At 35.2% G+C, this 57,671-nt stretch carries 53 protein-coding genes, 1 pseudogene, 1 riboswitch and 3 other annotated features (1 of these 58 only partly in view); of the genes and pseudogenes, 42 read left to right on the top strand and 12 right to left on the bottom strand.

Annotated elements, in window-relative coordinates; genetic code table 11:
* Positions 1 to 285 precede the first annotated feature (285 nt).
* Positions 286 to 1,545 carry a GTPase HflX gene (hflX, locus tag ACSG5Z_RS01400; RefSeq protein WP_435710477.1) on the top strand — a complete coding sequence of 420 codons (1,260 nt, stop codon included), beginning with the start codon at positions 286 to 288 and terminating at the stop codon, positions 1,543 to 1,545.
* A 41-nt stretch (positions 1,546 to 1,586) separates the two neighbouring features.
* Here hflX and ACSG5Z_RS01405 read toward each other — a convergent pair whose 3' ends face one another.
* The gene (locus ACSG5Z_RS01405) at positions 1,587 to 3,227 is read right to left on the bottom strand and encodes a peptide ABC transporter substrate-binding protein (RefSeq protein ID WP_435710479.1); all 1,641 of its coding nucleotides are present in this window, start codon (positions 3,225 to 3,227) and stop codon (positions 1,587 to 1,589) included.
* 244 nt (positions 3,228 to 3,471) lie between these two features.
* On the opposite strand from ACSG5Z_RS01405, the gene ACSG5Z_RS01410 reads away from it, so the two are divergent.
* The 4 genes from ACSG5Z_RS01410 to ACSG5Z_RS01425 all read left to right on the top strand — a co-directional run bounded on the left by ACSG5Z_RS01410 (position 3,472) and on the right by ACSG5Z_RS01425 (position 7,122).
* A complete protein-coding gene (locus ACSG5Z_RS01410; protein ID WP_048543300.1) occupies positions 3,472 to 4,683 on the top strand; it encodes an MFS transporter in 1,212 nt (403 codons plus the stop codon).
* A 10-nt stretch (positions 4,684 to 4,693) separates the two neighbouring features.
* Positions 4,694 to 5,611 carry a cysteine synthase A gene (gene cysK / locus ACSG5Z_RS01415; protein WP_000762271.1) on the top strand — a complete coding sequence of 306 codons (918 nt, stop codon included), beginning with the start codon at positions 4,694 to 4,696 and terminating at the stop codon, positions 5,609 to 5,611.
* Positions 5,612 to 5,691: 80 nt separating this feature from the next.
* Positions 5,692 to 6,204 (top strand): GNAT family N-acetyltransferase, encoded by a 513-nt coding sequence (locus ACSG5Z_RS01420; protein ID WP_435710482.1) that lies wholly within the window; start codon positions 5,692 to 5,694, stop codon positions 6,202 to 6,204.
* Between the two features lie 93 nt (positions 6,205 to 6,297).
* Positions 6,298 to 7,122 carry a DUF4037 domain-containing protein gene (locus tag ACSG5Z_RS01425; RefSeq protein ID WP_435710484.1) on the top strand — a complete coding sequence of 275 codons (825 nt, stop codon included), beginning with the start codon at positions 6,298 to 6,300 and terminating at the stop codon, positions 7,120 to 7,122.
* A 38-nt stretch (positions 7,123 to 7,160) separates the two neighbouring features.
* Here the strand turns inward: ACSG5Z_RS01425 and ACSG5Z_RS01430 are convergent, their stop codons facing one another.
* Positions 7,161 to 8,795, bottom strand: coding sequence for a putative polysaccharide biosynthesis protein (locus ACSG5Z_RS01430; RefSeq protein WP_435710486.1), 1,635 nt, complete (start codon positions 8,793 to 8,795; stop codon positions 7,161 to 7,163).
* A gap of 221 nt (positions 8,796 to 9,016) precedes the next feature.
* Positions 9,017 to 9,239 (top strand) — a binding site (T-box leader).
* Between the two features lie 302 nt (positions 9,240 to 9,541).
* Here ACSG5Z_RS01430 and ACSG5Z_RS01435 point away from each other — a divergent pair.
* On the top strand, positions 9,542 to 10,879 hold the full coding sequence (locus ACSG5Z_RS01435; RefSeq protein ID WP_001088193.1) for a sodium-dependent transporter: 1,338 nt from the start codon (positions 9,542 to 9,544) through the stop codon (positions 10,877 to 10,879).
* A gap of 39 nt (positions 10,880 to 10,918) precedes the next feature.
* On the opposite strand, the gene ACSG5Z_RS01440 is transcribed toward ACSG5Z_RS01435, so the two are convergent.
* Positions 10,919 to 11,623 carry a polysaccharide deacetylase family protein gene (locus ACSG5Z_RS01440; RefSeq protein WP_435710488.1) on the bottom strand — a complete coding sequence of 235 codons (705 nt, stop codon included), beginning with the start codon at positions 11,621 to 11,623 and terminating at the stop codon, positions 10,919 to 10,921.
* 326 nt (positions 11,624 to 11,949) lie between these two features.
* Between ACSG5Z_RS01440 and ACSG5Z_RS01445 the strand changes: the two genes are divergently transcribed.
* The 5 genes from ACSG5Z_RS01445 (at position 11,950) to ACSG5Z_RS01465 (ending at position 15,282) form a co-directional block, all read left to right on the top strand.
* Positions 11,950 to 12,213, top strand: a complete 264-nt coding sequence (locus tag ACSG5Z_RS01445) for a CD3324 family protein (protein WP_087983052.1) — start codon at positions 11,950 to 11,952, stop codon at positions 12,211 to 12,213.
* A 164-nt stretch (positions 12,214 to 12,377) separates the two neighbouring features.
* Positions 12,378 to 13,064 (top strand): DUF421 domain-containing protein, encoded by a 687-nt coding sequence (locus ACSG5Z_RS01450; RefSeq protein WP_088062986.1) that lies wholly within the window; start codon positions 12,378 to 12,380, stop codon positions 13,062 to 13,064.
* 110 nt (positions 13,065 to 13,174) lie between these two features.
* Positions 13,175 to 13,816: a FusB/FusC family EF-G-binding protein gene (locus tag ACSG5Z_RS01455; RefSeq protein ID WP_085310389.1), complete on the top strand. Its 642-nt coding sequence runs from the start codon at positions 13,175 to 13,177 to the stop codon at positions 13,814 to 13,816.
* Between the two features lie 164 nt (positions 13,817 to 13,980).
* The gene (locus tag ACSG5Z_RS01460) at positions 13,981 to 14,877 is read left to right on the top strand and encodes an RCC1 domain-containing protein (RefSeq protein WP_435710491.1); all 897 of its coding nucleotides are present in this window, start codon (positions 13,981 to 13,983) and stop codon (positions 14,875 to 14,877) included.
* A 204-nt stretch (positions 14,878 to 15,081) separates the two neighbouring features.
* Complete coding sequence (locus ACSG5Z_RS01465; RefSeq protein ID WP_435710492.1) at positions 15,082 to 15,282, top strand: hypothetical protein; 201 nt, start codon at positions 15,082 to 15,084, stop codon at positions 15,280 to 15,282.
* 163 nt (positions 15,283 to 15,445) lie between these two features.
* Here ACSG5Z_RS01465 and msrA read toward each other — a convergent pair whose 3' ends face one another.
* A complete protein-coding gene (gene msrA, locus ACSG5Z_RS01470) occupies positions 15,446 to 15,982 on the bottom strand; it encodes a peptide-methionine (S)-S-oxide reductase MsrA (RefSeq protein ID WP_098145924.1) in 537 nt (178 codons plus the stop codon).
* 247 nt (positions 15,983 to 16,229) lie between these two features.
* Between msrA and ACSG5Z_RS01475 the strand changes: the two genes are divergently transcribed.
* The 4 genes from ACSG5Z_RS01475 to ACSG5Z_RS01490 are packed head-to-tail and all read left to right on the top strand — an operon-like array spanning position 16,230 to position 21,342.
* Complete coding sequence (locus tag ACSG5Z_RS01475) at positions 16,230 to 17,858, top strand: multicopper oxidase family protein (RefSeq protein WP_137013519.1); 1,629 nt, start codon at positions 16,230 to 16,232, stop codon at positions 17,856 to 17,858.
* A 16-nt stretch (positions 17,859 to 17,874) separates the two neighbouring features.
* Positions 17,875 to 19,119 carry a copper resistance CopC/CopD family protein gene (locus tag ACSG5Z_RS01480; RefSeq protein WP_435710495.1) on the top strand — a complete coding sequence of 415 codons (1,245 nt, stop codon included), beginning with the start codon at positions 17,875 to 17,877 and terminating at the stop codon, positions 19,117 to 19,119.
* 27 nt (positions 19,120 to 19,146) lie between these two features.
* Positions 19,147 to 20,637: a sensor histidine kinase gene (locus ACSG5Z_RS01485; protein ID WP_087983038.1), complete on the top strand. Its 1,491-nt coding sequence runs from the start codon at positions 19,147 to 19,149 to the stop codon at positions 20,635 to 20,637.
* A gap of 15 nt (positions 20,638 to 20,652) precedes the next feature.
* Positions 20,653 to 21,342: a response regulator transcription factor gene (locus ACSG5Z_RS01490; RefSeq protein WP_075310075.1), complete on the top strand. Its 690-nt coding sequence runs from the start codon at positions 20,653 to 20,655 to the stop codon at positions 21,340 to 21,342.
* 49 nt (positions 21,343 to 21,391) lie between these two features.
* Here ACSG5Z_RS01490 and ACSG5Z_RS01495 read toward each other — a convergent pair whose 3' ends face one another.
* Positions 21,392 to 22,150 carry an SDR family oxidoreductase gene (locus ACSG5Z_RS01495; RefSeq protein ID WP_435710496.1) on the bottom strand — a complete coding sequence of 253 codons (759 nt, stop codon included), beginning with the start codon at positions 22,148 to 22,150 and terminating at the stop codon, positions 21,392 to 21,394.
* Between the two features lie 260 nt (positions 22,151 to 22,410).
* Positions 22,411 to 22,656: a binding site (T-box leader), on the top strand.
* 66 nt (positions 22,657 to 22,722) lie between these two features.
* Positions 22,723 to 22,962, top strand: a binding site (T-box leader).
* Between the two features lie 151 nt (positions 22,963 to 23,113).
* Here ACSG5Z_RS01495 and ilvE point away from each other — a divergent pair.
* The 6 genes from ilvE to ilvA all read left to right on the top strand — a co-directional run bounded on the left by ilvE (position 23,114) and on the right by ilvA (position 30,164).
* Entirely contained in the window at positions 23,114 to 24,013 is a 900-nt protein-coding gene (ilvE, locus tag ACSG5Z_RS01500) for a branched-chain-amino-acid transaminase (RefSeq protein ID WP_435710498.1), read from the top strand.
* A 23-nt stretch (positions 24,014 to 24,036) separates the two neighbouring features.
* Positions 24,037 to 25,749, top strand: a complete 1,713-nt coding sequence (ilvB, locus tag ACSG5Z_RS01505; RefSeq protein WP_435710500.1) for an acetolactate synthase large subunit — start codon at positions 24,037 to 24,039, stop codon at positions 25,747 to 25,749.
* On the top strand, positions 25,746 to 25,982 hold the full coding sequence (locus ACSG5Z_RS01510) for an ACT domain-containing protein (RefSeq protein ID WP_435710502.1): 237 nt from the start codon (positions 25,746 to 25,748) through the stop codon (positions 25,980 to 25,982). The genes ilvB and ACSG5Z_RS01510 overlap by 4 nt, the downstream gene beginning before the upstream one ends.
* Positions 25,983 to 26,142: 160 nt before the next feature.
* Entirely contained in the window at positions 26,143 to 27,150 is a 1,008-nt protein-coding gene (locus tag ACSG5Z_RS01515) for a ketol-acid reductoisomerase (RefSeq protein WP_435710503.1), read from the top strand.
* Between the two features lie 46 nt (positions 27,151 to 27,196).
* A complete protein-coding gene (gene ilvD, locus ACSG5Z_RS01520; protein WP_046959077.1) occupies positions 27,197 to 28,870 on the top strand; it encodes a dihydroxy-acid dehydratase in 1,674 nt (557 codons plus the stop codon).
* A gap of 31 nt (positions 28,871 to 28,901) precedes the next feature.
* Positions 28,902 to 30,164 (top strand): threonine ammonia-lyase IlvA, encoded by a 1,263-nt coding sequence (gene ilvA / locus ACSG5Z_RS01525; protein WP_046959078.1) that lies wholly within the window; start codon positions 28,902 to 28,904, stop codon positions 30,162 to 30,164.
* Between the two features lie 79 nt (positions 30,165 to 30,243).
* Here the strand turns inward: ilvA and ACSG5Z_RS01530 are convergent, their stop codons facing one another.
* Together ACSG5Z_RS01530 and ACSG5Z_RS01535 are read right to left on the bottom strand one after the other, a co-directional pair.
* Positions 30,244 to 30,471, bottom strand: a complete 228-nt coding sequence (locus ACSG5Z_RS01530) for a hypothetical protein (protein WP_435710505.1) — start codon at positions 30,469 to 30,471, stop codon at positions 30,244 to 30,246.
* A 52-nt stretch (positions 30,472 to 30,523) separates the two neighbouring features.
* Positions 30,524 to 31,627, bottom strand: coding sequence for a CapA family protein (locus tag ACSG5Z_RS01535; RefSeq protein WP_048543278.1), 1,104 nt, complete (start codon positions 31,625 to 31,627; stop codon positions 30,524 to 30,526).
* A 211-nt stretch (positions 31,628 to 31,838) separates the two neighbouring features.
* Between ACSG5Z_RS01535 and ACSG5Z_RS01540 the strand changes: the two genes are divergently transcribed.
* The 3 genes from ACSG5Z_RS01540 (at position 31,839) to ACSG5Z_RS01550 (ending at position 34,807) form a co-directional block, all read left to right on the top strand.
* The gene (locus ACSG5Z_RS01540) at positions 31,839 to 32,555 is read left to right on the top strand and encodes a DUF554 domain-containing protein (protein WP_435710507.1); all 717 of its coding nucleotides are present in this window, start codon (positions 31,839 to 31,841) and stop codon (positions 32,553 to 32,555) included.
* Between the two features lie 18 nt (positions 32,556 to 32,573).
* Positions 32,574 to 33,425 (top strand): GNAT family N-acetyltransferase, encoded by an 852-nt coding sequence (locus tag ACSG5Z_RS01545; protein ID WP_142954055.1) that lies wholly within the window; start codon positions 32,574 to 32,576, stop codon positions 33,423 to 33,425.
* A 167-nt stretch (positions 33,426 to 33,592) separates the two neighbouring features.
* The gene (locus ACSG5Z_RS01550; RefSeq protein ID WP_060489966.1) at positions 33,593 to 34,807 is read left to right on the top strand and encodes a multidrug efflux MFS transporter; all 1,215 of its coding nucleotides are present in this window, start codon (positions 33,593 to 33,595) and stop codon (positions 34,805 to 34,807) included.
* A 52-nt stretch (positions 34,808 to 34,859) separates the two neighbouring features.
* Here the strand turns inward: ACSG5Z_RS01550 and ACSG5Z_RS01555 are convergent, their stop codons facing one another.
* Entirely contained in the window at positions 34,860 to 35,621 is a 762-nt protein-coding gene (locus ACSG5Z_RS01555; RefSeq protein ID WP_048543275.1) for a DODA-type extradiol aromatic ring-opening family dioxygenase, read from the bottom strand.
* 204 nt (positions 35,622 to 35,825) lie between these two features.
* Here ACSG5Z_RS01555 and ACSG5Z_RS01560 point away from each other — a divergent pair, with 204 nt between their 5' ends.
* From ACSG5Z_RS01560 to ACSG5Z_RS01615, 12 genes and pseudogenes are all read left to right on the top strand, one after another.
* Positions 35,826 to 36,749, top strand: coding sequence for an alpha/beta hydrolase (locus ACSG5Z_RS01560; RefSeq protein ID WP_088121844.1), 924 nt, complete (start codon positions 35,826 to 35,828; stop codon positions 36,747 to 36,749).
* A 55-nt stretch (positions 36,750 to 36,804) separates the two neighbouring features.
* Positions 36,805 to 37,410: a pentapeptide repeat-containing protein gene (locus ACSG5Z_RS01565; protein WP_087983019.1), complete on the top strand. Its 606-nt coding sequence runs from the start codon at positions 36,805 to 36,807 to the stop codon at positions 37,408 to 37,410.
* A gap of 81 nt (positions 37,411 to 37,491) precedes the next feature.
* Complete coding sequence (locus ACSG5Z_RS01570) at positions 37,492 to 38,136, top strand: LytTR family DNA-binding domain-containing protein (RefSeq protein WP_435710511.1); 645 nt, start codon at positions 37,492 to 37,494, stop codon at positions 38,134 to 38,136.
* A gap of 127 nt (positions 38,137 to 38,263) precedes the next feature.
* Entirely contained in the window at positions 38,264 to 39,778 is a 1,515-nt protein-coding gene (scpC, locus tag ACSG5Z_RS01575) for a succinyl-CoA:acetate CoA-transferase ScpC (RefSeq protein ID WP_435710513.1), read from the top strand.
* A gap of 212 nt (positions 39,779 to 39,990) precedes the next feature.
* Positions 39,991 to 40,434, top strand: a complete 444-nt coding sequence (locus ACSG5Z_RS01580; protein WP_088608672.1) for a GNAT family N-acetyltransferase — start codon at positions 39,991 to 39,993, stop codon at positions 40,432 to 40,434.
* A gap of 27 nt (positions 40,435 to 40,461) precedes the next feature.
* Entirely contained in the window at positions 40,462 to 40,821 is a 360-nt protein-coding gene (locus ACSG5Z_RS01585) for a YunG family protein (protein WP_098145885.1), read from the top strand.
* A gap of 53 nt (positions 40,822 to 40,874) precedes the next feature.
* On the top strand, positions 40,875 to 42,200 hold the full coding sequence (locus tag ACSG5Z_RS01590) for a bifunctional S-methyl-5'-thioadenosine deaminase/S-adenosylhomocysteine deaminase (protein WP_137035941.1): 1,326 nt from the start codon (positions 40,875 to 40,877) through the stop codon (positions 42,198 to 42,200).
* Between the two features lie 154 nt (positions 42,201 to 42,354).
* Entirely contained in the window at positions 42,355 to 43,983 is a 1,629-nt protein-coding gene (locus ACSG5Z_RS01595; RefSeq protein WP_098204167.1) for a peptide ABC transporter substrate-binding protein, read from the top strand.
* 430 nt (positions 43,984 to 44,413) lie between these two features.
* On the top strand, positions 44,414 to 44,623 hold the full coding sequence (locus ACSG5Z_RS01600; protein WP_087983012.1) for a hypothetical protein: 210 nt from the start codon (positions 44,414 to 44,416) through the stop codon (positions 44,621 to 44,623).
* A gap of 59 nt (positions 44,624 to 44,682) precedes the next feature.
* Positions 44,683 to 45,063: a BA_1872 family lipoprotein gene (locus tag ACSG5Z_RS01605; RefSeq protein ID WP_088092017.1), complete on the top strand. Its 381-nt coding sequence runs from the start codon at positions 44,683 to 44,685 to the stop codon at positions 45,061 to 45,063.
* Between the two features lie 308 nt (positions 45,064 to 45,371).
* Positions 45,372 to 47,417 carry a class I SAM-dependent methyltransferase gene (locus tag ACSG5Z_RS01610; RefSeq protein ID WP_435710515.1) on the top strand — a complete coding sequence of 682 codons (2,046 nt, stop codon included), beginning with the start codon at positions 45,372 to 45,374 and terminating at the stop codon, positions 47,415 to 47,417.
* 79 nt (positions 47,418 to 47,496) lie between these two features.
* Positions 47,497 to 47,901: pseudogene (locus tag ACSG5Z_RS01615) on the top strand (SPASM domain-containing protein); the annotation flags it as partial.
* 160 nt (positions 47,902 to 48,061) lie between these two features.
* Here ACSG5Z_RS01615 and ACSG5Z_RS01620 read toward each other — a convergent pair.
* Entirely contained in the window at positions 48,062 to 48,592 is a 531-nt protein-coding gene (locus ACSG5Z_RS01620) for a GNAT family N-acetyltransferase (RefSeq protein WP_435710517.1), read from the bottom strand.
* A 142-nt stretch (positions 48,593 to 48,734) separates the two neighbouring features.
* On the opposite strand from ACSG5Z_RS01620, the gene ACSG5Z_RS01625 reads away from it, so the two are divergent.
* From ACSG5Z_RS01625 to ACSG5Z_RS01635, 3 genes are all read left to right on the top strand, one after another.
* Positions 48,735 to 49,433, top strand: coding sequence for a response regulator transcription factor (locus ACSG5Z_RS01625; protein WP_435710519.1), 699 nt, complete (start codon positions 48,735 to 48,737; stop codon positions 49,431 to 49,433).
* Positions 49,423 to 50,490, top strand: coding sequence for a sensor histidine kinase (locus ACSG5Z_RS01630; protein ID WP_435710521.1), 1,068 nt, complete (start codon positions 49,423 to 49,425; stop codon positions 50,488 to 50,490). Before ACSG5Z_RS01625 ends, ACSG5Z_RS01630 begins: the two co-directional genes overlap by 11 nt.
* An 82-nt stretch (positions 50,491 to 50,572) precedes the next feature.
* Positions 50,573 to 51,514, top strand: a complete 942-nt coding sequence (locus ACSG5Z_RS01635; RefSeq protein WP_435710523.1) for a M23 family metallopeptidase — start codon at positions 50,573 to 50,575, stop codon at positions 51,512 to 51,514.
* Here the strand turns inward: ACSG5Z_RS01635 and ACSG5Z_RS01640 are convergent.
* Positions 51,471 to 52,766 carry an Nramp family divalent metal transporter gene (locus ACSG5Z_RS01640; RefSeq protein ID WP_075310033.1) on the bottom strand — a complete coding sequence of 432 codons (1,296 nt, stop codon included), beginning with the start codon at positions 52,764 to 52,766 and terminating at the stop codon, positions 51,471 to 51,473. The genes ACSG5Z_RS01635 and ACSG5Z_RS01640 overlap by 44 nt on opposite strands.
* 491 nt (positions 52,767 to 53,257) lie before the next feature.
* Here ACSG5Z_RS01640 and trhO point away from each other — a divergent pair, with 491 nt between their 5' ends.
* A complete protein-coding gene (gene trhO, locus ACSG5Z_RS01645) occupies positions 53,258 to 54,217 on the top strand; it encodes an oxygen-dependent tRNA uridine(34) hydroxylase TrhO (protein WP_000246241.1) in 960 nt (319 codons plus the stop codon).
* Positions 54,218 to 54,384: 167 nt separating this feature from the next.
* Here trhO and ACSG5Z_RS01650 read toward each other — a convergent pair whose 3' ends face one another.
* Positions 54,385 to 55,860 carry a hypothetical protein gene (locus tag ACSG5Z_RS01650; protein ID WP_262747412.1) on the bottom strand — a complete coding sequence of 492 codons (1,476 nt, stop codon included), beginning with the start codon at positions 55,858 to 55,860 and terminating at the stop codon, positions 54,385 to 54,387.
* A 175-nt stretch (positions 55,861 to 56,035) separates the two neighbouring features.
* Between ACSG5Z_RS01650 and panE the strand changes: the two genes are divergently transcribed.
* Positions 56,036 to 56,980 carry a 2-dehydropantoate 2-reductase gene (gene panE / locus ACSG5Z_RS01655; RefSeq protein WP_088092009.1) on the top strand — a complete coding sequence of 315 codons (945 nt, stop codon included), beginning with the start codon at positions 56,036 to 56,038 and terminating at the stop codon, positions 56,978 to 56,980.
* 54 nt (positions 56,981 to 57,034) lie between these two features.
* Here panE and ACSG5Z_RS01660 read toward each other — a convergent pair whose 3' ends face one another.
* Entirely contained in the window at positions 57,035 to 57,163 is a 129-nt protein-coding gene (locus ACSG5Z_RS01660; RefSeq protein WP_000031869.1) for a hypothetical protein, read from the bottom strand.
* Positions 57,164 to 57,302: 139 nt separating this feature from the next.
* Positions 57,303 to 57,449, top strand: a riboswitch (cyclic di-AMP (ydaO/yuaA leader).
* A gap of 144 nt (positions 57,450 to 57,593) precedes the next feature.
* Here ACSG5Z_RS01660 and kimA point away from each other — a divergent pair.
* On the top strand, positions 57,594 to 57,671 hold the beginning of the coding sequence (gene kimA, locus ACSG5Z_RS01665; RefSeq protein WP_087982998.1) for a potassium transporter KimA. It continues 1,749 nt past the right edge of the window; only the first 78 of its 1,827 coding nucleotides appear in the window; it begins with the start codon at positions 57,594 to 57,596; its stop codon lies off the right edge, out of view.

A 57,671-nucleotide genomic window follows, 5' to 3' on the forward strand; every position in this document is an offset into this window, starting at 1 on the left:
CGGGATTGGTCTGCCTATTTTAAAGGAACCCTTTATTAAGCTTATATGTGAAAAAGAGGGAGGGACGAATACGCCCTCTTTTTGTTTTGCCTTTATAAATAGAATGGGATCGTATAGGTGAACACTTATTGTGGATACGTATATGATCATGGGACTTTTTGACTATGAGATAGGATGAAAGTATAACTTTCTTCTATTTCTTTGGTGAACCCTTATCCGTTTACGAAAACACAGGCAGTAACCTGTGTTTTTTATTTTACGTAATCGAAATGGAGGAATAAATATATGGAAGAATTATTACAAAGAGCAGTTTTAGTTGGAGTAAATTTAGGTAATGAAGATGATTTTGCATATTCGATGGAAGAGTTAGCGAATCTTGCAGAAGCTTGTGATGTAGAGGTAATCGGGCAAGTGACACAAAATTTACAACGAGTAAATCCGTCCCATTATATTGGAAAAGGAAAGATTGAAGAAGTAGCAGCCTATGTAAATGAAGTAGATGCGAATATGGTAATCTTTAATGACGAATTATCTCCTTCTCAAATTCGAAATTTAGAAGCAGATTTAGATTGTAAAGTAATTGACCGTACCATATTAATTTTAGATATTTTTGCGCAGCGTGCGAAAACGAAAGAAGCGCAGTTGCAAGTAGAGGTAGCGCATCTTCAGTATATGATGCCTCGTTTAATCGGTCTTCGTGAATCGTTAGGAAGACAGAGTGGCGGAGTTGGTACGAAAAATAAAGGTGTCGGTGAGAAGAAATTAGAGTTGGATCGTCGTAAAATTGAGGAGCAAATTTCAGTTTTAAATAAAGATTTAGAAGCTCTTGTTGCGCAGCGTCAAACGCAGCGAAAGCAACGTAAGAAAAATGAAGTACCTGTTGTAGCATTAGTCGGTTATACGAACGCAGGAAAATCAACGACGATGAATGCGATGCTTGAAATTTACAATGGTACAGAAGAAAAACAAGTATTTGAAAAAGATATGTTATTTGCGACGCTAGAAACATCTGTGCGAAATATTGATTTACCAGATAACAAATCATTTTTATTAACGGATACAGTTGGATTTGTAAGCAAATTACCGCATCACCTTGTGAAAGCATTCCGTTCAACGTTAGAAGAAGTAGCGGAAGCGGACCTACTTATTCACGTTGTAGATTACGCAAATCCAAATTACGAACAGTTAATTGATATTACAAATGAAACGTTAAAGAAAATTGGAGTAGAGAATATCCCAACAATCTATGCTTATAACAAATCAGATATGGTAGATGTTGAAATTCCGAAAGTACAAGAAGACCGTGTTTATTTATCAGCGAAGAAACACGTTGGAATTGAAGAACTTGTAAAAATGATTCGCTCACACATTTATAAAGAGTATACGAAGTGTGAAATGTTAATTCCGTATGATCAAGGACAGGTAGTTTCTTATTTCAATAATCATGCGCACGTTCTATCTACGAGTTATGAAAACGAAGGTACGAAACTAGAAGTAGAATGTAAGACGAGCGATTACGAAAAGTATAAGCGTTTTGCAATTTAATAAAAAAGGCGATCCTAAAACATATTAGGATCGCCTTTTTCTTATTCTGTAATAGAGGCCCACTTATAAGAATAAATTCCTGCAAATGGACGAACAACAACACCTTTTACTGTTGGACGTTCTAAATATACAAGTCCTGATTGGAAGATTGGAGCGATAGCCACATCATCTTCAAGTAAGATTTTCTCAGCATCTTGGAACGCTTTCCAACGTGCTGGTAAGTCAGTTACTAAAGTAGAGCTCGTTTGCTCAATTAATTCATCGTATTGTTTGTTTGAATAACTCATTTTATTAAACGGTCCGTCAGTGACAAACATATTTAAGAATGTTGTAGGATCAGGATAATCTGGTCCCCATGTAGAAAGTGAAATGTCATAGTCACCATTTCCTTCACGATCTAAAAATGCTTTTACTGGAAGAGGCTGTAATGTGATTTTTAAGCCAGGTAAGTTTTTCTCTAGTTCACCTTTTAAAAACTCACTAATTTTTTTATCGTTAGATTCATCAGTTGTTATGATTGAAAGAGAAGCATTTTGTAAATTTGTTTCTTTTTTCGCAGTTTCCCATAGTGTTTTAGCTTCTTTCACATTTGTTTCTACTTTTACATGACTTGTACTGCGAAAATCTTTATTGTCAGGTCCTTTTACGAAGCCTTTTGGAACGAATGCATTTGCAGGTATAGAACCATTATTTAAAATCGTTGTTGCAATTCCTTGTTTATCAAAAGCAAGCGAAATCGCTTTTCGAGCATTTTTGTTTGCTAATAAAGGATTCTTTTGGCTAAATCGGAAAAATGTCATAGAAGGACGTTCCATTTTCTTTAAGCTCGGATCTTTTTGATATTTATCGACAAACTCTGAATTAATCGTAATTCGGTCTACTTGTTTGCTTTCAAATAAATTAACGGCTGTGGAAGTATCTTTTACGATATTTACATTGATTTCATTTAGCTTCACATTTTTATTATCCCAGTAGTTCGGGTTTTTTGACATTTTATAACTTGTATCATGTTTCCATTCACTTAATTGAAACGGCCCGTTATAAACTACATTTGCAGCTTCAAGTCCGTAATTTTTCCCTTGCGCTTCTACAACTTTTTTGTTTTGAGGATAAAATGTTGCAAATCCCATTAACCCTAAAAAGTATGGAACAGGGTGTTCTAACTGTACTTCAAGCGTTTTATCGTCAATTGCTTTTACACCAAATGAGTCAATTGGTAATTCTTTTTTATTTATTTTTTCTGCGTTTTTAATATCGAACATAATATGTGCGTATTCAGAAGCAGTTTCTGGATTAACAGCACGTTTCCATGCATATTCAAAATCATGTGCAGTAACTGGATCACCATTTGACCATTTTGAATCGTGTAATGTAAATGTATATGTTTTTCCGTCTTCGCTCAGCTTGTATGATTCAGCTGCTGCAGGAACAGGTTTATTGTCAGGGCCAGGCATATATAATCCTTCCATTACGTTGTTTAATGCAGCGTAAGAAAACCCATCAGTTGCGATAGATGAATCAAGTGTAGAAATTTCCCCAGCTTCTACAATGTTTAATACTTGTTTTGAAGATTCTTTTTTCTTTTCTCCGGTAGTTGTTGCCTCTTGTTTTTGACCACATGCTGTTAAAAACATAGATAATGTGATTGAGAGTGCAACGATTCCTTTAGTTTTTTTCTTCATAGTTGTCATCCTTTCCTTCATCTCTGTCCTAGTATAAAAGAAAATATAGAAAATTTCTATAAATAAATCCGATAAAACTTATAGAAAAAATATATTATGTAAGAAGTGATATTTCTGGAAAAAGAAATGAAACCAGTATAGAATAGAAATGTTTCAAAAGTCAGAATTTATCGAGGTTAAAGTTTTACTTTATTACACTTGCTGTAATAAATATATATTTTGTACAGGAAGGAGAAATACATATATGCAGGCAGTTTCGAAAAAAAATACAATGGAAACACCGACGATATATCGAATTCTATTTGCGATTAGTTTCGGTCACTTTTTAAATGACTCGATGCAAGCAGTCGTGCCGGCATTGTTTCCGATTTTGGAAAAAACGATGAATTTATCTTATATGCAAGTAGGATGGATTGCGTTTGCATTAAATATGACGTCATCGATTATGCAGCCGGTTTTTGGTATGTATTCAGATAAGAAGCCATCACCATTTTTATTACCGCTCGGTATGTTTTCGAGTATGCTTGGAATGATTGGACTTGCATTTGCACCGAACTTTATTATTGTTATCATTTCTGTTTTATTTATCGGATTAGGTTCCGCAGTCTTTCATCCAGAAGGTGCTCGAGTTGCTTATATGGCAGCTGGTGCAAAACGAGGTTTAGCGCAAGCGATTTATCAGGTTGGAGGAAATACAGGGAATTCCTTAGCTCCTATTTTTACAGCGCTAATTTTCGTTCCGCTCGGCCAAATTGGTTCTTTAGGTTTTACAGCCTTTGCAGCAGTAGGAATTGTATTATTAATTTTCGTATCAAATTGGTATAGAAATGAATTAGCAACTGGCGCTGTGAGAAGAAAAAAGAGGGCTGCGCTTGAGGCGGAAAATGCGATTGTAAGTACACATATTAAATTTGTTATTCTACTTCTTGTTTTTCTTACTTTTGTACGTTCTTGGTACGGTGCTGGTATAGGGAATTTTTATCAATTTTACTTAATTGAGCATTACGGTTTATCTATAAAAAATGCCCAGTATTTCGTATTCGCATTTATGATTGCCGGTGTATTAGGAACTTTCTTTGGTGGACCGTTAGCAGATCGATTTGGAAAGAAAACAATTATTGTATTTTCAATGCTAGGTTCGGCGCCACTTGCCCTTTTATTACCTCACGTTTCGCTCATGTGGGTCGTACCACTATTTTTATGTATCGGTTTTATTAGTTCAAGTAGTTTTAGTGTAATTGTTGTTTATGCGCAAGAGCTTGTTCCTGGAAAAGTAGGGATGGTATCTGGATTAATTGTAGGGCTTGCGTTTGGACTCGGAGCTTTAGGATCTGTAGTACTTGGGAAATTGGCTGACATATATAGTCTACAATTCATTATGTTACTATGTAGTTGTCTACCATTAATTGGACTTACTTCTTGGTTATTACCAAGTGATAAGAAAACGATAGAATAGGGGATGCACTATGAAATTATGTGAAAATGTTACAGAATTAATAGGAGATACACCTGTCGTCCGATTATCTAAATTTATTCCAGAAGACGCAGCGGATGTGTATGTAAAACTAGAAATGTTTAATCCATCACGCAGTGTGAAAGACCGCGCTGCCTATAATTTACTGCACGTTGCAGAAGAGAATGGTCTCATCAAACCAGGAGATACAATTATTGAACCGACAAGCGGAAATACAGGAATAGGCTTAGCAATGAATGCAGCTGCGAAAGGGTATAAAGCAATTTTAATTATGCCAGACAATATGTCAAAAGAGCGTATAAATTTATTGAAAGCATACGGAGCGGAAGTAGTTTTAACACCGGCGGAACAAAGAATGCCAGGAGCAATTGCGAAGGCATTAGAACTGCAAAAGCAAATTCCAAATAGTTTTATTCCGCAACAATTTGAAAATCCAGCAAACCCGAATATTCATCGTTATACGACTGCACTTGAAATTTATGAACAAATGGATGGCGAGCTTGATGCATTCGTAGCAACGGCTGGAACTGGTGGAACTATTACAGGTACTGGGGAAACGTTAAAAGAGAAGCTACCAAACTTATATATTGCAGTAGTAGAACCAAAAGGATCTCCCGTTTTATCAGGCGGTGTTCCAGGTCCTCATAAACTAGTAGGAACAAGTCCAGGGTTTATCCCGAAAAACTTAAATACAGAAGTGTATAACGAAATTATTCAAATTGCAGACGAAGAGGCTTTAACGACAATGAGAAACTTAGCTAGACAAGAAGGTTTATTAGTTGGGCCATCGTCTGGAGCATCTGTTTACGCAGCAATTATGATAGCGAAACGTCTAGGCGCAGGTAAAAAAGTTTTATGTATTGCACCTGATACAGGAGAACGTTATTTGAGTATGGGATTATTTGAATGAAATTGATAGAAACAGCTTAATCGTGAAATTGTCACGATTAAGCTGTTTGTTTTAGGTTGTAAAGAGGGGGGAGAATGACAATGAAACTATTAAAACCAATAAATGAATATAGCGAACAAATTATAGAGTATCGGGAGGCATTTTTACATACGGATGAAAAACCACATGGTAGTAGTTCTTTACAAAATTTTGATTCTCTCGATAAATGGTTTGAAAAAGTGAGTATACAAGAAGTGGAAGAAAACTTACAAGGTAATCGAGTACCGTCTAGTCAATTTTTAAGTTTTGAAAAAGGGGAACTTATAGGTTTTGTGAATATTAGACATCGATTAAACCAAGAATTATTACTGGAAAGCGGTCATATCGGTTATAGTGTACATCCAAATAAACGTCGTCAAGGTTACGCTACGAAACAACTACAACTTGCATTAGATGAAGCACAAAAGTTAGGGTTACAGAAAGTGTTAATAACTTGCGATAAAGTTAATATCGCTTCGGCTAAAACGATTCAAAAGGTTGGCGGTATGTTAGAAGATGAAGTAGTTTCTGTTCATACTGGGGAAATTGTTCAACGTTATTGGATAGAAATATGATTTAGTGGGACATTGAAAAGGGAATGCAATGCATAATATCGAAATAGATAAATGAAAAGGTAACTGTGTACTGCAATTATAGGGGGAAATGAAGTGGGATTAAAAGAGAAAGCGATAGAAATATCGGAGATTTATAGGGGAAATCCGAAGATCGAAGCTATTATTTTAGCGGGTTCAGTAGCTAGAAAACTAGAAGATGAACATTCAGATATAGAATTGCATATTTTATGGTCAATGCCACCAGAGGATGAGGATCGTAGAGGGCCTATTAACTATATTGGTGGAACAATTTTGTCATATCACCCTTACGATGAAGAAGAATGGTCGGAAACGTATTTGACAAAAGAGGGAATTAAATTAGAGATTAGTAACTTTTTAACTGAAACAGTAGAGAAAGTTATTTCGGATGTGGTAGTTCAATATGATATAAGTTATGAAAAACAATGTATCGTATCATCCGTTCATGATGGTGTTAGTTTGTATGGAGAAGAGAAAGTACATGAATTAAAAGAGAAAGTGGTAGCATATCCAGAAGACCTAGCGAAACGGATGATTTCAGAAAATCTTTGGTTAAGCAATCGTTGGCATAATCGAGAGGCGCTTTTAAAACGAAAAGACTGGCTTATGTTATATGATGTTATTTGTGAAGTGCAAAGAAATATATTTGGGGTCTTATTTGGTTTGAATAAAATGTATGTACATCATCCGGCATTTAAATGGATGCCACATAATGTGGAACGAATGATTATTAAGCCTGAAAATCTATACGAGCGTATGGCAAATACGTTAATAGGGAAACCGGAGTATAGTGTACAGGAGTTAGAAGTGTTAATTGAAGAGCTATTACATTTAGTACAAAAATATGCTCCAGAATTACATATTACTGAACAACAAAAACGTATACAATATGCGAAGTAAAGAAGAAGGGAGGTAACAATGAGTTACCTCCCTTCTTTTTATTTGACTAATTTACCTAGTATGGGTAATCGTTGAAGTCTATCACCGAGAATATGTGAAGCAAGTCCGCTCGTTAGGACGAATAAAAGATAAACAATCCCTCCTACAGCGCCGCATATAAAGACAATGAGAAGTGATTCCATATAGGATTGTCCAGGAATCATCCATTTTAAAATCGCTTTTAATGCAATTACAACAGCAGACATTGCAGCGGAGTAAATCGTAATAAGAAGTACTGTTTTTGCTGTTTCACCAATTTTAAATTCCGCAAACTTAACAATGCAGTACAACATGATAACATTGGAAACGAGGTATCCAAGAATGGTTCCAAGTACAGCACCGTGTCCGCCAAATAAATGTAAGAGCGGTGTATTTACTAAAACTTTAACGAGAATACCGACTGAGAAAGCGATCATCGTTTTTCTTTGATAATCGATTCCTTGTAATATGGCAGCTGAAACTGTGAAAATCGCACTTAATATAGCAGAAGGTGCAAATGAAATTAAATATTGTGATCCACCAAGTGCAATTTCGGGATTTACATAAACCATACGGAATGCATCGTAAGCGATACTAGCAAGACCAAATGCAGCCGGGATAGTGAAGAATAACAAGACTTGAAATATCTTTGAAATTTGTTCTTGTAGTTCTTCTAGTTTCCCGCTTGTATACGATTTCGTTATAGCCGGAATGATCGTTAATGAGAATCCAGTTGCAAGAGAAGCTGGAATCATAATTAACTTTTGGGCATAGTTCGTTATATAAGCGAAAACTGCATTCGCTGTTTCTAACGGCTCGCCCATCGCCCTAAGGACATCAGCTACAGTATATTGATCTACTAACGTGTAGAGTGGAATTGCAATACCGACAAATACAATTGGGATTGCATATCGAAGTAATTCCATATAAATATTTTTTAATGGAATATTCGATGCCCTTGACTTTAATTCTCCTTCGGGAGGCTTTAATCTATTATATTTTTTCCAGTACAGCATTAAAATCGAAACGCTGGCAAGCGCTCCGATAACAGCGCCAAACGTAGCAACTGCAACAGAAGAGGCGACTGCCCCCCCTAATAGTTTTGAAACGATAAAACTACCAACTAAAATGAAAACCACGCGCGCAATTTGTTCTACGACTTGAGAAACGGCACTTGGTTTCATATGTTGAAAACCTTGGAAATAGCCACGTGTAACACTCATAGCTGGTACGATAATAAGTGCGAAACTTAATGCTCGCATCGTAAGTGTTACGTCGGCGATAAATTGTGGATCTGGCGTTTTCGAGCGAATAATAAATTGTGATATGTATGGTGCTCCAATAAATAAAGTTAAAAAACCTAAAAAGCCCATAAACAACATTAATTTTACGCTAGAGTTGTATAATTTTTTGCTTGTACTATAATCACCGAGCGCATTATGCTTTGCAACAAATTTGGAAACAGCAATAGGAATACCAGCTGTTGAAAAGCTTAATAAAATACCGTACCAAGAGTATGCATATCCATATAAAGCGACCCCTTGTGTTCCGACTAATAGTTGAAAAGGGAAGAAGTATATAAAACCTAATATACGTGAAATCATTGTTGCACCACTTAATAAAGCAGTACCTTTTAAAACTTTTGAAGTAGACAAAATTCTTTCCTCCTACTCGTGCTGTCTTGCATTTATCGTATACTACTATAAACCTGTTAGAGAAGTTAATATAGTATGGAACATAAATATTCTAATATTATTCATTTAAAAGTCATATTTTACATTTTTTAAATAGAATGTAATACATAAAAATTCAAAATATAAGTTGACACTATTTTTAATGTGTGATAAAAATGATAGTAATCAATTCGGAAAATAATATTTGGGCAATGAAAGGGTATAGTAGTGAATATCTCCCTATTTCAGAGAGCTGATGGTTGGTGTGAATCAGTATATAGATTATTCATGAAGTTCGTCCTGGAGCATCTTTCATAAATCTCATATTTTGAGGAAATGAAAGACGGTAGTTTATACCGTTATCAAATAAAGTGGTGAAGATTGTTTCACAACTAGGGTGGTACCGCGATATTTATCGTCCCTACGTATTTACGTAGGGACGTTTTTGGTTTAGGTCCTAACTTTGTTGTGGCTTCATAACTAGGGTGGTACCGCGATAATTTATCTTCCCTACGTATTTGCGTAGGGACGTTTTTTATTTAGGTCCTAACTTTGTTGTATCTTCATAACTAGGGTGGTACCGCGATATTTTTGTCGTCCCTACGTATTTACGTAGGGGCGTTTTTTTATTATTAGGGAGGAAGTGAACGTATTAGAAAAGAGTATTGATAGAACAATATAAATACTGAACTGAAACAAAGAAAAAGAGACAGAGAGGAGATTAACAAATGAATTCACAGCAATGGACATCGAAATTAGGTTTCGTATTAGCTGCAGCAGGTTCAGCAATTGGTCTTGGGGCGATTTGGAAATTCCCATATATGGCCGGCATCGGAGGGGGCGGCGCGTTCTTCCTTATTTTCATCGGTTTCACATTATTAATTGGTTTACCGCTATTATTAGCTGAATTCGTTATTGGAAGAAGTACACAAAAAGAGGCTGTTGATGCATATAGAGAAATCGCACCAAAAACATTATGGCCATGGTTAGGGAAATTAGGGATTGTAACTTGTTTCATATTACTTTCTTTCTACAGTGTTGTAGGAGGCTGGATTTTATTATACTTATGGAATGCAATTACAGGTAGACTATGGGAAGGAAATGGGGCATACGAAGCTACGTTTGGTGAAATCATTTCCAATCCGTATTTAGCAGTTGGATCACAGCTATTATTCATCCTTATTACTATTTTCATCGTAAGTAAAGGTGTACAAAATGGTGTTGAAAAAGTAAATAAATATTTCATGCCAGCATTATTCGTTTTATTCTTTGTTTTAATCGTTCGTGCACTTACGTTAGATGGTGCTGGAGAGGGAGTTCGTTTCTTCTTACAACCTGACTTCTCAAACGTAACATCAGAAGTCATTTTATATGCAATGGGACAATCGTTCTTCTCGTTATCTGTCGGGGTAGCCGTTATGGTAACATATAGTTCTTACTTACCGAAAGAAGAAAGTTTACCGCGTTCAGCATTTTCTATCGTAGCTTTAACGCTTGTTATTACATTACTTGCAGGGCTTGCAATTTTCCCAGTAGTGTTTGCATTTGGAATGGAACCATCTCAAGGACCGGGGCTATTATTTATCGTATTACCTGCTATTTTCAGTAAAATGGCATTCGGAAAATTATTCTTCATCGTTTTCTTATTACTATTCTTCTTTGCTACTATTACATCAGCAATTTCGATGTTAGAAATTAGCGTTGCATCTTTAACTGCAAAAGGAAAAGGGAAACGTGAAAAAATGGCTTTAATCGTAGGATTATTAATCTTCGTTGTTGGAGTACCATCAGCATTATCATTTGGTATATTAAGTGATCTGAAGATTTTCGGAAAGACAGTTTTTGATTTAGCGGATTATGCAGTGAGTAACGTACTAATGCCACTTGGTGTTTTATTAGTTTCTATCTTTGTTCCTTTAAAAATGAAGAAAGATGTATTAATGAAAGAGCTTGGTGTAAGTAAAAATAAAGGCTATAAACTGTTCGTATTATGGTTATTCTTACTTCGCTTTATCGCACCAATTGCGATTATTATCGTATTCTTAAATGTACTTGGCATTATTTAAAAAGAAAGGTAGCGTATCGCTCTATGATACGCTACCTTTTTACTTTGCTCTTTTTTGCAGTTCGTTTACTGTTACGAACTGATAGCCCTTCTTAGATAATGAGTCTAAAATACCTTCAATGGCCTGTAAATTTTCATTAGACTCATCGTACATAGAGTGTAATAAAATGATAGAACCTGGTTGTACATTTTTATTAACATATTCAATTTTATCAGCAGCAGATTTATAAAAAGTATCAGGTTCAAGGTCCCATGTGATTGTTTCGATATTATTTTTATTTAAATAATAGGGCAGACCAATTAGCTTTTTTCCGTTAGGTGGTCTAAAATCAATTTCGCCTGTATATCCTGTTTGGCGGATTAATGAATTCGTTTTTTCTATTTCTTCTTTAATAAAAGAAGGTGTTTTAAAAACCATTCTGTTATGAGAATATGTATGGTTTCCAACTTGGTGTCCAGATTGTACGATAGATTCTCCTAACGATAGGTTTTTTTCTAATTCATTTCCGATTAAAAAGAAAGTAGCTTTTGCATTGTATGTATCTAGTAGCGGTAATATTTGTTTTACATTGTTCGTAGGACCATCATCAAAAGTTAAAGCAATCACTTTTTCATTTGTTTCTACTCGGTTTGTTAAATCTCCAAACAATTGAAAACTTCTTGCGTTCATCAATTTGTATGTTCCAAATAATGCTACAGTAATAATGAATAATGTAACGATTGTAATAATTATTTTCTTTTTCATAAAGCAACCTCACTATATTTTTGAATTGGACTAAAAAGTATTATATCAAACTAAGTAATTTCATGCTTTAAAAAGGATGTGGATGCAAGGGGGAGGAATTTATCATATAATAAAATGCAAAAGGTATATTAGGAGGTGTTTATATGGCGATTACAATTCAATTGCCGGACACTGCAGCGTCTCATGCAAAGCCAAGTATGGAAATGGCGATACTTTGCGTGAGGTAGACAAGTAATATACAATCGCCTAAATGAGCTCGTATCATTTTTTATATTTGGCTTTGCACCTTATTGAAATGAACCATAAAAAATAAGGGGCGAGCAGAAATGAAATACGTTAAAGCTGCAACGGTTTTACCAGAAAGTTTAATTATTGAAATTCAAAAATATATACAAGGTGAAACAATTTACATTCCAAAACAAGAAACGAAACATTATAAATGGGGTACACGATCTGGAGGAAGAAAACAATTAGATGAAAGAAATAAAGCTATTAAAGAAGCGTTTAAAAGCGGAATTTCCATTCATCAACTTGCGGAGGAGCATTTTCTTTCCGGAGAAACGATTAAAAAGATCGTGTATTCTAAATGAAAATAAAAGAGTCTAGTTCAATTATTAAATTGAACTAGACTCTTTTTTGCTTTGTATCTATTGGATATATTGCGTATGAATGGACAAAATAATAGAAAAATGTGTCGTTTTTTTACTAAATAGAATATAGAACATTTGAGTGAAAAGCAGAAAGGTGAGCATTTATGAATCATATTGGACAAATAACGATAGAGCTTTTAATTGGTTTCTTTGTTCTATTAATTGCTACAAAAATACTAGGGAAAACACAAATATCTCAGCTAACCCCCTTTGATTTTATTTCAGCTATCGTCCTTGGTGAGCTCGTTGGAAATTCAATATATGATCCTAAAATTAAAGTGTGGTCTATTTTATATTCAGTATTTGTTTGGGTAATTTTAATTTATTCAATAGAAGTGATAACACAAAAAATAAGAGGAACAAGAAGATTTTTTGAAGGGTATCCTTCAATTATTATCCGTAATGGAAAGATTGACAGAGAACAATTAAGTTCAAATCATTTAGATATTAATCAATTACAACAAATGCTTAGGCAGCAAAAAGATATTTTTTCAATTCGAGAAGTTGAATATATGATTTTGGAACCTAACGGAAACATAAGCGTTCTGAAAAAGAGCAAATATGAATCTCCTACTATAAATGATTTAAGTTTAAAACATAAGCCTGTATACTTACCAATTTCATTAATTAGTGATGGAAAAGTAGTGAAAGATAATTTGAGGGAAGCTGGTTTTGATGAAGGATGGCTGTACAAGCAAATAAAGCAAAGAGGGATTACTAAATTTGAGGATGTATTATATGCTGAATGGAAAACAGACGATGGTTTCTTTTGTCAGGAAATGGAGCGGTAAAATATAATCGATGTATGTAATATTCGTTTCTAAGTTATCTTTTACATATCAAAAAGCTGAATCATTGTATACAATAAGACTAGATCAACAATTTGTATGGAGTGATAAAGATGGAAGCTTTTATTAGAAGTGATCAATATAATTTTATAAAATCACAAGCTTATATTTTAGCAAATGGACATGCAACTGCAAATGATAGAGGTGTCATTCAAGCGTTAAAATCACTAGCGATTGAAAAAATAATACATGTATTTGAGAATTTAACGGATGAACAGAAAGAGTTAATTGATACCGTATTAACAGTTCAAAATAGAGAAGATGCAGAATCGTTTTTACTGAAAATAAATCCGTATGTCATTCCGTTTCAGGAAGTTACAGCGCAAACATTAAAAAAATTATTTCCTAAAGCAAAAAAATTAAAACTTCCTGACATGGAAGAACTGGATATGAAAGAATTATCTTATTTAAGCTGGATTGATAAAGGGTCAAGTAGGAAATTTATAATAGCGAAAAATGATAAAAATAAGTTTGTTGGTCTGCAAGGAACATTCCAAAGTTTAAATAAAAAGAGCATTTGTTCATTATGTCATGGACATGAAGAAGTTGGGATGTTTTTAGTTGAAATTAAAGGTGATGTACAAGGAACTTTCGTTAAAAAGGGAAACTATATTTGCAAAGATGGTGTAGCTTGTAATCAGAATATGAAATCACTTGATAAATTGAACGATTTTATTGAACGATTGAAGAAATAAAGAAGGGACCTCTAGTATTTAAACTGGAGGTTTTTATTTTTTGAAGAAGTAATAATAGGCTTCTTTTGTAGCTGTAAATTTATAAAAAAAGTCGGGTCATTTATAATGAAATTAGATAAAAATATCTATTTGGATACAGTTGCTTATATGCAAGGAGGTAAAACATGAATTACATTTCACCGAAAGAAGAAATGTTAAAAGTGAAACGGTGGCCTAAAGATACGATAGCGGCAGGTCGTGGTCATACAGTTGCTCTTAAATCGGATGGCACAGTTGTGGCAGTGGGGCGAAATAAAGAAGGAGAATGCAATGTAAGCGGTTGGTGTGATATTGAAGCAGTCGCAGCGGGCAATGTTCATATGGCGACGAACACGGGTAATGCTCATACAATCGCTCTTAAAAGTGATAATACTGTGGAAGCGGTGGGGTGGAATAAGCATGATCAATGTGATGTAAACGACTGGCATAATATTGTATCGGTTGCGGCGGGGTGGCGTCGTACCATTGGCCTTAAACCGGATGGCACAGTAGTAGCAGTGGGGCGAAATAAAGAAGGAGAATGTAATATAAGTAGCTGGAGAGATATTGTGGTGGTCACGGCGGGGGACTGGCATACAGTCGGTCTTAAAATGGACGGAACAGTGACGACTGTGGGGAATAATCGATATGGCCAATGCAATGTAAGTGGATGGAGTGCTATGGTGGAGTTGGCGGCAGGTTATCTTCATACTGTTGGTTTGAAATCGGATGGCAAAGTGATGGCAGTGGGTAATAATAAACTTGATCAATGCGATGTAGGCAGCTGGAAAGATATTATGGCAATAGCGGCTGGTACGAATCATACAATCGGACTTAAATCAGACGGTACCGTGGTGGCAGTCGGCTGGAATGAGTATGGTCAATGTAATGTAAGCGATTGGCGTGATATTGTAGCGATAGCGGCGGGTTGTGCGCATACGGTCGGTCTGAAATTAGATGGCACGGTGGTAGCAGTAGGTGATAATACATACGGTCAATGCGATGTAGGTAGCTGGCGTAACATCCGGTTGCCTGGCAAATAGTTAATTCACAACAAATCACTAGTAATATTATTCTATTTTAGGAGTAATTATGGAATAGGATATGCAGATAAGAACCCCTTTTTAAAAGAGGTTCTTATTCTTTTTCCATAAAATGAGTGTCTAAATGGAATTTTGGAACAAACTTTATTTCAAAGCTACAGTAGAAAGTATAAATTACAAATAAAGCATAGGAGAGCTGAAGAAATGCTTAAAAAGTTTTTGCTTTCTTTACCGGATGTTTTACTTGTATGCATTGTTATCTACATAACATACACAACTACTTTTAGTTTTGTACAGATGTTAGTAATTTCAATTGCAATCGGAATTATTGGTGGTCTTGCTATAAAAATTTGTAAGGATGTATTCACGTATATAAGGTGGACAATTAAACAGAGGAAATCTTGAATATGTTGTATTTCTATTAGGAGGAGAGGAAATGAATAAGAAAAAGAGTAGAGTGAAAAATGAAATCGCACTTTGGACATTGACAGCGGTTGTTCTCATCATTGTATGGTACTTTTTTCAAAGATAAAAATGCATCGTACTTAAAAGGTACGATGCATTTTTATTATTTTTTTTGCCAATTTTCTTTTATAAAGTCTTCACGGCCAGATTCTTTTTGCTCAGTAGCATATTTCTCCGGATTTTTTTTATAAAAATGTTGATGGTATTCTTCAGCCTCATAAAAAGGTGCAGCCGGGCGAATTTCAGTTACGATTGGCTCTTTAAAAATACCGCTTTCTGCAAGAGCTTGTTTTGATTTTTCAGCAAGCTCTTTTTGCGTTTCATTATGATAAAAAATAGCAGTGCGATAAGAGGGACCGCGGTCAAAGAATTGTCCGCCATCATCAGTTGGATCGATTTGTGGCCAATATAAATCTAGTAATTTTTCATATGGAAAAATAGAAGGATCGAATGTAATTTGTACAACTTCTAAATGACCAGATGTACCAGCTTTTACTTGTTCATATGTTGGGTTTTCTACATGACCACCTGCATAGCCAGAAAGTACTTTATGAATACCAGGAAGTTCATCAAATGGCTTTACCATGCACCAAAAGCAACCGCCTGCGAAGGTTGCGAGTTCGTATGTTTTTTCGGACATTGTTGTAATCCTCCTAAATATATATGTTTTATATAGTATTATACAATCTTTTTTATTACGCAATAAAAAAGATTTAGAAGTAAAGGAAAATTGAAATATATTTCTTTATAAAGTCTTTAAAATTCCTTCAAAGTTTCTTTTTTTCTGAGTGTTATGATGTAAATCGAAGTGAAGATGTGAGGTGATAGGCAATGAATCCACGTATGAAAATTAATAGTTTACAACAAAAAATGAAAGAGAGACTAATATGAAAAAGGAATTTATACAAAGCGATTTAAGAAATATATTGATTGCGGCATGCTTACTATTAGGGTTAGTTATTTTTGGGTATTTTTTAATAAATAATTACCCAGGTACAAATGAAAAAAAGAAGTTAACAGATGCAACATCTACTTCAGAATCAATTACATCTATTGCTAATTCAGATGCCAAAAAAAGGGTTACAAAAACTTTTAATATTACGGCGAAAGTAGCAAGTTTAGATTTGGGAGATGGGAAAAAGGTAGATGCATGGACCTTTGATGGAACATCACCGGGTACTCAAATTCGAGTTAAACAAGGTGAACGTATTGTTGTAAATTTGAAAAATGAATTGCCAGAACCAGTTACAATCCATTGGCACGGATTAGATGTTCCTGCGGCGGTAGACGGTGTTCCAGGTGTTACGCAAAATGCTATAAAACCCGGTGAAACATATACATACGCATTTAATGCTGATCAGGTGGGGACATATTGGTATCATTCACACCAAAAAAGTGCAATACAAACGGAGCGGGGACTATTTGGAACCATTGTTATTGAACCGAATAAACCAGCTGTAAAATATGAAAAGGATTATACAGTGGCGATCCATGAATGGAAAACAGGAGCCATAAAAACCCGTAAGCATAATGGCGAACAAGATAAAGATTGGGATAGCTACCCTAGCAATCATATTCGAAATGAAAAGGCGCAAACTTTAGAAGGCCCGTTAATGATGCCAAGTAATGATCAACTCAAAGATTTATCTGATGGAGATGATTACGATGTATTTACATTAAATGATACAAGTAAGGGACTACGATTGGATGCAAAACCAGGTGAAACAGTACGCCTTCGCTTAATTAATGCTGGGAATAATACGCATTTAATGACATTAGTTGGGGCGCCATTTCAAATTATCGCATTAGATGGTCGTGATATAAAAGGTGGGGACGAGCTAGATAAAGCAATTCTTCCGATGGGAGCTGCACAACGTTATGACCTTGTTTTTAAAATGCCGGAAACAACGAGTGTAAAACTTATTAATGTGGATCCATCTAAGAAAATGAATCGAATGTTAACGACGACTATTGGGAACGGTTCTTTGCCGAAAAAACCTATTGATATAAAGAGTTATCCATGGTTTGACTTTACGAAATATGGAGAAAAAGAAGTTGGCAAGTTTACGATAGATTCAAAGTTTACAAAGGTCTATGATATGGATTTGGCAGAAGGTGTGAAAGATGTAAATGGACAAGAAAAATGGGTGTATACGATTAATGGAAAGACATCACCTGACATTCCACCCATTAAAGTAGAGAAAGGAGATAAAGTTAAGATTCGCTTTAAAAATAAGGGAGAAGAAATTCATCCAATGCATTTGCATGGACATACATTCCAGGTTATTTCTAAAAATGGTAAACCAATGGAGGGAAGTCCGATTTACTTAGATACAGTTAATGTTTTTCCGGGAGAAGAATATGAAATTGCTTTAGAGGCAAATAATAGTGGACTATGGATGGTTCATTGTCATCATCTCGTTCATGCAGAAAAAGGAATGCATACGATGATGAATTATGAGGGGGTAACTACTCCATTTTCTACCGGAGATCACTCAGGTAATCATCCAGAATAATAATACGGAGGTTTTCATGCTTTATAGAATGATAGTATTTATTTTAACAAGTGTAAGTATATTTTTATTTTCTCATAGTAGTGTATTTGCTCATACAAGTGTTGTAGGAGCCACCCCTAAAGAGGGGGAGGTTCTTACAGTACAACCGGAACAGATTATTCTTGAATTTAGTGAACCAGTTACAGGAAATGTAGTCAATATTGAACTGCTAGATCCAAGTGCAAAGAGAGTGCAAGTATCAAAGGTTGAAATATTAGATAACCCAACAAAAATAAAAGTGAAATTACCAAACTTAAATAATGGTACTTACACAGTAAGGTGGTCTATGATTTCTGCAGACGGACATCCGAGTGAGGGCGGCTATCCCTTTTCAATTGGAGAAGAAGTACAAACTAATGTAGTGGTAGAGGGAAATGCGAGTGGGAGTGGCTCAGTATTTTCAGATGTTATGATAGTAACACTACGCTATATTGTAGAGGGAATGATTTTAATTGGAGCAGGAGTAAAGTGGCTCGATATGTTTGTTAAACGTTATAGATTACTGTCCATATTGCAAAGAATGAAGAATATGAAAAAGATTTTCTTCTCTATACTTGTAGTAGGATTAATAACCGAATTAATAGTATATAAGTCAGTTATTCCGAAGGGAAGTTTACTTATTCATTCGCCATTTTCAGTTATTATTATGATTCAACTGCTATTATTAGTTCTTATGTCTTTGCAGCATATGGGGAACGAATGGTATGCGCTAGTTTGGGGATTTCTTGTTGCGAGTTTTTCTTTCACAGGTCATGTATGGATTACTAATCCAAATTGGGCAGCAGTTATAATTAGAATGGTCCATGTTATGAGTATTGCAGTGTGGCTAGGAGCACTTATTTATTTAGTTCTTGTTATAGCGTGGACAACATTATACAAAATTACATTTGATCAAAAGCGTTTCCGTAAACATTTTAGTAGTATTGCTGGTATTTCATTTATTCTAGCATTTCTTTCTGGGGAATTAATTGTGTTTCTACAGACAAGGAATTGGGTACTTTTAAATTTTAATTCAATATGGACGAACCTTTTAAATATAAAGATTCTTACTGTATGTATAATTACAATTGTAGCATGGAGACAAACGAAAACATGGGGTATCGATATTGGAACAGTTAATCGCCGTTTATTGCTCTTAGAAATTGTTCTAGCTATACTCGTATTATTAGCTGGTATTTGGATGAGTCAAGTTTCGTTTCCGGTGAATTCTGTAACAAGCTAAAATTATAATGTTCATAGGAGTTCTGTAATGTCAATCCGTATTAGATTGCTGTTGTCGTATGTTGCGATGGTAATTATTCCAATCGTTTTTTGCGGTATAGCAGTTATGTTAATTAGTGTTACTTTATTTGGTGATATTCGTATTGCAAAAGCAATCATTGGTCTTAATCAAAATAGTCATTCTCTCATTGATAAAGAGCAGGAGGGAGCTATTCGTACAAAAGAAGATGAAGATGATATTTTCAGTAGGTTGAAAATTCTTTCATCGTATGCTCCAGATAAATTGGAGGATATACATTTTTTAAAGGAAACTGATAAAGAATTAAACGATAATCAAGCAGGATTACTAATTCGAAAAAATGATGAGCTTACATATTCATCCCCATATTTTAAAATCTCTTCTTTTGATAAATACCTACCCGCATTTGAAACGGAAGGACAAAGAAAGGGAATGGATGTGAAAATAGAGGGTAATTCTTTTTACTATAAGCAATTTGATTACTACGATGAAGAGAAGGATAAGGTCAGTATTTTTGTATTTGAGTATGTAAATCCTTTAGAAGAAATGATTAGAGAATTTTTCCCGTATTTCGTATTCTCTTTAATACTTGGGTTAATTATTACGAATGGAATATTAACATATTTTATATCACGGAGTATTATTAAACCATTGCATTCATTAAAGCAGGCAACGGAAAGAATTCAAAAGGGTGATTTAGATTTTCAAGTAAAGCCACTTGCGAAAGATGAAATAGGTGAATTAAGTTTATCGTTTGAAGAGATGCGTGGCAGATTGAAGGAATCGGTCGAGTTGCAAATGCAATATGAAAAGAATCGTAAAGAGTTGCTTTCAAATATTTCTCATGATTTACGGACGCCAATAACGGCTATTAAAGGTTATGTACAAGGAATTAAAGAAGGTATCGCTCGAACTCCAGAACAATTAGATAAATATTTAACGATTATTTATCATAAAGTGTTTGATATGGATCAATTAATTGACGAGCTTTTTCTCTTTTCAAAACTTGATTTGAAAGAGGAACCATTTCAATTTGAAGAGGTTGAAATTAACCAATACTTATCTGATTGCATAGAAGAACTACAGCTTGAATTGCAAGATAAGGGAATTACAGTGAGATGGGATGCTCAAAAGGATACTTCTATTTTGGTAAAAGGTGATCGTGAAAAATTACGTCGTGTTATTACAAATATCATTTGGAATAGTGTGAAGTATATGGATAAAGAAGAAGGATATATAGGAATTCGCATGACCGAATCTATTGATTATGTAACGATTTACATAAAAGATAATGGGGTAGGAATAGAAGAGAAGGCGTTGCCTCATATATTTGAAAGGTTTTATCGTGCAGATCATTCTAGAAATTCTAAAACAGGTGGAAGCGGACTTGGTTTGTCAATTGCACATCAGATTATCACACAACATGGTGGTGATATTTGGGTAGAAAGCAAAAAAGGTAAAGGAACGACGCTGGCATTTACATTACAAAAAATCAATTAGAAAAAGGAGAGCATCTTGAAAAGAATTTTAATTATTGAAGATGAAGCTATTATAGCAGAGTTAGAAAAGGATTATTTAGAGGTTGCTGGGTATACAGTAGATATTGATTACTCTGGCGAAAAAGGTTTACAAAGAGTTCTGCTGGAGGATTATGACTTGTTAATTTTAGACATAATGTTACCGGGAATAGATGGATATGAAATTTGTAAACAAGTTCGATTGGAAAAGGACATACCAATACTTATGGTGTCCGCAAAACAAGAGGAAATCGATAAAATTAAAGGGTTAGGTTTTGGAGCAGATGATTATATTATAAAACCGTTTAGCCCGAGTGAAATGGTGGCACGTGTAAATGCTCATCTAGCTCGTTATGATCGTTTAACAGGAAAACGAGAACAAATAAAAGATGAAATTCGTATTCGAGGATTACTTATTGATAAATCGGCCCGACGTGTATTTGTAAATGGAACTGAAATCATGTTAACAGGAAAAGAATTTGATTTATTAACTTGTATGGCAGAACATCCAAATCAAGTATTTAGTAAAGATCGTCTCTTTGAAACTGTATGGGGGATGGATGTAATTGGTGATGCAGCAACGGTTGCTGTCCATGTGAAAAATATTCGTCACAAAATTGAACTCGATCCATTTGATAAATCATATATCGAAACAATTTGGGGAGTAGGGTATCGTTTTACACAGTGAAAAAGGCCAGCAAAAATGCTGGCTTTTTTTGCGTAAGTAGATTAAGAAATTACAAACAAGATCCTCCGCTCACATCAATTAATTGTCCAGTAACCCAGCGGCTGTCTGGAGAAGCGAGAAATGCCGCGGTATCGGCAATATCTTCTACTTCACCTAAGCGATTAAAAGCGGAAATGGTAGTGGCATACTGTTTCATCATTGGATCGCTCAAGAGTTCTGCATTCATATCGGTTTTAATAAATCCAGGAAGTATTGCATTCACTGTTATTCCTTGTGCTCCGAGCTGTTTTGCTAGCGTGAAAGTCATCGTATTAATAGCGCCTTTCGTCATACTATATGCAACGAAATCAGGTAAAGAAATACGAGTGGCAGCGGATGAAATATTAATAATTCGGCTATTGTCACGTAAACGAGATAGAGCTTGTTGGATGATAAAGAATGGTGCTTTTGCATTAACAGAAACCATTCTATCAAAAAATTGTTCAGTCGTTTCTTCAATAAAAGCACCAGGACCAATTCCAGCGTTGTTTATTAAAATATCAAATTTAGTACTACCAGTTCTTTTTTGTAATTCGCTATCTAAAGAACTATAAAGGGTTTCTACACCATGTAAAGATTCAAGGTTTGCACCGATAGAAAAAGCTGTTCCGCCATTTGATTGAATTTCATAAACAGTTTCTTCAGCATCTTCTTTTCGATTTCCGTAATGAATAGCAACTAATGCACCGTCGTTCGCTAAACGTTTTGCAATAGCACGTCCAATTCCTCGGCTTGCTCCTGTAACTAATGCCACTTTTCCTTTTAACATAGTTTTCTCATCTCCTCAAAAAAATTTTTATGTTATTAAGTTGTTTTTCTTTATGTAGTAATGCGAACATACTTAAGTAATATATGAGTATGTGTAAGAAGTTCATTCCGATTTTGTTTTGAGAAAAAATAAATAGACTTCTCTTGAATTGATTGAATTTTATTTTTTTTCGGAAAAACATGTTGACAATGAAAAGAACAACGTCCTATAATACGTTTAACAAATAAAAGTTAATTAAGAATCTTTCAACTTTATATGTTGCATATGCAAAGAAGAGGAAAGTAGATGGTTATGATCGTTTCAGAGAGCTGCTCCTAGGCTGTGAGAGTAGTAACAATCGAATCATTGAAAATCACCTCGGAGCATCGCTTGCGAAAGGGAAACTGAGTAGAGGGCGACGGCATCGTCTCCGGTAAAAGGACGGGGGTCTAATTGGACCTACAAAGCTTATATTTCGCGAGAAGTATAAGGAAGCTGAGTGGTACCGCGAAACTCTCGCCTCAGCAATCAAAGCTACTAAATTGTAGTAGTTGATTGCTGAGGCGAGAGTTTTTATTTTAAAAATAGAATACGATAATGCGTAGAAGAGGAGAGTAAATGAAGAAAATTGTTTCAGAGAGCTGCCCAGAAGCTGTGAGGGTGGTAACAATTTCATCATTGAAAATCACCTCGGAGTACTACTTTTGAAAACTAGTAAAAAGTAGCGGAGTTGTTTCCGATAGAAAAACAAAAGTCTAATTGGACTTGCAGAGCTTATATTTCGTGAGAAGTGTAAGGAAGCTGAGTGGTACCACGATTCCCTCGTCTCAGCAATGGATTGCTACAAGTATGTATGTAATCGATTGTTGAGACGAGTATATTTTTAAGGTTTATATACTGAATATTCTGTTAAAATAACTCATCTCAGCAATCGATATAGAAATAGATTGCAAAAATAGAGAGAAAAAAGAGGAGCGATGTGAGATGGGAAACCAGTATATTTATATGAATGGGGAATTTGTAGAAAAAGAAAAGGCAGTTGTTTCAGTATATGATCACGGTTTTTTATACGGAGATGGTGTATTTGAAGGGATTCGTAGTTACGGTGGAAATGTATTTTGTTTAAAAGAACATGTAAAACGATTATACGAATCGGCAAAATCTATTCTACTTACAATCCCACTGACAGTTAACGAAATGGAAGAAGCAGTTTTACAAACATTGCAAAAAAATGAATATGCTGATGCCTACATTCGATTAATTGTTTCAAGAGGAAAAGGTGACTTAGGGCTCGACCCTAGAAGTTGTGTGAAACCGAGCGTTATTATCATTGCAGAACAATTAAATTTATTCCCACAGGAATTTTACGATAATGGACTAAGCGTTGTATCTGTTGCATCGAGACGTAATACGCCAGATGCATTAGATCCACGTATTAAGTCAATGAACTATTTAAATAACGTACTTGTGAAAATTGAAGCGGCACAAGCAGGAGTGTTAGAGGCCCTTATGTTAAATCAACAAGGATATGTTTGTGAAGGATCTGGAGACAATGTTTTCGTTGTGAAAGATGGAAAAGTGTTAACACCTCCTTCTTACCTAGGGGCGCTAGAAGGTATTACGAGAAATAGTGTTATCGAGCTATGTGAACGACTTAATATTCCATGTGAGGAAAGGCCATTTACTCGCCATGACGTATATGTAGCAGATGAAGTGTTTTTAACAGGAACGGCAGCAGAATTAATTCCAGTTGTAAAAGTTGATTCAAGAGAGATTGGAGATGGAAAACCAGGAAGTGTAACGAAACAATTGACAGAGGAATTTAAAAAGTTAACGAGAGAAAGAGGAGTACGTGTTCCAGGACTGGCGGAGAGCTTACTGTAGGTAAGGGAGAGGAGTTAATTAAAATGGAACAACATACAACACGTGAGAAATTACAGTGTGAAGATGTGACAGGTGCCGGACATGTTATTCAATGCTTGAAAAAAATAGGTGTAACGACTGTTTTCGGTTATCCAGGCGGAGCGATTTTGCCAGTGTACGACGCGTTATATGGAAGTGGTTTGAAGCACGTTTTAACTCGTCATGAACAAGCTGCCATTCATGCGGCAGAAGGATATGCGAGAGCTTCTGGAAAGGTCGGGGTAGTCTTTGCTACCTCTGGCCCAGGGGCGACAAATTTAGTTACGGGTTTAGCAGATGCTTATATGGATTCGATTCCTTTAGTTGTCATTACAGGGCAAGTTGCAAAACCTCTCATCGGAAAAGATGGATTTCAAGAAGCAGATGTTGTCGGGATTACAGTACCTGTTACGAAGCATAATTACCAAGTTCGTGATGTGAATCATTTATCACGCATTGTACAAGAAGCTTTTTACATCGCCGAAAGCGGGCGACCAGGACCAGTATTAATTGATATTCCAAAAGATGTTCAAAATGAAAATGTAACAAGTTTTTATAATGAAGTAATTGAGATTCCAGGGTACAAATTAGAGCCTATGCCAGACGGTAGGAAGCTTAGAGAGGTAGCTAAAGCAATTTCCGAAGCAAAACGTCCCCTTCTTTATATTGGAGGAGGGATCATTCATTCGGGTGGTTCTGATGAACTTATTCAGTTTGCGAGGGAAAATCGTATTCCTGTCGTTTCCACTTTAATGGGACTTGGTGCATATCCGCCGGGAGATTCGTTATTTTTAAGAATGCTCGGCATGCATGGAACGTACGCTGCAAATATGGCAGTAACAGAATGTGATTTATTACTTGCGTTAGGTGTTCGCTTTGATGATCGTGTAACAGGAAAATTAGAACTCTTTTCTCCGCATTCAAAAAAGGTACATATTGATATAGATCCTTCGGAGTTCCATAAAAATGTAACTGTGGAATATCCGATTGTTGGAGATGTGAAAAAAGCGTTACATATGTTGTTACATATGCCAATTCGTACACAAACAAATGAATGGCTTACGAAAATAGAGGAATGGAAAGCGGAATATCCTCTTTCCTACAATCAAAAAGATTGTGAGTTAAAACCACAGCATGTTATTAGTCTAGTAAGTGAATTAACGAATGGTGAAGCGATTGTTACGACAGAAGTAGGACAGCATCAAATGTGGGCTGCTCATTTTTATAAAGCGAAAAACCCACGGACGTTTCTAACATCTGGCGGACTAGGAACGATGGGATTTGGTTTCCCAGCGGCAGTTGGTGCTCAGCTTGCGAAAGAAGAAGAACTCGTCATTTGTATTGCGGGCGATGCTTCTTTTCAAATGAACATTCAAGAATTACAAACAATTGCTGAAAATAATATTCCTGTAAAAGTATTTATTATAAATAATAAATTTTTAGGGATGGTAAGGCAATGGCAAGAGATGTTTTATGAAAATCGTTTATCAGAGTCAAAAATCGGATCACCAGATTTTGTGAAAGTGGCAGAAGCTTATGGAGTGAAGGGATTAAGGGCGACAAATTCAACAGAGGCGAAACAAGTGATGTTAGAAGCATTTGCTCATGATGGTCCTGTCGTAGTTGATTTTTGTGTAGAAGAAGGTGAAAACGTATTTCCGATGGTTCCGCCAAACAAAGGGAATAACGAAATGATTATGAAGAGGTGGGAAGAATGAGTCATACTTTTTCACTCGTTATTCATAACGAGCCAAGCGTCTTATTACGTATAAGTGGGATTTTTGCTCGGCGTGGTTATTATATTTCTTCTTTACATTTAAACCAAAGAGATACTAGTGGCGTTTCTGAAATGAAACTCACAGCAGTTTGTACTGAAAATGAAGCGACATTACTTGTCGGTCAGTTGAAAAAATTAATTGATGTACTGCAAGTAAATAAAGTGAAACTTTAATCAGTGGGGGTTTTCTTCATCCCCCACTGATTATTAGCCTTCACCAATCGGACTTTTATGGGCAGTTGATCCCCACCTAACTTCTTTGCATTCGCTGAATTTTGAGATGGGGGTCTTACTGCACATTAAAGCGGGATAAATTATAAGGAGTGTATGGAATATGAAAACGTATTATGAGAAAGATGCAAAATTAGAGTTATTACAAGGGAAAACAGTTGCGGTAATTGGTTATGGATCTCAAGGTCATGCGCAGGCGCAAAATTTACGTGATTCTGGTGTGGAAGTTGTAGTCGGTGTTCGACCTGGTAAGTCTTTTGAAGTAGCAAAAGCAGATGGGTTTGAAGTAATGTCTGTTTCACAAGCGGTTCGAACCGCGCAAGTTGTACAAATGCTATTACCGGATGAACAGCAAGCACATGTGTATAGAGCAGAAGTAGAAGAGAATCTCCGTGAAGGACAAATGTTACTTTTCTCACATGGATTTAATATTCACTTCGGACAAATTAATCCGCCAAGTTACGTAGATGTAGCAATGGTCGCGCCAAAAAGTCCAGGTCATCTCGTTCGCCGTGTATTTCAAGAAGGAAATGGTGTTCCGGCATTAGTCGCTGTACATCAAGATGCAACAGGCACGGCATTAAGTGTAGCGCTTGCGTATGCAAAAGGTGTAGGTTGTACACGTGCAGGTGTAATTGAAACGACATTCCAAGAAGAAACAGAAACAGATTTGTTTGGGGAGCAAGCGGTACTTTGCGGCGGGGTAACTGCACTTGTGAAAGCTGGTTTTGAAACGTTAACAGAAGGCGGATATCGTCCTGAAATTGCATACTTTGAATGTTTGCATGAATTAAAGTTAATTGTTGATTTAATGTACGAAGGTGGTTTAACGAACATGCGCCATTCTATTTCAGATACGGCTGAGTTTGGAGATTATGTAACAGGATCGAGAATTGTTACAGATGAAACGAAGAAAGAAATGAAACGTGTTCTTACAGAAATTCAGCAAGGTGAATTCGCGAAGAAATGGATTTTAGAAAATCAAGCTGGGCGTCCAACGTATAATGCCATGAAAAAAGCAGAGAAAAATCATCAGTTAGAAAAAGTGGGGGCAGAGCTTCGTGAAATGATGAGCTGGATTCATGCACCGAAAGAATTAGTAAAGAAATAGAGAAAGAGATTGTAAGTGAAAAATACGTAAGAGGGGATTTGACAAGATGAGAAGTGACATGATTAAAAAAGGTTTTGATAAAGCACCGCACCGTAGTTTATTAAAAGCAACTGGTTTGAAAGATGAAGATTTTGATAAACCGTTTATAGCTATCTGTAATTCTTTTATTGAAATTATTCCAGGTCATAAGCACTTAAATGAGTTTGGAAAACTTGTTAAAGAAGCAGTGCGTGCAGCAGGTATGGTTCCATTTGAATTTAATACAATTGGAGTAGATGACGGTATTGCGATGGGGCATATCGGTATGCGTTATTCGCTTCCGAGTCGTGAAATCATTGCAGATTCAGTAGAAACGGTTGTAAATGCACATTGGTTTGATGGCATGATTTGTATTCCAAACTGTGACAAAATTACCCCCGGTATGATGATGGCTGCACTTCGTATTAACATTCCAACTGTTTTTGTTTCAGGTGGACCGATGGCCGCTGGGAAGACTTCTAAAGGGGAGGTTGTCGATTTAAGTTCTGTTTTCGAAGGAGTAGGAGCTTATCAATCTGGGAAAATTTCAGAAGAAGAATTAAAGGATATTGAAGATCATGGCTGTCCATCTTGTGGTTCTTGTTCTGGTATGTTTACAGCGAACTCTATGAACTGTTTATGTGAAGTATTAGGTTTAGCTCTTCCTGGTAACGGAAGTATTTTAGCTATTGATCCAAGACGTGAAGAATTAATTAAACAAGCAGCAGAGAAATTAAAGATTTTAATTGAAAGAGATATTAAACCGAGAGACATTGTAACGGAAGAAGCAATTGATGATGCGTTCGCGCTTGATATGGCGATGGGCGGTTCAACAAATACAGTGTTGCACACATTGGCGCTTGCACAAGAAGCGGGTTTAGATTACGATATGAACCGCATTGATGCCGTTTCAAGACGTGTACCACATTTATGTAAAGTAAGTCCTGCCTCCAATTGGCATATGGAGGATATTGATCGAGCAGGCGGAATTAGTGCAATTTTGAAAGAGATGAGCCGAAAAGAAGGGGTGCTTCATTTAGACCGTATTACTGCTACTGGGCAAACATTAAGAGAAAACATTGCTCATGCAGAGATTAAAGATAGGGAAGTTATTCATTCTCTCGAAAACCCTCATAGTGAAGAAGGGGGATTACGTATATTAAAAGGAAACCTTGCGAAAGATGGGGCGGTTATTAAAAGTGGGGCAACAGAAGTAAAACGATTTGAAGGACCTTGCGTTATTTTTAATTCACAAGATGAGGCACTTGCGGGCATTATGCTTGGAAAGGTTAAGAAAGGCGATGTAGTTGTTATTCGCTATGAAGGACCAAGAGGCGGTCCTGGTATGCCGGAAATGTTAGCACCAACGTCAGCGATTGCTGGTATGGGATTAGGTGCAGATGTTGCGCTATTAACGGATGGACGTTTTTCTGGAGCTTCACGTGGTATTTCGGTAGGGCATATTTCGCCAGAAGCAGCTGCGGGGGGAACGATTGCACTTCTCAAGCAAGGGGATATCGTTTGTATTGATGTTGAGGAAAGATTGTTAGAAGTAAGAGTTAGTGATGAAGAATTAGATAAGCGTAAAAAAGAATGGAAACGACCAGAACCGAAAGTGAAAACTGGCTGGCTTGGACGTTATGCGCAGATGGTAACATCGGCGAATACAGGTGCAGTTCTAAAAATCCCGGATTTTGATTGAGCCAATTTAAAAGAGATAAGGATGATATGAAATGGTGCAAAAGGTAAAGGAGAGAGTGAAAATTGAAGATATCTTAATGGCACATAATTGCATGAAAGATATCGTTATTAAAACACCGTTACAACGTGATACAGTTCTATCTGAGAAATATGATTGTGACGTTTATGTAAAACGAGAAGACTTACAATTGATTCGCTCTTTCAAAATTCGTGGTGCGTACAATTTAATTCAAAGTTTATCAAAAGAACAATTACAAAACGGTGTTGTTTGTGCAAGTGCTGGTAATCATGCGCAAGGAGTTGCTTATACGTGTAATTTATTGAAGATTCCGTCGAAAATCTTCATGCCAACAACGACACCTAAACAAAAAGTATCGCAAGTACAATTTTTCGGTAGTGATTTTGCAGAAATTGTATTAGTTGGTGATACATTTGATAGCTCTTTCCAAGAAGCACAGCGCTATTGTGAAGAAAATAGAATGACGTTTGTTCATCCGTTTGATGATCCGCATGTAGTTGCTGGTCAAGGAACAGTGGCAGTTGAAATTATGCATGATATGGAGAAACCAGTGGATTATATCTTTACAGCAATTGGAGGCGGTGGGTTAGCATCAGGTGTTGGTACATATGTAAAAGGTGTTAGTCCTGCTACAAAGGTCATTGGCGTAGAGCCAATGGGAGCTGCATCTATGAAAGAGGCTTTTCTTCAAAACGAAAATGTCGCGTTAGAGAAAATAGATAGTTTTGTTGATGGGGCAGCTGTCAAAAAGGTAGGAAAGTTAACATTTGAAACTTGTAAAGATGTAATTGATGATATTGTTTTAGTACCAGAAGGAAAGGTTTGTACGACGATTTTAGAACTGTATAAGAAAAATGCAATTGTAGCTGAACCGGCTGGTGCACTATCTATTGCAGCGCTTGATTTATATAGAGATGAAATAAAAGGTAAAACAGTTGTATGTACGCTAAGTGGTGGAAATAATGATATTGATAGAATGCAAGAAATGAAAGAACGTTCGCTCATTTACGAAGGGTTAAAGCATTATTTTATCATTGAATTCCCGCAGCGTTCAGGTGCGCTAAGAGAGTTTCTTGATAAGGGATTAGGGCCGGAAGATGATATTACTCGTTTTGAATACATTAAGAAACATAATAAAGAAAATGGCCCAGCACTAGTCGGAGTAGAGTTGAAACATAAAGAAGATTATGAGCAATTAATTACTCGTTTTAAAGAAAATAATATTCAATTTATGGAGCTTAATAAAAATCCTATTTTGTTTGATTTGCTTATTTAATAGAAGGAAAGAGTTAGCATCCAAATAAAAAAGATAGATGCAAACAGCGGAAATGCTGCTTGTATCTATCTTTTTATAATTACACTATATACTTTCCATATTCAAGTAGGATAAAGCTAGTTAACCAAAAGAGTATCGCAATGCGAATGATTACATACATAGTAAATTCAAAGGTAGTAAGTTTTCGTTCACGTTTTATTCTTTTTAGAAGTTTAACAGAAAAAAATGAACATAAAAGTAGAACGGCTATAGATATTTTATAAATATTCTCTAACAAACTTACATTTTCTAATAAGTCTTTCAGCATGTTCATCACCTATTCTGTAAAGTATGTTACAGAGAAATAAATCTTGCGCTGTCTAGTTTCGTTTGTTTTTTATGTTCCCTGTATCATCAATTTCTACATCAGTTGAAATCGTTTGTAAATACTGTAGAGCTTTTTTCTTTTCTTCCTCATTTACAGGGGAAACTTGGTTGTTGCGAATGATGTAAGGATTGAATGACATTTGGACATCCTTTCCTTTAAAAGTTAAAGTTAATACGCCAGTTTCGGCGCTTTTCCCGCTTACATAACTTGGGAATAAAAAGTTACCTAATGAATAAGCGATAGGAACGTTATTATAATACTCAAATCCTTGTAACCAATGCGGGTGACTCCCGACAATCGCGTCAGCTCCTGCTTCAACCATTTTAGGTACATATTGTTTTTGGTATTCTACCGGACGATTTGATTTTTCAACGCCCCAATGCATATAGATGATTAAATAGTCTGCATCTTTCTTTTGCTCTTTAATTGTTTTTGTTACAAGATTTAAATCATATCCGTTCGCAACGCCAGGTTTATTGTCACCAGCTACCCAATTCGTATCAGGCATAAATCGAACGAAGGAAAGAAATTTGAACTTTTTCCCTTTTACAGTCATTTCTCGTGCAGTATATGCATCCTTTGCATTCTTTCCGGCTCCAATGTAAGGGAACTTTAATTTTTCAACGTGAGAAATCGTGTCTAATAATCCATCTTGCCCATAATCAAGTGTATGGTTATTCCCAATATTTACGATGTCATATCCCGTGTTTTTAATAGCTTTTAGTGTAGATGGATCACTTTTAATCCAAAACAGTTGTCCAGGAGCTTTCTTTTCTCTCGTTGTAAATGCTGACTCTAAATTAACGAAAGAAATATCAGCTTTTGTTATTTCTTCTTTTACATGTTGGAATGGATAATCAGCCCCGTTTTTTTCGATTACAGGACGTAATTGCCAATCGAACATTGTATCACCAGAGAAGGTGAGTGTGATTTCCTTGTCTTCTATTTTCTTTTCACTTGTTGAAGCTGTTTTACTAGATTTGTTTTGCAAATCGGGTTTGTCTTTCGCTTTTGAAATAAAAGAGTAGTTAACTAATAAAACAATTGGTGTAATGCAAAAGGCTATTAACAGAAATCGTTTTAGTAAAGTTTTCATAAATACCTTCCCTTTTGAGTTTATACCGCAATTTGTGGGCAATAAAACTCGCGCTAGTTAAAGTTTCACTTTATGTATAACTACAAATGCAGTTTATGTAGTGAAAACATTTGTTAATATTCTCAATATTAAGTTAACATATAGATAACCTGTAAATCAATGTATAAACCAAAATATAGAAATAAAGAATTCGAAGGGTGAAGAACGAGAGATGGTTATATTAGGAGCAGTTGTAAATGGGATTTGTATTATATTTGGTACTTTACTAGGAAAATTATTTAGTAGAATTCCAGAAAGTATGAAAGGAACAATTATGCATGCAATCGGTTTAGCAGTTACTGTGCTTGGACTTCAAATGGCATTGAAAAGTGAAAATTTTCTTGTTGTCATTTTAAGTTTAGTTATTGGTACCGTCATCGGGGAATGGCTACAACTAGAGGAAAAGTTAAAGCTGTTAGGAGATTGGCTAGAAAATAAAGTTGGATCGAAAGGGAAAGGGAGCATATCAGAAGGGTTTGTAACAGCTACTTTAATTTTTGCAATTGGTGCGATGGGCATACTTGGTGCACTCGACAGTGGGATTCGCGGAAATCATGATATTTTATTTACAAAGGCGATTATCGATGGGTTTATTTCTATTATATTAACGACAACTTTAGGAATTGGCGTAGTATTTTCGGCGATTCCAGTTATTTTATATGAAGGAGGGATTGCGGTTTTTGCAACACAAATTAATAGTTTGGTCCCGAAAGAATTAATGAATCAATTTATAGTGGAAATGACAGCTACAGGTGGTATTATGATAGCCGCTATTGGATTGAACTTACTTGGTATTATTAAAATTAAAGTGGCAAATTTACTGCCAGGTATATTGGTAGTTGGAATAATTGTTTTACTTATTTACGGTTACGGTTTAATAGTAAAGTAGTAGGGGATGGATATATATATGGAGGAATTTCAATATACAAAACGTGTGCATAACATATTGAAGATTGCAGCAGAAGAGGCGGAAAATAATATTATTCAATCAATTCATCTGTTTATCGGAATGAGTAAAGAAGGCACTGGAGTTTGTAGCGAGTTGTATATGTATTTGTTTCGTAACTTGGGTACGGATTTTTTAGAAAAATTTTCAATACGAAAACAATACGATTCACCGTATCCAGAGTATAAAAAAATAGGACAATATAAGGTATCTTATAAGGTGCTAGAAATTTTACAAATAGCGAAGAAACGTATGGAACGTTTCCAGCAAGTAATAATAAATGAAGGGCATGTTATATATGCGCTATTCCGCACGGATACGTTTATTGGAAATGCACAAATACAAAAAGATATATTACGTATTATAGCTGAGCCAAGAGATTTAGCGGTCGATCTAAAATATTTTGTTCCTACTTATAATCATTTAATTTGTACTGTTAGAAAGGCTAGCCCTTCTGATTTTGAAAAATTAGCAAGTTTTGTTAATGAGGAATTTGGTGAACGTTGGTTACATTCAATAGAGTATGGATTTCGTACATATAAAGAAAATTTACCTATTTATATAGCAGAACAAGAAGAAGTGATAGTGGGTTTCGCTTGTTATGATGTAGTGAGAGGAAAGAAGGGATTGTTTGGTCCAATGGGCACAGCGAAACAAAATCGCGTGAAAGGTGTAGGTAAGGAATTGTTACATCGTTGTTTACATAGTATGAAGCAAGAAGGATATGAATACGCAATTATTGGACAAGCAGGTCCGATTGAGTTTTATGAGCGAAATTGTGATGCGCGTTTAATACCGTTAGAGAATAAGTAACCAACTCCATATGTGGGAGTTGGTTTTTTTATGAAAATAATGTAGAGATGTAGTGATTTTTACTAGAAAATAGCGGGTTTTGTAGTAAATCTTACAAATAAAGCAAATTACTAAACTTTTTACAAGAAAGGGTGTAGAATGGGTATCTAAAGAAAGAAGGTGTGAAAATGGCCAACTGGAAACGAAATTTAATGATTTGTTGGCTAGGTTGTTTTACCACTGCAGCCGGTATGAGTTTAGTAATTCCTTTTTTATCTTTTTATATTGAGGAATTAGGGGTGACTGGCACTTCTAGTATTGCACAGTGGTCAGGACTTGCATTTGGTATAACATTTTTAATGGGTGCGATCGTATCACCAATATGGGGAAAGCTTGGTGATATACATGGACGGAAATTGATGCTGATTCGTGCGAGCCTTGGTATGGCGATTATTATGACGCTTATGGGGTTTGTAACGGATGTGTATCAACTAGTCGCACTAAGGTTTTTGATGGGAGCAGTATCTGGTTTCCTTTCAACGGCGATGACATTTATTGCAGCAGAAACTCCGAAAGAGCATTCAGGTTGGGCAATTTCCACAATTTCAACTGGGGGCGTGAGCGGTTCTTTACTTGGCCCGTTACTTGGAGGATACTTGTCTGAGTTAATTGGAATGCGCCATGTTTTTCTTGTTACAGGAGCTTTTTTATTCCTTTCTTTTCTCATCGTTTTTTTCTTCCTACATGAAGAGAATCACTCCGCTCAAGCAAAAAAAGCACAACCGAAAAAAGTATGGACGATGGTTCCAGCAAAGCATTTAATTATTAGTTTATTTGTAACAACATTTATTATTCAACTTGCGAACATGTCAATTCAACCTATTATTACATTGTATGTAAAGAATTTAGAAGGCCCAGGAACGGCTCATATTGAAATGATTGCAGGCGCAGTCATGTCTGCGACAGGTTTAGCTATTATTATGGCAGCTCCTAAGTTAGGGAGATTATCAGATCGTATTGGACCTCAAAAAACGTTAGTTGTGGCGTTGTTTGCGGCAGGAATTATTTTTATTCCGCAAGCATTTGTAACCTCGGCTTGGCAACTATTAATTCTTCGCTTTTTATTAGGTATTGCACAAGCAGGACTATTACCTTCCGTACAAACTCTACTAAAACAACATACACCAACCCATGTAACGGGAAGAATATTTGGGTATAATCAATCGTTTCAGTTTTTAGGAAATATGATTGGACCAGTACTTGGTGGACAAATTGCAGCACATGCGGGCTTCCAATATGTTTTCTTTTCTACTTCATCACTATTATTTATTGCGTGCATTTGGGTTTATTTTCACAATAAGAACGAAGAGGTATCAGAGAAACGACATTTGGAAGTTAGTTAACTAAGTGAATGAAAAAGAAAAGGATGAAGCGACGATTGCTTCATCCTTTTTTTTAAAATTGAAGACAAAGATAACTTAATGTACCAAGCTCGTAACTGCGGTGAATGACTTCACCGTTATTTTCACCACTTCCCATAGCGATAAATAAAGGAACAAAATGCTCTGCTCTTGGTACTGCTAATTGTGCATGAGGGGCATTGTTCTCCCAATTAAATAATGCATCTTTATCAGTAGTCTGCATATGTTTAATAATCCAATCATCAAATTCAATTGCCCATTGTTCGGGTGTAGTTTGATTCCATTTTAAAGCTCGTAAGTTATGAACGGTAACACCGCTCCCGATTACTAAAATATCTTCTTGTCCAAGTCCTTTTAGTGCTTCGCCAATCTTAAATTGCTCTTTTGCAGCAAGGAATGGATTGACTGATATTTGGACAACAGGAATATTTGCTTCTGGATACATGCGATGCAGAAGAGTCCATGAGCCATGATCTAAACCTCTCGTCATATTATGATGGACTGGAATACCTTTGTTTTTAAATTTTGTTTCTAACATAGATGCAATGTTAGAAGAGCCTTTCGCACGATATTTGATTTCGTATAACTCAGGAGGAAAACCTCCAAAATCATAAATTGTTTCATATTCGTTATCTGATGAAGAAATCGTTAATACTTCGCTTTCCCAGTGAGCGGTGAAAATAACAATTGCTTTCGGTTTGTATGTTTCGCCAAGAGTTTTTAAAAACCTTGTATAGTCTGTATCTTGAATAGCAAGCATCGGTGATCCGTGTGCTAAAAATAATGATGGCATCATAATAGAAACCTCCCCAAAATATAATAATTACTTTATGTAAGTAACTATATAATTTTATTTTCTGTTCGTCAATATATTAGTTTAAGAGCTAATTGGAAAAGTGGGTCATTTGTCATAATGAAGGCAATTGCATATAATACATAATAAGAATAATGAATGGATATTCATTTTTTGATATACATAATAGAGTTGGGGGCTGACGAAATGAACGTACAGGAAAGTTTCGTTACGGCATTGGATGGATCGGAAATTTATTTACGTAAGTGGCTACCAGAAAGAGATCCGCGAGGGATTATTCAAATTGCACATGGTATGACAGAACATGCAGGTGTTTATACAGACTTTATTGCTGCCTTATTAGAAGCGGGGTATGGTGTTTATGCGCATGATCATAAAGGTCATGGGAAAACAGTGAAAAGAGAAGAAGATTATGGTCATTTTGAACCAAATGTAGGTTGGAGTGAGGCTGTTTCTGATGTTATCTTTGTATCAGAAACGATAAGAAAAGAGCAGACATGCCCGTTGTTTTTACTTGGACATAGTATGGGTTCTTTTTTATCAAGACGTGCTGTACAACTTAAAGGTGGATTATATGATGGATTCCTTATTTCAGGAACTGGTGGGAACCCGGGATTCTTAGGAGTCATTGGTCATAAAGTAGCGACAATCGAGATGAAACTACGCGGGGCAAAAACGAAAAGTCCGATGCTAAACTTTTTATCTTTCGGAAATTTCAACTCACACTTTAAGCCAAATCGTACGAAATTTGATTGGTTATCTTCAGATAATAATCAAGTTGATAAATATATTGCGGATCCTTTATGTGGATTTATTTGTACAACAAGCTTTTATCGTGAATTATTTTCTGGGGTATTAGAAGTAAATAAACTAGAAGAGTTTAAGAAAACACCGAAAAATCTTCCAATACATATTTTTTCAGGAGATCGTGATCCTGTTGGGGATATGGGGAAAGGTGTAAAAGAAGTATATGAAAATTATAAAAAATGTGGCGTGAAAGATGTAACGCTGCGCTTATATGAAAATGGAAGACATGAAATGTTCCACGAAGTAACTAGAGATGAAGTATTTCAAGATTTGATTTCTTGGTTAGATGGGCATATTGTATGAGAAGAAACCTCACTTTTTTCAAGTGAGGTTTCTTTGAGGAAATGGAGGAATAGTTATGAGTGAATTTGTAAATAAAGAGTATATAGAAATAGATTTTCAAGATGTTTTGATTAAAGAAGAGGAATTGAAAAATTGTACGTTCATAAAATGCTGTTTTAGAGGGGTGGATGCAACGGAAGTTTCTACTGAAAATTGTAATTTCATAGAATGTGATTTTACCGGTGCTCTATTTAACGCTTCTATCCATCAAGGAACTACATTTGCAAATTGTAAGTTTGTTGGTGTGAATTTATTCGTATCGAAGTTTGAAGAATGTAAAATGACTGGCTCTGATTTTGAAGAAGCGAATTTAGACGGAATAACTATCATATCGGGCGATTGGTCATATACGAATTTAAGGTTCGCGAACTTAAGTAAACAAATGTTAAAGGGTATACGTTTAATTGAAGCTGACCTATATGAATGTAATTTAGAAAAAGCAGATTTACGTGAAGCCGATTTAACAGGTGTACAACTAGGTAAGGCGAAACTTAGCGGTGCAAATTTAAAAGGGGCGATAGTTGATAGAATTGATTTTACAAGTTTTGATTTAAAAAATGTGAAATTAGATATAGCGCAGGCAGTTGCAGTAGCAAGATGTTATGGGGCTAAGGTGAACTAAATTGTTTGTAAAACCGTTCAAATTGTTGAACGGTTTTACAAATCATAATAGTAGTATAATAGTGAATGAGGTGTTAATAATATGGAAGATAAAACATTAGGTATACTACTAGATGTTGTTGGGGAATTATTTTCAGATGAAATATCAATCGCCGTTTCGAATACGAAAGAATATATTTACTATCGGTCAAGTAAACGAATTGATTTAAAGATTAGCGCCGGGAATCCTATTAAGGAAGGAACGATTGCACATAAAGCAATGGTAACGAAGCAAAAAGCCTCTGAGTTTATTAACCGAGATGTTTTCGGTATTCCTTATCATGGAATGGCCGTACCATTTTCAAATAATGGAAAGATTGAAGGTTGCGTGACGGCAATTTATCCCGCTTTAACGGATGGTAAGTCAGTCGTTACTTTAAAAACAACAGACGGATGGGTTCCAGTTCCTTTTGCAAAGGTCATGTATTTAGAGGCTAAAGATAAAAAGACATATGTGAATTCAGAAGAGTTAACAGGAACACATAAATACTCTCTACAAGAATTCGAATACTTGCTTCCGAAAGATTCGTTTATTAGATGCCACCGTTCCTTTATTGTAAATGTTAATCATATTAAAGCAATTTATCCTGATACCCATTCTACTTTTTTACTTTCTATGGATAACGGAGAGAGGGTACCAGTAAGTCAATCATACGCCAGTTATTTTCGTAAGCTTCTAGGATTCTAAAATTTTCTGCTTTAGAACCTAGATTCGCTGTTTTGTCTGAATTTTCGGCATTGTGTAAGAAAATCCCTATTTTGATGGTGTTAATGTGTAAAATAATTATGAATATTCATTGGGAGAGGGATTACATATGGAGAATAATTTAGATAGAATTAGAGATCAACGATTAAAAGATCGAGTAGTTACACCTGAAGAAGCAGCTTCATGGATTGAAAGTGGAATGACTTTAGGATTAAGTGGATTTACACGTGCTGGTGATGTAAAAGCAGTCCCATTTGCACTTGTAAACCGAGTTAAGAATGATAAATCTTTTAAAGTAAATGTTTATACAGGGGCTTCCTTAGGTTCGGATGTAGATAAATTATTTGCTGAGGTAGGAATTTTAGGGAAAAGATTGCCTTTCCAAGCAGATGCAACTATGCGAAAAGGAATTAATAACGGGGACTTTTTATTTGTGGATCAGCACTTATCTCATACAGCAGAGTTACTTCGTGCTGACGTTATGGATATAGATTTCGCTATCTTGGAAGCGGTTGCGATTACTGAAGATGGAATGATTATTCCAACCACTTCAATTGGAAATTCCTTAGCATTCTCCTTAAATGCTAAGTCCATTATTATTGAAATGAATATGGCTCAATCTACGCAATTAGAGGGGCTGCATGATTTATATGAACCAGGTAAACAAGGGGAAAGACTCCCTATTCCGCTCGTAAAAACGGATGATCGAATTGGAACAATCGGTATCCCAATTGATGCTGAAAAAGTGAAGGGAATTGTGTTTACGAATCAACTGGATTCGCCATCGACAATTGTTCCTCCAGATGAAGAAACTGTTATTATGGCACAGCATTTAATAGAGTTCCTTCGAGAAGAGGTTAAAGTAGGCCGATTAACAAATCGTTTAGCACCGTTACAATCGGGAATTGGTTCAGTTGCTAATGCAGTATTGCACGGCATGCTAGATTCGGAGTTTGAAGATTTAGAAGTATATTCTGAAGTTTTACAAGATGCGGTCTTTGATCTAATGGATGCTGGGAAAGTCAATTTTGCTTCCTGCTGCTCCATCACGCTTTCTGAAGAGAAAATGCAACAAGTATTTTCTAACTTTGAAAAATATCGTGACAAATTAATGATGCGCCCGCAAGAGATTTCTAATCATCCTGAAATCATTCGTCGCCTTGGATTAATCTCGATTAATACTGCTTTAGAATTAGATATATACGGAAATGTTAATTCTACTCATGTTTTAGGTACAAAAATGATGAATGGTATTGGTGGTTCGGGTGATTTTGCGAGAAATGCACGCCTAGCTATTTTTGTTACTAAATCGATTGCAAAAGGTGGCAACATATCAAGCATCGTTCCTTTCGTTTCTCATGTAGACCATACTGAACATGATGTAGATGTTATCGTCACTGAACAGGGGTATGCTGACTTAAGAGGGCTTGCGCCAAGAGAAAGAGTGGAACTAATTATTGAGAATTGCGTACATCCAATGTATCGTGAACAGCTACGAGCTTATTACGAGGAAGCAAAAACAAGAGGTGGACAAACTCCTCATATTTTAGAAAAAGCTTTTTCTTGGCATACAAACTATGCTAAAAATGGAACAATGCTTGAAGCGGTAGTAGAAACTGTTTAGAAGTGCAAAAATGATTCTTAATATAATATGCCATAAAGGTTAAAAGAAAAAGAACGCCAATTTTCAGGAATGGCGTTTTTTTCTTTTAAAAAATTGTTACCTATTATGAGGAATTATAAAAGTAATCTCTTATTTACGGAAATAAGAGGTTTTTTTAATTACTTTTCGAATCATTTTAATAGTTTATATATCAAAGGTGAGGAGAAAGAATCATGAAGATAAGAAATGCGTTATTAAGTGAAGCAAATGAATTAAGTGAACTTGCACTACATTCAAAAGCAACGTGGAACTATAGCGAAGCATTCATACTTGCTTGTAAGGAAGATTTAACAATTACTGATGAGTACATAAAAAATAATTTTGTATATGTTTTAGAAAACGATAATACGAAGATTGGTTTTTTCTCATTTTTACGTAATGATAACGCTCTTGATTTCTTGTACATTCATCCTCGTTACAAAGGAAAAGGGTACGGGAAAATACTTTGGGAGTATGTATTAGAAAAAGCAAATGAGCTAGGAATAAAAAGTTTTACAATTGATAGTGATCCGAATGCAAAAGGGTTTTACTTGAAGATGGGAGCAAAGTTAATAGGAGAGACACCATCAACGGTTTTTGAGGATCGTTTACTGCCTCTTTTGCAACATGATGTGTAAAACAATTAATAGTAGGAGAAGATTAGAATGGATGATGTAAAGATAAAAAGGATATATGAAGCACTAGTAAAATCATGGTCGATTGAAACAAGTTCAAAGTGGACTATTGAGAATCCGGCAAAGGGACAGTGTGGTGTAACGGCTTTAGTCGTTCAAGATATATACGGAGGAAAAATCAAAAAGACAAAAGTAGGGGAGATGTGGCATTTTTATAACTGTATAGTTGGACAGAGGTTTGATTTTACAGAGACTCAGTTCAATGGAAGATTGAATTATTTGGATGTGGAATCAAATCGAGAAGAAGCATTTGCAGATACAAATGAAAAACAATATAGCATTTTGAAGGAAAAGATAATGAAAGAATTCAAATTATCTTTTGACTCTTAATCTTTAATAAGTTACTATAATGGTGGTAACTTATTAAAGGGAACTTCATAGAGTTGAAAGGGGAAATACTTTTGAAAACAACTTATGTAAACGCTACAATCGTAACGATGAATGAACAAAATGAAGTGATAGAAAATGGATATATCATTGTAGAAAATGATCAAATTATAGATGTAAAGAGCGGAGAATTCGCTAATGATTTTGAAGTAGATGAAGTAATTGATATGAAAGGAAAGTGGGTTTTACCAGGGCTTGTAAATACACATACACATGTTGTAATGAGTCTCTTAAGAGGTATTGGCGATGATATGTTATTACAGCCATGGCTTGAGACGAGAATTTGGCCACTTGAAAGTCAGTTTACGCCAGAGCTTGCGGTCGCTAGCACGGAATTAGGATTACTTGAAATGGTGAAAAGTGGTACAACATCATTCTCTGATATGTTTAATCCAATTGGAGTAGATCAAGATGCAATTATGGAAACGGTATCAAAGAGTGGGATTCGAGCTGCAGTTTCAAGAACTTTATTTAGCTTCGGAACGAAAGACGATGAAAAGAAAGCAATTGAAGAAGCTGAAAAATATGTGAAGCGTTACTATAATGAAAGTGGTATGTTAACTACAATGGTTGCACCGCATAGTCCATATACATGTTCCACAGAACTGTTAGAAGAATGCGCACGAATTGCAGTAGAAAATCAAACGATGGTTCATATTCATCTTTCGGAAACAGAGCGTGAAGTACGTGATATTGAAGCACAGTACGGAAAACGTCCAGTAGAATATGCAGCAAGTTGCGGGTTGTTTAAACGCCCAACAGTTATTGCACACGGTGTAGTATTAAATGAAAATGAACGTGCATTTTTAGCAGAACATGATGTTCGAGTAGCTCATAACCCGAATAGTAATTTAAAACTAGGATCTGGTATAGCGAATGTAAAAGCAATGTTAGAAGCAGGAATGAAAGTAGGAATTGCAACAGATAGTGTGGCATCTAACAACAATTTAGATATGTTTGAAGAAATGCGTATAGCAACATTATTACAAAAAGGCATTCATCAAGATGCAACAGCACTACCAGTTGAAACAGCTCTTACACTTGCGACTAAAGGAGCTGCTGAAGTAATCGGCATGAAACAAACAGGATCACTTGAGGTCGGAAAGTGTGCCGATTTTATCACAATTGATCCATCTAATAAGCCGCATTTACAACCAGCAGATGAAGTGTTATCGCACCTTGTATATGCTGCTAGTGGAAAAGATATAAGCGATGTAATTATTAACGGAAAACGTGTCGTTTGGAATGGCGAATGTAAAACGTTAGATGAAGAGCGTATTATATTTGAAGCGAGTCGTTATAAACGAGGTTTGCAAAGGTAGGTAATTATATGTAGTTGAAAAAGCTATCCTTTTTTAAAAGGATAGCTTTTTTCTTGGACGAATAAATATTCAAAAGAATGTCGCATCTTTCTGTTAGTATTTCTGCTATAATATATTACGCTTTATAATATATTATACTTAAGGAGAACAACTCATGAAGCGAAAAAAGAGCCATTTAATGGTAATGGCACTTGTTACATCTTTATTATTAACAGCTTGTAATAATAAAGCGAATAAAAGTGACACAGAGGCAAAAAAACAAGTATTACATGTAACGGTATCGGAAGAAATCCCTTCTCTTGATACTGCGAAAACGATGGATGGTACATCAGCACATGTTATGCAAAACATATTTGAAGGTTTGTATGTATTAGATGATCAAGATCAGCCTATTCCAGCAGTAGCAAAATCGTTTAAAAGAAGTGAAGATGGTAAAAAATATACATTTGATTTGCGTAAAGATGCAAAATGGTCAAATGGAGACAGTGTGACAGCAAATGATTTTATGTTTGCGTGGAAACGTGCAATTAAACCTGAAACAGCGTCTCAATATGCGTACATGCTCTTTCATGTGAAAAATGCGAAAGAGATAAATAAGGGAACAATGCCTCTTGATGAACTTGGGGTTAAAGTTATAAATGATTATAAGTTAGAAGTGGAACTCGAACAGCCAATTCCGTATTTTTTACAGTTGTTAGCACTGCCGATTTACTTGCCACAGCATGAGTCATTTTTGAAAGAACAAGGAAAGAATTATGCATTGGAACCTAGTAATCTCATATATAACGGCCCATTTGTATTAGAGAAATGGAAGCATGAACAAGAGTTTCAATTAAAGAAGAATGCTACATATTGGGATGAAAAGAAAGTGAAATTAGACGAGATAAACTTTCAAATTGTAAAGGATACAATGACCGCTGTTAATTTATACGAAGCTGGTAATTTGGATCGAGTGCCTATTAATTCTCAATTTGTAGACAAGTATAAAGGAAGTAAGGAATTGCATATGTCGAGCGAACCTGCAATTGCTATGCTACGTTTTAATGAAAAAAATAGTGCGTTAGCAAATAAGAAAGTGCGTCAAGCTATTTCATTCGCGTTAAATAAAGAGGATTTCGTTGCTCATTTTATTAATAACGGAGCAAAACCTGCAAGTGTACTTGTACCAGTTGGTCATGTAAATGAAGAGACTGGTAAAGATTTTAGAAAAGAAAATGGCGATCTTTCTCCATATGATTTGCAAAATGCGAAAAAGATTTGGGAAGAAGCGAAAAAAGAGCTTGGAGTAGAACAAGTAAATCTCGAGTTTTTAACATTTGAACAAGATAATGCAAAACGTATGGCAGAATATATAAAAGGTGACTTAGAAAAGCATTTGCAGGGACTCGCAATCCAAATTAAACAACAGCCATTTAAGCAAAAATTACAGTTAGAACAAACAGGAGATTACGATATATCTATGGCAAATTGGGGACCGGATTATAAAGACCCAATTAGTTATTTAGAACTCTTTACGACGGATAATCAGAATAACAAAATGAATTATTCTAACCGTCAATACGATGAATTAATAAAGAAAGCGAAAAGCGATCTAGTACTAGATCAGAAGAAAAGATGGGAAGCATTGCAAGAGGCCGAGCGTATTCTATTAGAGGATGCTGCGGTCGCACCGCTTTATCAAATGGGTTCAGCTTACGTACAAAAAGATTATGTAAAAGGAATTGAGAAGCATCAATTCGGTGGTATTTATACTTATAAGAATGCTTATATTGCTAATGAATAAATACAAAAAACCTTACTTTTTAAAAAGTAAGGTTTTTTTAAGAGTACATGGAATAAGGGAATACAGTACAAAGAAGCATACAAACAATCTCTTGTTGTAATTATGTTTGTTTTTAATTATATAAAAAATAATAGATTATATATTTTGTCATTGATATACTTAAAAGGTAATTAAGGTATTAAGATGAATTGATAGAGATATTTGTGTAGAATTATTTGAGTATTGTAAAAAAAGAGGGTCTTAAGTGTGTGATTTGAGCGGGGCTTTTTCTAAATGAATGAATTGGTATGTATAATACTTGGGCGATATTAATTTGGGAATCTCGGGAGATTCTTTGAAGCTAGAAAAAGTAGAGTCAAATTCCATGTACTATTAGGTCCTGGTGTAGGTTTATGGGGATTTGGTTTAAGGAATAAAGGGGATAATTAGTATGAATAAGAAAGTAAAAAGATTTAAATATTTTATGGTTGTATTAGCCTGTATTGCAATTTTTGGTACAATCTTACCTAATGCATTAGATCCAAATGAAACATTAGCAGGTAAAATTTCAATTGTAGTTTTTGGTACAATGGGAGCTTGTTTACTATTCTCTATTATGTATTTTATTGTAAAAAAAGCTATTTTAAGAGGTGGGAAATAAGATGGTACAAAATTTAGAGTTAGAATATTAATTCATGTACATAAAAAAGGAGAATTTTTATGAAATTACTACGTTTATTTATGGTTCTCACTCTTGTTGTATTGTTAAGTGCATGCAATACAGCAACACAAGTCACAAAGGTTCAAAAAAATGGCGAAACGACTTTAAAAATTGGTTCGTTGCAAGGGTATTACGATGTGCAAACGGTTAAAGCTGAAAAAGGAAATGTGGAAATTCCTTATGAAGCAGCCGTTGAGGAAGGTACAATTTTATTGCAAGTTACAAAAGATGATAAGGTTATTTATGAAGAAGAAGTTACTTCTCAAAAAGAAGGTCTGCTTTCTTTTGAAGCGCCAAAATCCGGATCATATGATTTAATTGTACGAGTGAAGGGTGAAAAAGAGAAAGCAAAAGAAATTCAAATACATACTAAGCTATGAAAAAACGGCAAGTGGAGTGCACCCGCTTGCCGTTTTCATTTTCGGTTGATTCTATCGCAACATATGTTTATCAATGTAAGAAGTGATCCGCTGAGTCCTACTGTTTATTCCGCCGAAATTCCTGATGAAGTTACAATAAGAGATGAATAAAAGAATGTGTTACAAACCTGATAACTCTTTTTTACAAGAGCAAAAGACTGGGTTTGAAGCGTTTGTATTTGAAAGAGTTCTAGATGGTAAAGGGGGACATAGGGTGATGATCTTTTTAAAGAAGGTGTCTCAGACTTTACTACAGATATTGATTATATATGGGGGTAAATAAGTTGAAAAATATTGAGATTCTAAATAAATACATTGAAGGGTTTTCCGATACTCTCCCTATGTGGTTAAAGTATTTAATTGAGGCAGAGGAGATACATCAAAACTATGAGAATGTACAAGTACTTGAAACATTAAAAACAGATGCGGTGTTGTACTATGTGCACCGTACGCTACAAGTGTTAGATGGACTGCCTTTAGATGAAGAAGCGTATCGTATTATTGAAAAGGTACTAACGTATAGTGAGCTTGCAAAGGTAGGGTCTTTAAAACAGCGGGAGCAATGGAAGAAAAACGGGATTAATCTATTCGTACATAACGAGGGTTCTGCTGATATTTTTAGTGATATTCAGTTTATTGGACGTGTAGAGACAAACTTAAATTCTACTGAGTATTTGTTTATTCGAGATTTAATTAGAACACATGGATTAATCGGGCAGTATATACGCGGGGAGGCTCGTTTGGACTCTCATGTTGATTTAATTAACACATATAAAGAAGAATACGGAGACGTTAGGTTAAAGGAGATTCTATACTATCTTAACCAATGCATTATTGAAGGCGTATCAAAAGCTTTGTGGAGTGAAGTGAAGAACGATGTGAAGATTACAATTGATGGCCTGTTTGATGGTTATATGGAGCCATTTACTTCTCGCATACATAGACTCACGCCAAAACATAAGGAGTCAGTATTTGAAAAAGATATAATTATGGGGAGCGAGAAGAGAGACGTTCAAACATTTTTATCTGATAAGGATTTGTGGTATGTAGAACCGTCTATGCATGCTCTTAGCTTTGAGGATATTTGGACAGTTTTTGTTATGTTAAAGAACGAGATAGGCTCTAGAAAAGTTCAGCATATACATTTCGAAAAATTGATGCAACAGTTGCACTATGATTTCAAAGGTGAGAAAAAGGATAACGTGTATCGTAAGCGGGTTATTGAGAAGTATCTACGGGAGTACCGTGAGAACGAGAAGCCGAATACAACGCATGTTTCTTTTAAGGTTAAAGTCGATGAAGATATGAAGACTGCGTATGTATCGTTTCAGTTTTCTGCTGTAGGTGAGGCGTTAATTACCTTCTGTGTAGAGGCAGAAAAGATAGATATGATGCATGCTCGGGCAAATGTGCTGCTGTTTGATTTCTTCGGGTTACGTAAGGATGCATATGATAGATTCCATAATGAAGAAGTGTATCTGGAACATATGAATAGCTCAGCTGATGATAAACGAATTATTCTTGATTATATAAAGGGAGATACGATTGTAGATGTCGGAGCCGGTGGTGGTGTCATGTTAGACATGATCGAAGAAGAGACAGAGGACAAACGAATCTACGGTATAGATATTTCCGAAAACGTGATTGATACGTTGAAAAAGAAGAAGCAGAACGAGGGGCGTTCTTGGGACGTCATTAAAGGGGATGCAGTCAATTTAAGCAGCTCATTTGAAAAAGAATCGGTTGATACGATTGTATATTCTTCTATCCTTCATGAGCTGTTCTCTTATATAGAGTATGAAGGTAAGAAATTCAATCATGAAGTAATTAAAAAAGGGCTGCAGAGTGCCTATGAGGTGTTAAAGCCAGGAGGCCGTATTATCATTCGTGATGGCATCATGACCGAAGATAAAACGTTAATACGGTTGATTCGTTTTAAAGATGCAGGCGGAATGAAGTTCTTAGAGCAGTATGTCCGTGAATTTAAGGGACGTATAATCCAGTATGAGGTACTTGCAGACGATACAGTCAAAATGCCTGTTAACGATGCAATGGAGTTCTTATATACTTATACATGGGGCGAGGATTCCTTCGTTCATGAGGTGCAAGAGCAGTTTGGAATATTTACGCCAAACGAATATAAGGATTTCGTAAAGGGTATCTTTGGAGATAAAATAAACATCGTTCAAGCTATGAACTATTTACAGGATGGATATACACAACATCTTAGCGAGAAAATCGAGTTTAAAGATGAGTCTGGGAGTGCTGTTGCGCTACCGGATAGTACGTTTTTTATAGTTTTAGAAAAGAGGTAATGATGTTGAAAAACTTTAAGAATCTTTAGCTAAAGGGCGTGTTCTCTTAATTTTATACTGAGAAACAAGTCAGTTATTAAAAAATCAGGTAATTCAATATCAGGGTGTATTGATAAATGGAAATATAGGGCGAAATGATGAGCTTGGGCGTGCTCCAAAAGGGGTGAATGATGGAAACGGTTTTGTATTTATTTCTCATATTGGAGATGTATATCCAAGTGGGTTATTGCCGATTAAAACCGGGAATATTAGAACAAAATCGCTAGCTGAAATCTATCGAAACTCCCCTGTTTTTCAAAACCTTCGTAATCCTGACAATTATAAAGGAAAATGTGGTGTTTGTGAGTTTCGATATGTTTGTGGGGGATCTCGTTCTAAAACATATGCAATAACGGGAGATTATATGGAAAGCGAACCTTTCTGTGTATACATTCCAAAAGCATTGCGAAAACAGAAAAAGAACGTAAAAAAGGGATATGAGTAAGAATATGCTCATGCCCCTTTTTAAAATTATATAATTTATTGTACTTCGCATCAGTCGTATGATGATCTAAGAAATGAATAACACTCGGTTTCCCATCTTTCGTTAAAGGTCCACTATCCTGATTTATTATGCTGAAACGAGTTTTTACGCATAATTTCTATTAAACCGATTTTAATAAAGAATAAAAATTCGTGTCATAGGGGATATCATCTTGATACATATAATTTTTTAGAACGCCTTCTTTTTCAAATCCTAATTTTAATAGCACTTTATTTGAAGCTTCATTTTCAAGAAATACAATTGCCCCAATACGCTTTAAGTGAATGGTATGGAAACCGTATGATATAACCTCAGAAACAGCTTCCGTCGCATATCCTTTTCCCCAGTATTCAGGGAAAAAGGCATAACTTAAATTGGCCCGTTTATGCTCAGAAGACCAATCGTGAAAACCGATGGTACCAATGAGTTCTTTCTTGTTTTTTAATTCAATTCCCCACTTTATACCTCTTCTTGCATTGTAACTCAGTTTAAAGTTATGAATGACTTGTTTCACTTGATCAACATCTTGTAATGGTTTTTGGCCATAATAGCGCAGTACGTCAGTATTAGAGAAGCATTGTAGTATACTCGGTGCATCTTCTTCGGTAAGTTCTCTTAAAATGAGTCGGTCGGTTTTCAATATAGGAAACATGCTTTCACTCCATTTCTTTTGAAACTAGAATGTATTGTTATTATATAATCTAGTCTGAAAATAAAGATTATTCAAGAGGGAAGTATGGTTTTAATTTGTGATAAAATTGATTGTGGAATATATTTCAAAAAGAGGTTTGTATATGGAGAAAAACTCAATTTTAATTGTAGATGATGATCAAGATATTGTTCGATTTGTTAACGCGAATTTAATGCAAGAAGGTTTTAAAGTTTTAAGTGCTCATAACGGAGAAGAGGCTTTAGAAATCATAAATAATAACAGTATTCAACTTGCTATTTTGGATATTATGATGCCAAAAATGGATGGGATAGAATTGTGCAGAAGGATTAGAGAGAAACATAGTTTACCAATTATGTTCTTAAGCGCAAAATCATCGGATGTAGATAAAGTAATTGGATTTAGTACTGGCGCAGATGATTATATTGTGAAACTGTTTAGTACAATTGAATTTATAGCGAGAGTGAAGGCTCAATTAAGAAGGTATATATATTTCAATCAAAATACTGTCCAAGTAATAGAAAAGAAAATAAACATTAGGGGTTTAGAAATAGATGAAGTGTCTAGAACAGTAATGTTATATGGAGAAACAATCAATCTTACGAAAACTGAATATGATATTTTGTACTTAATGGCAGCTGCAAAGAATCGTGTGTTCACTATTGAAGAAATATATGAAAGCGTTTGGAAAGAAAGAGCCTATGAAAGTAATAATACAGTAATGGTTCATATCGCAAGATTAAGAAATAAAATTGAAGAGAATCCAAAAGAACCGAAGTTTATACAGAATGTTTGGGGAGTCGGATATAAAATTGAAGATTAAATCATTACAAGGTATTAGAGCTAAGTTTTTTATCGCATTCATATGTAGCATCTTATTAGCAACTGTAAGTATAATAGCGTTTCAAATTGTAATTGGAAATATATATAGTCATGTTACTGCGTTAGAAGAAAAATATTCACTTTTATATGTAATAGCTTTTTTAATTATTACTACAATATACTTTGCATTCATGACAAGAACAATGACGAAAAGGTTATCTGAAATAAATAAGAACGTGAAAGAAATAAGTAATGGTAATTTGGAGATACATATACCTATTTCAAAAAATGACGAGATTGGTGAATTAGCAGCGAATGTTAATAGAATGGCTAAAAGTTTAAAAGAGTCTATCGAAAATGAAAAAAAATCACAGGAAATGAAAACTGAAATGATTAGTAATATTTCTCATGACTTACGAACACCTGTAACATCTCTAATCGGTTACGCGGACCTGTTAGGAAGTCAGCTTCATACAAATAGAGAAGAATGTGAACAGTATGTAAGTATATTAAAGCGAAAAAGTTATGAATTAAAAAATCAAGTAGATGATTTATTAGATTATTGTCAAATAAATTATAGGGAGATTGAATTACATAAAAGTGTAGTAAATATGAAAGCGTTCAGTGAACAAATCATGATTGATTTTGTGCCACAACTAGATGATGCCGATATGAGCTTTCGTATTAAAGGTGATAACGAGTTACATGTGGAAATGGATGTGGCGCTTATGGTGAGGCTGTTCGAAAATGTAATTAGTAATAGTATTATGTACGGGAAAGACGGAAAGGAGCTTTTAATTCAAGTTTCTAAAAGCGACATGAATGTTGAAATAGAAATTAAAAATTTTGGACAATGCATTCCGAATGAGAATCTTCCTTACGTTTTTGAGAAGTTTTATCGTGGTGAAAAATCACGTAGCTCTCATACGGGTGGCAAAGGAATGGGACTTGCAATTGCGAGAAGTATAGCAGAGCTTCATAAAGGGGATATCACTGTGCGCAGTAACGAGAAAGAAACTGTTTTCACTATCGTTTTACCGCATTATAAAGAATTGTAAGAAAGTCGTAAGTATTTCTTTTATATGTCGTAATTTTCACTTCGTATCATGTAGAACAAAGATATGAGAGTGAGGATACATTATGTGGAAGAAGTATGTATTAGTAATTTTAGTTGCGTTTTTAATTATAAGTTGGAGTGTAGTTTATTTAGCTAAAGGTGTTATATCAGTCATTTTTTGGTGGAGTATACAAGCCTTTAGCATAGTATCACTCTTTATTTTGATAGGGGTAACGTTACTATTTGTGTGGAAAGGCATTTTCAGACAGCGAATAGATAGAGAGCTACTCTTCATCGTTCTTTTCTCTATAATTGGAGCTTGGCCCTTAGGGTGGTTTGCTAACATAGGGGGACTTGCTTATCCAGCAGATGTACATTCTATGAATCCTAAAGCAGTAGTTCGCTTTCCTTTGAATGAACGAGCATTAATAGGTTGGGGTGGTGATCGATTAGAAACGAACTATCATGTTATAAAACCAAATGAACGATGGGCATATGATATTCTTATTCCGCCTGCTGAAGTGAAAAGTAGTAAGTTAGAGGATTATGGAATATATGGAGCGAAAGTAATGGCACCAGCTTCTGGAACAGTTGTATCAATCAATAACGATGAAAAAGATGTAGTTCCAGGAGAGGATGATTTTCAGTCAATGGCGGGGAATCATATTTATTTGCAACTAGATGAATCAGGGACATTTTTGATTCTTGCCCATTTAAAAAAAGGATCAATTAAAGTGAGGGAAGGCCAACATGTAAATGAAGGAGAGGTACTTGCTCAAGTTGGTAACTCAGGAAGTTCAAGTGAGCCGCATTTACATATTCATCATCAAAGGCAGGATCCATCCAAGGTGAGCATATTTCTTTCGGAAGGATTACCACTTTACTTTCGAACTGAAAAAGGTACGATAATGCCAGAAAGAGGTACATACATAAGTGGTAATGAAAAAAGGTATTCCAGTTTTATTGGAATACCTTTTTTCATTACCCTACAAATGTTTGATAAAGTAAGAAAATATTTAAAATGATAACAAGTGCAGCGATGATCCAAGCGATAAAGGTTGTTATGCGGTGATTAACGAGCGCACCCATAATTTTTTTATTGCTTGTAAACATAATAAGTGGCACTAATGCAAAAGCAATACCGAATGATAAGACGACTTGGCTCATGACTAGTGCGTAAGTTGGATTTACACCTAAAGCGATAATAACTAATGGTGGAATCATTGTAATGAAACGTCGTAAATATAACGGAATATGCATTCGAATGAAACCTTGCATAATAATATCACCTGACATTGTACCGACAGACGAGCTAGATAGTCCTGCTGATAAGAGCCCAATTCCAAATAAAGCAGCTGATACAGGACCGACTAAAGTACTGAACTGGTTAAAAGCAACATCAAGGTCTTCAACATGTAAACCATTTTTAAAGAATAGTGCGGCAGCAACAATTAACATACTCGCATTGATTGCTCCAGCGATAACCATTGCGATAATGATATCAATAAACTCGAAATGGAAAATTTTTTTCTTTTGTTCATCAGTTGTTCCGATCACGCGGCGTTGTGTCAATGCAGAATGTAAATAGATCGCATGTGGCATAACTGTCGCACCTAATATCCCTGCTGCAAGTAATATACTGTCTACACCTTGGAATTTTGGAATAAATAGTCCTGAAAGAAGGGGACTTAATTCTGGTTTTGCATAAAAAACTTGAATCCCAAATGCTATTACTACGATAAAAATCATCCCTGTAATAATAGCTTCTAGTGGGCGAAATCCTCTGCGTTGAAACTCAAGAATAATAAATGATCCGACTGCTGTAATTAAAGCAGCTGGTAACATCGGAATTCCAAATAATAAATACAATCCGAGTGCTGCCCCGATAAATTCCGCTAAATCTGTAGCCATAATAACGAGTTCACCTTGAATCCATAAGCCAATAGACACAGGTTTTGGAAAGTGTTCGCGAGCGATTTCAGGTAAATTATTTCCCGTAGCAATTCCTAATTTAGCTGATAAAGTTTGAATTAATACTGCCATTAAGTTAGAGGCGAATATAACCCATAATAGTAAATATCCATATTGTGAACCAGCTGCGATATTTGTAGCAAAGTTACCAGGGTCAATATAAGCTACGGATGCGATAAAAGCGGGTCCTAAAAACGGTAACAGTCTTTTCCAGCCTTTCGTTTCTCCACTTAAAGCTAAGTGTGCTGATTGAACAGTTGTACTTTGAGAAGGGACTTGTTCATCTTTTGATATATCTTTATTCATAGTAGTTTTCCCCTTTGAAATGTTAACTTGATGAAATTATTGTAAGTATTCTTATTGTTTATTTCAATACATTTAAATGTATGAGATGATATTTTTATTTGAACACAAATGTTTCCTTAGTGCAAATTATATGCCTTGCCGCAATAGATGGTGTCGTGTTATAAAAAAATGGGAGTTTATGGTGTGATCACATGGGGAAACATAATGAATTAAAGGACTAATTTTGAAATTTATGTGAACATAGAGCCTATATTACAGCATATTAATTGATGGAAATGAAATTGTATGATATATAATATATTGGGATTACAACATAACCATAGTGTTTTGTGATGTAATCTTGTTTTTATTTTCGTTAACTTATAGAAAAAATTGTAAATAGAAGAAAATAGGCTAAGTACAATTTAGTATGTATTTTCTTATTATATATGTTTTGATATGAACGTTAACTTATACATGATTTTAAAATTTAGATAGGTGGTAGAAATAAATTGGCAACTACAAAACCATATAGAGTATTACTATATTACATGTACACAACAATTGAAAATCCAGAAGAATTTGCTGAACAGCATTTAGAATTTTGTAAATCACTTGAGTTAAAAGGAAGAATTCTTGTAGCGACAGAAGGAATTAATGGAACTTGTTCTGGAACTGTTGAGCAAACAGAGAAATACATGGAAGCAATGAACAATGATCCACGTTTTGCTGGAATAGTTTTTAAAATTGATGAGGCAGATGAACATGCATTTAAGAAAATGCACGTACGCCCTCGTCCAGAGTTAGTTACACTTCGTCTAGAAGACGACATTAATCCGAAAGAAATAACTGGTAAATATTTAGAGCCAACAGAATTCTATGAGGCAATGAAACAAGAAGATACAGTTATCATTGATGCACGAAATGATTATGAGTTTGATCTAGGTCACTTTAAAGGTGCGATTAAACCGGATATTGAATCATTCCGTGAGTTGCCAGATTGGATTAGAGAAAACAAAGAAACACTTGAAGGTAAAAAGATTTTAACATACTGTACAGGCGGAATTCGTTGTGAGAAGTTTTCTGGTTGGTTAGTTCGTGAAGGTTACGAAGATGTAGGTCAGCTTCACGGCGGTATTGTAACGTACGGAAAAGACCCAGAAGTACAAGGTGAGCTTTGGGATGGACAATGTTACGTGTTCGATGAGCGTATCTCTGTACCAGTAAACCAAAAAGAGCATGTTATCGTTGGTAAAGATCACTTTACAGGTGAACCTTGTGAGCGCTATGTAAACTGTGCAAATCCAGAATGTAATAAGAAAATTTTATGTTCTGAAGAAAACGAAGCGAAACATTTACGTGCATGTTCTCATGAATGTCGTGTACACCCACGTAATCGTTATATCGTTCAACACGAATTAACTGAAGAGCAAGTAGCTGCTGCATTAGAGAAAATCGAAGCAGGGAAGTAAGCTAAATTATTGTAATAAAAAAGTACTCCAAATTTTATTTTGGAGTACTTTTTTTACTATGTGTTTTTGTCAGGTTTTGTCGGTAAGTCGATATATCTTAAAAATCGCTGATAAAAATTTCATTCACTGAAATGCTCTACGTATTTGTAATTTGAAAATCCCTCTTTTTAATGTTTATCATCTTTCTCTTTAACAGCAGAAAGTACAGTTTGTTTTACCCATGATTTTCTTCGTTTATGTTGTAGACCCCATTGGTATAAACTTTGCGCACCTAAAATAAGTGAAATGACTATGCCGCTAATTGCTATTAAAAGCGCGAAAAATTCAAGTGGCGACGAGATTTTGTTTGAATCGGTGTTTCTTAAAAGATCAATCATAGTAAACCCTAACATTTGGCCTACTACAGAGTAGAGCGTTAAAATTAATAGTAAAAGGCTATCTTTTTTAGAAGCGACATTTTCTTGATATTTAAACAAACTATCAAGATTTTGTTTTGCATTCGAGTATAGTACTTCAATGTTAAATAGATTTCTTAAGCGGAAGAAAATATCTTCACTCTGTGATTGGGATACTAACTCTAAAGAGAAGTAATTTGCTGTAAATGAATTGATTGAATAAATTAATTTCTCTATTTCATTTGTATCTTGTTCAATGTTAAGTTCAGCATAAGCGTTTGCCATTTTTAATAAAACAACTTTATGAAATAGATTTAATAACAAAGCGTAATAAAACTCCCCGTACATTTGACTAGCAAGTTTAGCGAATTCGTGTTCACCTTCATTTGTTATACATGTAAAAATATGTTCTTCCATAACAAAGTAGCGATTAGGAGCCCATCTTTGATAAGAATGTTTTGTTAAATAATCTTGAATATAAGGGATGTTATTTGCGCTAATATACGGATTGCCATCGTCTGTTAATCCGGAAAGACTGGAAGTTCGGTATACATCGATTATATGAAGGTCTGACTCTTTATTCACGGATAATAAAGTTTGTACATACATTCTTTGGTCTTCAAAGAAAGGAAAGGTTTGAAAGTAAGAGCTCCGCAATCTCTTTTTCTCAAAGAAGTCTGTTACACCATGAAATAAATCACCGAATATAAGTTTTTCCACTTGTGAGTATTGTTTTCCGTTACATTCAATACAAATAGTCTCGTTTGTATCATTTTTAGTTTCAAGTACACGGAAGCGGGCGGCGAATTCGATTGCTTCTGATAATGTCATGTTTGGAGCGGTTTCTACTTCTGTCCGAATTGTTAAGAAGCCAAGCTCATAAGGGCAAAGTGTTACATCAATAGAATGAATCTTGAATGGAACAGAAATCAAATTTGTTGTTAAATGTCCAGTTAAGTTAAGGTCTTTAGAATAGCGTTGTAATCCTTTTTGATGCTCTGAGTGAGGAAATAGAATTTTATTTGTAAATGAAAGATAGTATGCTTCCATACTTTGATGTGAAACTTGAAACTTTCCGTAGTATGTATTTTCATTTTCAAGATGATCGAGTCGAAAAGGGCGGAAATCATTTTTCTGTAAGAAAGGGAACATATTTTGTTCATATCCAGTTTTAAAAGAAAACGGGAATATAAATTGAAATATAGCTGTTGTTACATCTTTTTCCTCGATTGTTTGTATTGCCTCCATTTACATTGTTTCCTTTCCATATATGCTATAAAAACAACATACCCAAATTTATTTGAAAATAACCACTGTTTTATACTCGATTAAGAATGAAAATTCAGCTTATTTAGTAGGGGACATGTATAATGTTATGTATATTAAATGTTATAAAATTGTATTTTGAAAAGGGGGATGTTGTATGCGTATTTTAGTATTAGGAGCTGGTGGCGTCGGAGGCTTTTTTGGAGGTCGATTAGTCGAAAAAGGAGAAGATGTTACGTTTCTTGTCCGCAGTAAAAGAAAACAGCAATTAGAGGAAAAGGGACTTGTTATTCGTAGTGTTAACGGGGATTTTTCCTTCCAACCGAAATTAATAACGAAAGAAGATCGAACTTCTCCGTTTGACGTTATTTTATTTTCAACAAAAGCGTATCACTTAAACGAGGCGATTCAAGATTTGAAGCCGTTTGTAGGTGAAAATACTGTCATCATTCCATTGTTAAATGGTATTGCTCATTTATCACTATTACAAAAGGAATTCGGCGTGGAAAAAGTAATTGGCGGTTTATGCTTTATCGAGACGACGTTAAACGATCAAGGAGAGATTGTACAAACGAGTGTTGCCAACAGACTTGTATTTGGAGAAATGAAGTCTCAAGATTCAGAGAGAATAAAGCATATTTCTAAAGCATTTGCAGGTACGAAATCTAGTTTTGTTTTAAGTGAAAATATTATGCAAGATATGTGGCATAAATATTTATTTATTACTGTAATGTCGGGTGTGACGACATTAATGCGTGCACCGATAGGACCGATTCGCGAAAGTGAAGGTGGACGCGATTTTATCCAAAACTTATTTGAAGAATGTGTGCAAATCATGAGATCTATGAAAGCTCCAGTTAAGGATGGGATTGCCCAAGAACATATGAAAACAATTGATAAAATTTCGTATGATATGAAGTCATCGATGCAGCGTGATATGGAAAAAGGTTCGTTCATTGAAGGCCAGCACTTACAAGGATACTTACTAGATGTAGCGGAACAATTTTCTATAGAAGCACCATTATTAGGGGCAGTATATCAAAATTTGAAAGTGTATGAAGAAATGACCTTTCACAGATCAGCAATACAATTGGATGTATGAAAAAATAAAAAAGAAAGCAATATATAAGTGTATTGCTTTCTTTTTTATGACAAATTATTTATTTCTTTTCGTTCTATCTGTCAAATTTATTTCCTGTTCACGTTTACCGTATAATTGATTAATTTCATTTGCTAATGCATCTAAATAGGAATCGGAAAAAATAGGCTTCTTTTCTTTAGACATATGAGTCTCCTTTATCGATTTTGTAGTATTCATTATGTATATTTACCAGCGGATTATGCGCAATCATTTAAATTTTTTCTTTTTAAAAATTTTTGTTTACATTTTGAAAATAAAGGAGTATTATAATCCACAGTTTCAATTTTCTAAATCGCTGAAACCGCATGGTGCGGGGGACCCGTTCTTATGGATTAGTACTTAATCCAATGGGGTGAATCCTTGAAAAAGGTAGGGCTACTCATAGGCCCGAATCCGACAGCTAACCTCGTAAGCGTTATATTGAGAAGGAAGGTGGAGCTTGTGCGACAAAAAAAATAATGTCTACAAGTCTATTTCGTTATGGCTTGTAGACATTTTTTGCTTTCTGAAGAAATCGTTTATTCGCTGTAACTAGCAGAAAAGTTCGTACAAAATTATTGGAGAGTGGACAGCAGTGGTTTCATCAATCAAAAGGTTTTTAATTGGAAGGCCGTTAAAATCAACTGAGTTAGGAGAGCAAAAGCTTAATAAA

This window comes from Bacillus pretiosus, from assembly GCF_051294775.1.
GTDB lineage: Bacteria > Bacillota > Bacilli > Bacillales > Bacillaceae_G > Bacillus_A > Bacillus_A wiedmannii.

What these genes read in the sequence shown, in the direction of transcription:
- ACSG5Z_RS01460 (WP_435710491.1), top strand. Translation starts at nt 13,981, where the DNA reads ATGAATTACATTTCACCGAAAGAAGAAATGTTAAAAGTGAAACGGTGG.
- ACSG5Z_RS01545 (WP_142954055.1), top strand. Translation starts at nt 32,574, where the DNA reads ATGGAGGAATTTCAATATACAAAACGTGTGCATAACATATTGAAGATT.
- ACSG5Z_RS01485 (WP_087983038.1), top strand. Translation starts at nt 19,147, where the DNA reads ATGTCAATCCGTATTAGATTGCTGTTGTCGTATGTTGCGATGGTAATT.
- ACSG5Z_RS01465 (WP_435710492.1), top strand. Translation starts at nt 15,082, where the DNA reads ATGCTTAAAAAGTTTTTGCTTTCTTTACCGGATGTTTTACTTGTATGC.
- ACSG5Z_RS01535 (WP_048543278.1), bottom strand. Translation starts at nt 31,627, where the DNA reads ATGAAAACTTTACTAAAACGATTTCTGTTAATAGCCTTTTGCATTACA.
- ACSG5Z_RS01610 (WP_435710515.1), top strand. Translation starts at nt 45,372, where the DNA reads ATGGGGGTAAATAAGTTGAAAAATATTGAGATTCTAAATAAATACATT.
- ilvA (WP_046959078.1), top strand. Translation starts at nt 28,902, where the DNA reads ATGGTGCAAAAGGTAAAGGAGAGAGTGAAAATTGAAGATATCTTAATG.
- ACSG5Z_RS01530 (WP_435710505.1), bottom strand. Translation starts at nt 30,471, where the DNA reads ATGCTGAAAGACTTATTAGAAAATGTAAGTTTGTTAGAGAATATTTAT.
- ACSG5Z_RS01660 (WP_000031869.1), bottom strand. Translation starts at nt 57,163, where the DNA reads ATGTCTAAAGAAAAGAAGCCTATTTTTTCCGATTCCTATTTAGATGCA.
- ACSG5Z_RS01515 (WP_435710503.1), top strand. Translation starts at nt 26,143, where the DNA reads ATGAAAACGTATTATGAGAAAGATGCAAAATTAGAGTTATTACAAGGG.
- ACSG5Z_RS01480 (WP_435710495.1), top strand. Translation starts at nt 17,875, where the DNA reads ATGCTTTATAGAATGATAGTATTTATTTTAACAAGTGTAAGTATATTT.
- ACSG5Z_RS01580 (WP_088608672.1), top strand. Translation starts at nt 39,991, where the DNA reads ATGAAGATAAGAAATGCGTTATTAAGTGAAGCAAATGAATTAAGTGAA.
- ACSG5Z_RS01565 (WP_087983019.1), top strand. Translation starts at nt 36,805, where the DNA reads ATGAGTGAATTTGTAAATAAAGAGTATATAGAAATAGATTTTCAAGAT.
- ACSG5Z_RS01600 (WP_087983012.1), top strand. Translation starts at nt 44,414, where the DNA reads ATGAATAAGAAAGTAAAAAGATTTAAATATTTTATGGTTGTATTAGCC.
- ACSG5Z_RS01475 (WP_137013519.1), top strand. Translation starts at nt 16,230, where the DNA reads ATGAAAAAGGAATTTATACAAAGCGATTTAAGAAATATATTGATTGCG.
- ACSG5Z_RS01435 (WP_001088193.1), top strand. Translation starts at nt 9,542, where the DNA reads ATGAATTCACAGCAATGGACATCGAAATTAGGTTTCGTATTAGCTGCA.
- ACSG5Z_RS01570 (WP_435710511.1), top strand. Translation starts at nt 37,492, where the DNA reads ATGGAAGATAAAACATTAGGTATACTACTAGATGTTGTTGGGGAATTA.
- ACSG5Z_RS01495 (WP_435710496.1), bottom strand. Translation starts at nt 22,150, where the DNA reads ATGTTAAAAGGAAAAGTGGCATTAGTTACAGGAGCAAGCCGAGGAATT.
- ACSG5Z_RS01550 (WP_060489966.1), top strand. Translation starts at nt 33,593, where the DNA reads ATGGCCAACTGGAAACGAAATTTAATGATTTGTTGGCTAGGTTGTTTT.
- hflX (WP_435710477.1), top strand. Translation starts at nt 286, where the DNA reads ATGGAAGAATTATTACAAAGAGCAGTTTTAGTTGGAGTAAATTTAGGT.
- ACSG5Z_RS01510 (WP_435710502.1), top strand. Translation starts at nt 25,746, where the DNA reads ATGAGTCATACTTTTTCACTCGTTATTCATAACGAGCCAAGCGTCTTA.
- ACSG5Z_RS01555 (WP_048543275.1), bottom strand. Translation starts at nt 35,621, where the DNA reads ATGATGCCATCATTATTTTTAGCACACGGATCACCGATGCTTGCTATT.
- ACSG5Z_RS01455 (WP_085310389.1), top strand. Translation starts at nt 13,175, where the DNA reads ATGGAAGCTTTTATTAGAAGTGATCAATATAATTTTATAAAATCACAA.
- ACSG5Z_RS01560 (WP_088121844.1), top strand. Translation starts at nt 35,826, where the DNA reads ATGAACGTACAGGAAAGTTTCGTTACGGCATTGGATGGATCGGAAATT.
- ACSG5Z_RS01605 (WP_088092017.1), top strand. Translation starts at nt 44,683, where the DNA reads ATGAAATTACTACGTTTATTTATGGTTCTCACTCTTGTTGTATTGTTA.
- ACSG5Z_RS01625 (WP_435710519.1), top strand. Translation starts at nt 48,735, where the DNA reads ATGGAGAAAAACTCAATTTTAATTGTAGATGATGATCAAGATATTGTT.
- ilvE (WP_435710498.1), top strand. Translation starts at nt 23,114, where the DNA reads ATGGGAAACCAGTATATTTATATGAATGGGGAATTTGTAGAAAAAGAA.
- scpC (WP_435710513.1), top strand. Translation starts at nt 38,264, where the DNA reads ATGGAGAATAATTTAGATAGAATTAGAGATCAACGATTAAAAGATCGA.
- cysK (WP_000762271.1), top strand. Translation starts at nt 4,694, where the DNA reads ATGAAATTATGTGAAAATGTTACAGAATTAATAGGAGATACACCTGTC.
- ilvD (WP_046959077.1), top strand. Translation starts at nt 27,197, where the DNA reads ATGAGAAGTGACATGATTAAAAAAGGTTTTGATAAAGCACCGCACCGT.
- msrA (WP_098145924.1), bottom strand. Translation starts at nt 15,982, where the DNA reads ATGTCCGAAAAAACATACGAACTCGCAACCTTCGCAGGCGGTTGCTTT.
- ACSG5Z_RS01405 (WP_435710479.1), bottom strand. Translation starts at nt 3,227, where the DNA reads ATGAAGAAAAAAACTAAAGGAATCGTTGCACTCTCAATCACATTATCT.
- ACSG5Z_RS01620 (WP_435710517.1), bottom strand. Translation starts at nt 48,592, where the DNA reads ATGTTTCCTATATTGAAAACCGACCGACTCATTTTAAGAGAACTTACC.
- ACSG5Z_RS01635 (WP_435710523.1), top strand. Translation starts at nt 50,573, where the DNA reads ATGTGGAAGAAGTATGTATTAGTAATTTTAGTTGCGTTTTTAATTATA.
- panE (WP_088092009.1), top strand. Translation starts at nt 56,036, where the DNA reads ATGCGTATTTTAGTATTAGGAGCTGGTGGCGTCGGAGGCTTTTTTGGA.
- ACSG5Z_RS01585 (WP_098145885.1), top strand. Translation starts at nt 40,462, where the DNA reads ATGGATGATGTAAAGATAAAAAGGATATATGAAGCACTAGTAAAATCA.
- ACSG5Z_RS01540 (WP_435710507.1), top strand. Translation starts at nt 31,839, where the DNA reads ATGGTTATATTAGGAGCAGTTGTAAATGGGATTTGTATTATATTTGGT.
- ACSG5Z_RS01440 (WP_435710488.1), bottom strand. Translation starts at nt 11,623, where the DNA reads ATGAAAAAGAAAATAATTATTACAATCGTTACATTATTCATTATTACT.
- ACSG5Z_RS01410 (WP_048543300.1), top strand. Translation starts at nt 3,472, where the DNA reads ATGCAGGCAGTTTCGAAAAAAAATACAATGGAAACACCGACGATATAT.
- ACSG5Z_RS01420 (WP_435710482.1), top strand. Translation starts at nt 5,692, where the DNA reads ATGAAACTATTAAAACCAATAAATGAATATAGCGAACAAATTATAGAG.
- ACSG5Z_RS01445 (WP_087983052.1), top strand. Translation starts at nt 11,950, where the DNA reads ATGAAATACGTTAAAGCTGCAACGGTTTTACCAGAAAGTTTAATTATT.
- ACSG5Z_RS01450 (WP_088062986.1), top strand. Translation starts at nt 12,378, where the DNA reads ATGAATCATATTGGACAAATAACGATAGAGCTTTTAATTGGTTTCTTT.
- ACSG5Z_RS01595 (WP_098204167.1), top strand. Translation starts at nt 42,355, where the DNA reads ATGAAGCGAAAAAAGAGCCATTTAATGGTAATGGCACTTGTTACATCT.
- ilvB (WP_435710500.1), top strand. Translation starts at nt 24,037, where the DNA reads ATGGAACAACATACAACACGTGAGAAATTACAGTGTGAAGATGTGACA.
- ACSG5Z_RS01640 (WP_075310033.1), bottom strand. Translation starts at nt 52,766, where the DNA reads ATGAATAAAGATATATCAAAAGATGAACAAGTCCCTTCTCAAAGTACA.
- ACSG5Z_RS01650 (WP_262747412.1), bottom strand. Translation starts at nt 55,860, where the DNA reads ATGGAGGCAATACAAACAATCGAGGAAAAAGATGTAACAACAGCTATA.